Below are 56737 nucleotides of genomic sequence, written 5' to 3' on the forward strand. Positions count from 1 at the left end.
TGAGTCCCGACACGTAGGCGCCGGTGTCGGAGACGACCGCCACGATGATGAAAGCCAGAACCCACCACTGGCCGCCGTCCTGGGCGAGGAGGGCGACGCAGAGACTGGCGAAGAAGGGGACGTAGAGCTGGACGAGGGCGGCGATCAGGACGTCGCCGAGGACGAGCGCGTGCGGTCTTGCGTCATCGGCGAAGAGCTGCGCCACCAGCCGCCACACCACCACGAGGGCGACCGCGGCGAACGCGCCGATCCAGTGCAGCCAGGGCTGCAGGAAGAAGCCGGCGAGAACCAGGAGCGTTCCCGCGAGGAGCTGGGCGACGACATTGACGCGGCGTCCCGACGCGCGCAGCGCGCGGCTGAACTCGAAGGTGCCGAGGGTGCTGGCGGCCAGCGCGAAAAGGACGAACAGCTCTTTGAAGAAGATGAGGGATGCCAGGACCACGACGCCGATCGCGAGACCGATGAGGATCGCCAGGATGAGGTTGCGTCCCGTGCGCTGCGTGATCCGGGCGTTGGCCTCCTCGAACTCGGCGCGCGCATGGGCGAGCTGTGTCTCCAGTTCGCTTCGGGCGGCGCGCACGTGCGTCTGGAATCCGGGTTCTCCGGTGTCGGGACCCCGCCGGGCCGCAGCGGCCTCGCGACGGGTCGCGGGAGCCGCCGGGGCGTCGCTGCCCCGCTCCCCGCCCGCGGTGTCTGTCATGACCGGCTCACACTTCGAGCAGCTCAGCCTCTTTGCGCTTGAGCGCGTCATCGATGGCGTCGACGTGCGTGCGCGTCAGAGCGTCGAGCTCCTTCTCACCGCGGGAGATCTCATCCTCACCGACCTCGCTCTTGAGCGAGTCGAGGTCGTCCTTGGCCTTGCGGCGGATCCCGCGGACATGCACCTTGGCATCCTCGCCCTTGGCCCGGACGATCTTGACGAACTCCTTACGTCGCTCCTGGGTGAGCTCGGGCAGCGTGACACGAACGATGTTGCCGTCGTTGGTGGGATTGGCTCCGAGGTTCGGGGTGTCGCGGATCGCCTGCTCGATGGCCTTCAGCGCCGACTTGTCGTACGGCGTGACGACGAGGGTGCGTGCTTCGGGGTTGTTCAGCGAGGCGAGCTGGGCCAGCGGCGTGGGGGAACCGTAATAGTCGACCATGATCTTCTGGAACAGCTGGGGGTTGGCGCGGCCCGTGCGCACGGTCGCGAAGTCCTCCTTCGCGGCGTCGACCGCACGATCCATGCGGGAAGCGGCATCTGCCAGTACGTCGGCGATCACAGGAACTCCATTCTCCGAACTCATGAGAAGTCTAGTGCGCGACCCCGGACGGCCCGGGCAGCGCACCGTGGTGGTGGGCAGGTCGAAGTCAGACAGTCACCAGGGTGCCGATGGAATCGCCCAGAAGGGCACGGGTGACGTTGCCCTCCGGCTCCATGCCGAACACGCGCATGTCCATCCCGTTGTCCATGCACAGGCTGAAGGCGGTCGAGTCGACGACCTTCAGACCGCGCTGGAGCGCGTCGATGTAGGTGATGCGATCGATGCGGGTCGCGGTGGCGTCCTTCCGCGGGTCGGCGGTGTAGACGCCGTCGACGCCGTTCTTGGCGACCAGCACCTCCACCGCGCCGATCTCGAGGGCGCGCTGGGCAGCGACGGTGTCTGTGGAGAAGTAGGGCAGACCTGCTCCGGCGCCGAAGATGACGACCCGGCCCTTCTCCATGTGACGCTCGGCGCGGCGCGGGATGTAGGGCTCCGCGACCTGCGTCATCGAGATCGCCGACTGGACGCGCGTGGCGGCGCCGGCCTGCTCCAGGAAGTCCTGCAGTGCGAGCGCGTTCATCACGGTGCCGAGCATGCCCATATAGTCGGCCCGACCTCGGTCCATCCCCCGCTGACTCAGCTCGGCCCCGCGGAAGAAGTTGCCGCCGCCGACGACGACGGCGATCTCGACCCGATCGACCGCGGCGGCGATCTCGCGGGCGATCTGGCTGACGATATCGGGATTGACCCCGAGCTGTCCTCCTCCGAACGCCTCCCCGGACAGCTTCAGCAGAACACGACGGCGGTGGCTCGTCTCATCGATCACGGATCATCCTCTCGTCCAACGCAGACTATCGAAGCGTGAGAAAGGGCCCGCATCGACGTGGGGTCGATGCGGGCCCTGCAACGGTCTCAGGCTCCGACCTTGAACCGGGCGAACCCGGTGAGGGTCAGACCTGCGTCCTTCGCGACCTGGGCGACCGACATCTTGTTGTCGCGGGCGTAGTCCTGGTCCAGGAGCGAGACCTGCTTGAAGAAGGCGTTCACGCGTCCCTCGACGATCTTGGGGAGCGCCGCCTCGGGCTTGCCCTCGTTGCGCGAGATCTCCGTGACGATCTGACGCTCCTTCTCGACGTCCTCCTCGGGCACCTCATCGCGTGACAGGTACGAGGGATTGGCGAAGGAGATGTGCTGTGCGAGGCTGCGTGCCGTCTCGGCGTCGTCACCCGAGTAGGCCAGGACCACACCGACCTGCGGGGGCAGGTCCTTACTGGTCTTGTGCAGGTAGACCTCGAAGTTGTCGCCGGCGAGCGTGCGCACGCGACGCAGCTCGACCTTCTCGCCGATGATCGCGGCTTCGTCCGAGATGAGCTCGGCGACCGTCTGCGAGCCCGCGGGCGCCGCGAGCGCCGCGTCGACGGAGTCGGCGCCGGTGGCGGCCGCGGCCTCGACGACCTTCTCGGCCAGAGCGACGAAGCGGTCGTTCTTGGCGACGAAGTCGGTCTCGCAGGCGAGCTCGATCATGGTGACCTTGCCGTCCTGCTCGCGGGCCGCGACGAGGCCCTCGCTCGTGGAGCGGTCGGCACGCTTGGCGTTGCCCTTCGCGCCCTTCAGACGCAGGATCTCTACGGCCTTCTCGACATCGCCGTCGGCCTCTTCGAGGGCCTTCTTCGTGTCGACCATTCCGGTGCCGAGCTGCTCGCGAAGAGCCTTGATGTCGGCGATGGTGAAGTTTGCCATGGGTGGCGGCTCCTTATGTGACGGGTGCTGTCGTGTGCATGCGGGTTCCTCCGGGGTGCGGAATGTCCACCTCACCCCGGAGGAACGACGGCCTACTTCTCGGTGGCCTCGTCGGCGACGGCCTCGGGGGCGTCAGCGGCCTCCGCGCCCGGCTCGGGGGTCTCGGCGGCCTCCGCGCCCGGCTCGGGCGTCTCGGCGGTCTCGACGGCGACGACCTCCTCCGCGGCGGCTGCTCCGGCTTCGTCGGCGGCGGTCTCTGTCGCAGCGACCGAGACGTCGGCGGCGCCCGTGACCGTCGAGCCCTGCTCGAGGAGCTCGCGCTCCCACTCGGCGAGCGGCTCGGCGGCCTCGTCGGCGTCTGCGGGCTGGTGGCGCTGGATCAGGCCCTCGGCAGCGGCGTCGGCGATGATCCGCGTCAACAGCGACACCGAGCGGATGGCGTCGTCGTTGCCGGGGATGGGGTACTGGAACTCGTCAGGGTCGGCGTTGGTGTCGAGGATGCCGATGATCGGGATGCCGAGCTTCGTGGCCTCATCGACGGCGAGGTGCTCGCGCTTGGCGTCCACGACCCAGATCGCCGAAGGCGTCTTGGACATGTTGCGGATACCGCCGAGCGACTTGTGCAGCTTGTCGAGCTCGCGCTTCTTCAGCAGCAGTTCCTTCTTGGTGAAGCCGCTCTCCGCCGGGTTGTCGTAGTCGAGCTCTTCGAGTTCCTTCATGCGCGCCAGGCGCTTGGACACCGTCTGGAAGTTGGTGAGGAGTCCACCGAGCCAGCGCTGGTTGACGTAGGGCTGGCCGACGCGGGTCGCCTGCTCGGCGATGACTTCCTGGGCCTGCTTCTTCGTCCCGACGAACAGGACGGTCCCACCGTGTGCGACGGTCTCCTTGACGAACTCGTACGCCTTGTCGATGTACGACAGCGACTGCTGGAGGTCGATGATGTGGATGCCACTGCGCTCCGTGAGGATGAAGCGCTTGACCTTCGGATTCCACCGACGGGTCTGGTGTCCGAAGTGAACGCCGCTGTCGAGCAGCTGGCGGATGGTGACGACGGCCATGGCCGTTCTCCTTCTCTGGCGCAGTCGCGCCGTTTCGGTTTTCCTCCCGGTCGATCGACCGGTGATGCCTGGTACCCGACCGCCTTCCGCTCGCACGCGACGATGTCGGGTGGAGACCGTGGGAAGGATGCCGCGCACCGCGGGACCGGAGTCGTCGCGGCGCGCTGAGGGCACGCGTAGTCACCCCGAGGTCGGGGTGCGAAGGAGAGTCTATCAGCGTCGTGGTGCCCGCGTCCTCTCCTCCCCACGCGCGGGCACGTGTCACGACTCCACAGATCCGTTCGCGCCCGGCCCTTCGCGTGGCTGGGTGAGCGACCCTTGCCCCATGTCCTCGCGTGCGCCGTCACACCGACAGCACCGGACTGGTCGGCCAGCAGGATTCCGGCTGGCTGTCGTCCTCGGTTCCGCCCTCGCGGTCGCAGGCCTCAGTCCTGCCGGCGCGGCGGTTCCCGACGACGATGTGTCGATTCCCCTGGTGGAGACCTGGGGATGGCCGCTCATCCCGTTCCGACTCGTCAGTCCCTATATCGCGCCCGCGCACGAGTACGCACCGGGCCATCGAGGGATCGACATCGCCCCGGTCGGGTCCCCCGCATCGGCGGATGTCGTCGCGCCTGCCGACGGGGTGATCGCCTTCACCGGACAGGTGGCCGGGCGTCCTGTGGTCACGATCGACCATGGGAAGGGGTTCGTCTCCACGTTGGAACCCGCCGCCGGCGTCGTCCCGCCGGGAACGGCGGTCGAACGCGGGGATGTCGTCGCCGCCCTGGCGGAGGGCGGTCACAGTGCGCCGGGCACCCTCCACTTCGGTGTGCGGTGGGACGGCGCCTACATCAACCCGATGCTGCTCCTCGGAGGTGTGCCGCGCGCGGTCCTCCTCCCGTGCTGCTGAGGATGCGGCGGATCAGGCCCGGGGATGCGCCAGACGGTAGGACGCGGTGAGACGTTCGTGCGAGACGTGGGTGTAGATCTGCGTCGTGCCGAGGCTCTCGTGACCGAGGATCTCCTGGACGCTGCGCAGGTCGGCACCACCGTCGAGGAGGTGGGTGGCGGCGCTGTGCCGCAGGGCGTGGGGGCCGACGGGTCTTCCGACGAGGGGGCCGACCGTCCGGGCGACGAGGTCGTACACGGCGCGCGGGCCGAGCCGTCCGCCGCGCGCCCCGAGAAAGAGCGCCGCCTGTGCACCGGCTCTATCCTCGAGTCGCGCGAGGAGTGCGGGCCGCGCCCGCACGAGCCACGCGTCCAGGGCCGCGGCGGCGGGCCCGCCGAACGGGACGACGCGCTCCTTGGCTCCTTTGCCCCACACCCGCAGGGTGCGCCGATCGCGATCGACGTCGTCGCTGTCGAGACCGCAGAGTTCTGAGACTCGGATGCCGGCCCCGTAGAGGAGCTCGAGAATCGCGTGGTCGCGCAGCGCGAGAGGGTCTCCGGTCTCCGATGCTGCGGCTCCCAGCTCGGCGAGCACCTCGGCGAGTGCGACAGCGGGGGCGACCGTCGGCAGAGTTCGTCCGCGTTTCGGGGTGAGCAGACGCGAGGCGGGGTCGGTCGGCAGGTCGCCGTCGGCCACCGCCCAGGCGAACAGTCCCCGCGCCGACGCAGCCCGCCGTGCCAGGGTCGCGCGGGAGGCCCCGCTCTGCTGAACGTGCCAGAGCCACTCGCGCAGATCCTCGCGAGTGATCTCGCCGATCTCGGGGTCGTCCAGGATGTGGGTGAGGTCGCGCAGATCGCTGCGGTACGCGCGGACCGTCGCCGGGGACAGCCGCCGGACGTCGCGCAGGTGCGCCAGGTGACGTTCGATGACCGCGGAGAGCCGCATCACCCCAGAATGCCCGATGCGCTCCGAGCGCAGCGACGCCGCGCGGCGGAGCGCTCATCGCTTCCAGGAAGCGACCCGGCGCCATCCGCTCCTGCCGCGCTCCACGCCTCCGGAGAGAGCGAGGATCCCGAGCTCCGCTTCGACCTCCGCCGGTGCCAGGCCGCAGGACCGTGCGATCTGGGTGAGGTCCCTCTCCGCTCGGACGCTGAGTGCATCCATGACGCGCGTGGTCCGGTCGGTGCGGTTTCCGTTCACCGCCGGGAGGAGCGTCCCGTCCTCCCAGCCGAGGAGCTCGCGGACATCGTCCGCGGAGGTGATGCAGCGCGCGTCGTAGTCCCGCATGAGCCGATGACACCCCGCCGAGGCGGTGCTGGTGATCGGCCCGGGCACCGCGCCGAGTGGCCTCCCCAGGGACGCGGCATGACCGGCTGTGTTGAGCGAGCCGCTTCGCCACCCCGCCTCGACGACGACGGTCGCATCGGAGATCGCCGCGATCAGCCGGTTCCGCTGGAGGAACCGCCACTTCGTCGGCGCCGCACCGCACGGGGCTTCGCTGATGACCGCACCCGAGGTGGCGATCCGATCGATCAGCTGGCTGTGACCGGCGGGATAAGGACGGTCAGCGCCGCCGGCGAGGAAAGCCAGGGTGGTGCCGCCGACGGAGAGCGCAGCTCGGTGGGCGGCGCCGTCGATGCCGTACGCCGCGCCGGACACCACCGTTGTTCCGGAACCGGCGAGGTCTGCGGCGAGCTCTCCGGCGACGTGCTCGCCGTAGCCGGTTGCCGCGCGCGCCCCGACCAACGCGACCGCACCGCCCGCCGGTCTCAGCAGCTCGTCGCTTCCGCGCACCCAGAGCACGACGGGCCGATGCGATCCGAGGTCGTCCACGGGCGCGGGCCACGACGGGTCCCCCGGGACGATGAGATGCACGCCGGCGCGGGCTGCAGCAGCGCACGCCTCAGCGATGCCCTCCGGCCGCCACCGCGGCATCCAGCGCTCCCGGCCCCGATCCACGTCCGCCGAAAGGTGCGCGGGGGCGGGGAGCCCGCGCACCGCGATCTCGAGCGCCTGAGCGGCGCCGCACTCCGCGATGAGGGCACCGGCGGGCCCGTCACCGGGTTCGGTGAGAAGGTTCCACGCCACCCGCGCCCACGTGTCGAGCACGTCGGGGCCGGACCTACCCGCTCCGCGGGCGCCCGCCAGGGCACGTCTGGCGGTGTCGGAGGACACCGGCCACGAGCTCACGCGGTCACCCCCTTCTTCAGGAACAGAGCGCGTCCGATGTCCTCGACGCTCAGTTGGGGGCGACCGCCGAGGTCGGCCAGCGACCAGGCGACCCTGAGGACGCGGTCGTAGCCGCGCAGGGTCAGCGCGCCACGATGGAGCGCGGCATCGAGGGGTCGGCGGATGATCGGGGATGGTGCGGCCGGTCCCCGCCGAAGCCAGCTCCCCGAGACGTCGGCATTCGTTCGCCACGGGGTGTCGCGGAGGCGATGCGCAGCGCGTCCGCGCGCTTCCTGCACCTGAGCGTGTGCGGCGGCGGTCGTGGTGCCCCCGACATCGCCCTGTCCGGGAGCGACCGAAACCCGACGCATGGACAGTTCGATGTCGATCCGGTCCAGCAGCGGGCCGGAGAGCCGTCCGAGATAGCGACGGATGGCGACGGGCGGACAGACACACGCCCCGCCGGGCACGGCGAACTGTCCGCAAGGACACGGGTTGGTCGCCGCAACGAGCTGGAAGCGCGCCGGAAACTCCGCCACCGCCCCGGCCCGGTGGATGGTGATGCGCCCGCTCTCCAGGGGCTGGCGCAATGCGTCCAGCGCGTGCGCGGGAAACTCCCCCGCCTCATCGAGGAACAGGATGCCGGTTGCTGCGCGGGCGATCGCGCCCGGCCGGATGATCCGGGATCCCCCGCCGACCAGCGCAGCCACGCTCGCGCTGTGGTGAGGGGCTTCGAAGGGCGGGGTACGTCGAAGGGCGGAGACGACTTCGCCGCCGAGCGACCGGACGGATGCCGCCAGGAGAGCAGCCTCCTCGTCGAGAGGAGGCAGGATGCCGGGAAGACGCCGCGCCAGCATCGTCTTGCCCGCCCCCGGAGGACCGCTCATGAGGATGTGATGACCCCCGGCGGCGGCGACGATGAGGGCGCTCACCGCTTCGCGTTGGCCTACCACGTCTGCCAGTTCGAGAGCTTCCCCCGCCCTCTCCTCGGGGCGCTCGGTCGCAACCGCGGGCTGCTCGGGTACCGCGACGGATGCGCCGTGGAAGGCGACCACCTCAGCGATGTTGACGGCGCCGAGCACTTTCATCCCGGTCACCAGCTGCGCCTCCTCGCGGTTGGCATGAGGCACCACTGCGCGGCGGATGCCCTTTCGGGCGGCGGCGAGAACGGCGGGCAGGACGCCCGGGACCGGACGGAGGCGTCCGTCCAACCCGAGTTCGCCGATGTGCACCGTGGCGTCGAGCGATTTGCGCGACAGCGGAAGCTCGGTCGCGATCGCTGCGACCGCGATCGCGACGTCGAATCCGGACCCGTTCTTGGGCAGGCTCGCGGGCGACAGGTTGACGGTGAGCTTGCGTCGCGGCAGCGTCAGCCCATTGTTCGCGCAGGCGTTGTGGACCCGCTGAACGGCCTCTCCGAGCGATTTGTCGGGCAAGCCGATGATCCGGAAGTCGGGAGTCTGCTGCGAGAGGTCGGCCTCGACCTCGACGAGGGCCCCGTCCAGTCCCGTGAGAGCGACGGCCCGGGTGCGGACCACGGTCATCGCAGATCCCGCAGGTGCTCGATCGTCGCCGTTCGAGGATCGGGTCCGAGGACCGACACGGCGTCGAGTCTGAGGCGGCGCCCCTGGGCCTGTTCGGGGTGGGCCGCGATCCACGCCATCGCCAGGCGCCACAGCCGCAGGCGCTTGCGAGCGTCGACCGCTTCGAGGGGATGACCGAAGTCCTCGCCGCGCCGGGTCTTGACCTCGACCACGACGAGGTCAAGACCATCCTCGGCGACGACATCGATCTCTCCCGCGGCACACCGCCAGTTGCGCGCGATCACGCGCCATCCCTGCTCCTGGAGATATGCCGCTGCGCGCTCTTCGCCGGCTCTGCCGACCTCGTCCTTGACTGCCATGCTCCGATCGTGATCGGTCATGGCATCCCGCGGCTGCCGCCTTCCGGCATCCGTGCACAGAGACCGGACGAGGCTCGCTGTGCAGGAGAGGACGCGGCGCGTCAGCTGTCGAGCGAGAGCTCCTCAGGCAGCTGGAAATCGCGTCGGGATAGCTCTTCGACGTTGACGTCCTTGAAGGTCAGCACCCGCACCGCTTTCACGAACCGATCGGCGCGGTAGATGTCCCACACCCAGACGTCGTTCATCGTGATCTCGAAGTAGAAGTCGTGCTCGGTATCCCGGCGCACCACATTGACCTCATTGGCGAGGTAGAAGCGGCGCTCCGTCTCGATCACGTACGCGAACTGACCCACGACATCGCGGTACTCGCGGTACAGTGCCAGCTCGAGCTCGCGGTCGTAGTCTTCGAATACCTCGTCGTCCATGGTGAGTCCACTCTAGATCGCCTGCGGTGGATCCACGCTCTGACCGCCGGCAGTGCCGATGTCAGAACAGTGTCGGTGCGTCCGCGATCGACCACGACGACCGGTGATGCCTGCTCAGACCGTGCGAGCGGATCGCCGCTCGGTGCTCGGGGCTCGCGTACCCCTTGTTTCGCAGCCATTGATATGCGGGTGACTCGTCGTGCAACCCCGTCATCAGCGTGTCGCGCGCGACTTTCGCGATGACCGACGCCGCTGCGGCGCTGGCGCAGTCCCGGTCGGCCTTGATCACCGGACGCACCTGCAGGTCTCTCGCACCTGCCGGAGTGATGTAGTCGTAGTTGCCGTCGAGGATCACGATGGCCTCCTCCGCGATCACTCCGTGGGCGCGCAGATCCGCGAGCGCCCGGATCGTGGCAAGCCCCAGAGCACGCATGATGCCGATCTGGTCGATCTCGTCGGCCGAGGCCCATCCGACGGCGCTGGCTGCCACCCACGAGGCCGCTCTTGCCGCAACGGCCGGCCGGTGATGTTCGGGCACGAGTTTGGAATCCCGCAGACCCTGCGGCACGCGCTTGCGCGATCGCGGCGCGTCGACGGCGACGGCCCCCACCGCCACCGGCCCCGCCAGGGCGCCGCGTCCGACCTCATCGCAGGCGATGACGACCGGATGCTCACGGAGCAGCCGTCGCTCGAGGGTGAGGCGCGGTTCGATCACGGTCACGGCTGGTCGGCAGGCTCCGGGACCCCCGCGAAAACCTCGTGGTGGAAGTCCAGCAGCCCGAATCGGGGCAGCGGCCACGTCGTCAGGAATGCCCGGCCGACCACGTTCTCGAGCGGGACGAACCCCTCGCCCGGCTGGTCCTGGTTGAACCGCGAGTCCCGCGAGCTGTTGCGGTTGTCACCGAGCACCCACAGACGGTCCTCGGGCACGGTGACATCGAAATCCTCGGCCGAGGCGCGACTGACCCCGCCGGGGAGCTTGAGGTAGTCCATCTCGTCGATGGGGACATCGTTGATCGTGATCTGCCCGAGGGTGTTGCAACAGACCACGTGGTCTCCCGGCAGTCCGATGATCCGCTTGACGAGATGGTCGTCGCTGTCCGGCGCGGCGAGACCGATGAGGGACAGGATCCACTCCGCACCGTCGACGATCGGGCCGCGGCTCGGTGCCTCGGAGGGCGGCAGCCACCCACCCGGATCGCGGAACACCACGATGTCCCCACGCTCGTATCCCCCGAAACGCGGCGTCAGCTCATCGACGAGGATGCGGTCGTTGACGTTGAGGGTGTTCTCCATCGATCCCGACGGGATGTAGAACGACCGGACGACGAAGGTCTTGACGAGGAAGGACACCACGAGTGCGATGAGGACGATGATCAGGACGTCCCGGAGGAAGATGCCCCAGCCCCGCCTGCGGCCCTCGGGCTGCGACCTCCGGGAGGGGAAGCGGTCGGCCGTCGCGTGTTGCTCGGTGGTCATCGGATCCTTCTCGGGGCCTCCCGCCCCGGTCGGTGCGGCGTCCTACCAGGGTGACACACTCGCGCGGAGTCGTCGGTCCGCCGATGCGGGGAATATCCCGCGAACGCCGAACGCCCCGGCGATGACCGGGGCGTTCGACCTTCAGCGCGCTCAGCTGTCGCGCTTCTCCTTGATCTTGGCCTTCTTGCCGCGGAGGGCCCGGAGGTAGTAGAGCTTGGCGCGGCGCACATCGCCGCGGGTGACGACCTCGATGTGGTCGATCACCGGGCTGTGAACCGGGAACGTACGCTCCACGCCGACCTGGAAGCTGATCTTGCGCACGGTGAAGGTCTCACGGACGCCGTCTCCCGAGCGGCCGATGACGGCGCCCTGGAAGATCTGGATGCGGGAGCGGTTGCCCTCGGTGATGTTGACGTGCACCTTGACGGTGTCACCGGGGCCGAAGTCGGGGATGTCGGAGCGCAGCGACGCTGCGTCGACGGAGTCGAGGATCTGCATGAGGGATCACTTCCTGCGGCCGCCACAGGTCGACCGCGTCACGATGACGGGATGGTGTGCCCGAACCCTTCGCGTTGCGGAGCGAACGGCGTGCTCCCCTGAGGCAGAGCCGTGCAGGGCACAAACAGCTATTCTGCCATGGATCTCGATGCCGGCAAAACGCTGCCGGCGCACGTCACCGCAGGTCGCTGCGTTCCTCGATCACGACGACGTCGGCGGGTCGTGATCGCGCCGGCGCCGATCCTTCACCGAGGTAGGCGGACGACGCCGATCGGAACGCCACGAGCCCCGTGGGCCGCGCTTCGCGCCACAGCTGCCACAGCTGCGACCAGAACACCGCCAGCGCGACGGCGATCGTCAGGCCGAACGCCCCACCCCACCACCAGGTCCCGAAGAACCCGAGCGACACGGTCAGAGCATGAAGCACCGCGAAGCCCGCGACATCCAGCCACGACACCGCACGCTCGGCGCGCACCGTCCCTCGGGCTCGCACGAGCAGAGTCAGGATGATCTGTCCGATGAAGACCGACGGCATGCCCAGCAGGAGCACCCAGAGGAAGGCCCACCCTCCGGCGTTGAAGACACCCCAGCCGACGAGCAGCCAGAGCGGCAGGACGAAGGCCGCCGGGAACAGCCACCGGTAGACCGCGCGTCGGAGCACCATGAGGCGATGCTACGCCCGTCCCGAGACGCGGGGCAGGGCGTCCCAGAGGTCGGACGGCCATCTCACAGCGCGCACTCCGCGAGAATGGAGGATGACGGAAGGAAATGGATGATCGAGTTGCGCACCCCGGCTGAGATCGAGGCGATGAGGCCTGCGGGTCGATTCGTGGCGGAGGTCCTCGCGGCGCTTCGCGATGACGCGAGGGTGGGAACCAATCTCCTCGCGCTCGATCAGCGGGCGCACGAGATGATCCGTCGGGCGGGAGCGGAGTCCTGCTACATCGACTACCACCCGTCTTTCGGCGCCTCGCCCTTCGGGAAGGTGCTGTGCACCTCGATCAACGACGCCGTTCTTCACGGACTGCCCTTCGATTACGCGCTCCGTGACGGCGATCTGGTGTCGCTGGACTTCGCGGTCGCCGTGGACGGGTGGGTTGCCGACTCCGCAGTCTCCTTCGTCGTCGGCACGCCGCGCGACGAGGATCTGGCTCTGATCGACACGACGCAGCGCGCCCTCTCCGCCGCCATCGACGCGGCAGAGACCGGCCACCGCATCGGCGACATCTCCGCCGCGGTGGCCGCGGTGGCTCGCGCGGACGGCTACCTCATCAACACCGATTTCGGGGGACACGGAGTCGGCCGGACGATGCACGGCGACCCGCACGTGCCCAACGACGGCAAGGCGGGCCGCGGCTACCCCCTTCGCGCCGGCCTCGTCCTCGCCCTCGAACCCTGGTTCCTCGCCTCCACGGACCAGCTGATCACCGATCCCGACGGCTGGACCCTCCGCAGCGCGGACGGCTCGCGAGGTGCGCATTCCGAGCACACCGTCGCCATCACCGACGACGGTCCGATCGTCCTGACCGACCGGAGCTTCCTCGGGGTGGACTGAGCGCTCTCAGAGCGTCGTCACCGCCGCACTGCGCCCCGGGAGGGTGACCCGCGCGCCGTCGACCGACACCGCATCATCGGTCGTCAGCAGCACACGCGATGTCTCTCTCATCGGCAGCGTCACCGCGTCGGTGCCGAAGTTCACCATCACGTCGACGCCACCGCGATGCAGCACGAACGTGCGCGCGTCCTCGTCGGCCTCCGCGGACAGCGCCGCGAAGTCGGGGTCGGTGAGGTCGGGAAGCTCTCGGCGCAACCGCGCGAGCTCCCGGTAGAGCGCGAGCGTGCGACGATGCCGGGGCTCGGCGGCGTCGGATGTCGCCTCGGCCCAGTCGAGGTGCGAGCGCTCGAAGGTCGCCGGATCCTGCGGATCGGGGACGACCGATTCGTCCCAACCCATGGCGGCGAACTCCGCCAGCCGCCCGTCGGCAGTCGCCTTGGCCAGCTCGGGCTCGGGATGCGAGGTGAAGAACTGCCACGGGGTGCTCGCTGCCCATTCCTCGCCCATGAAGAGCATGGGGGTGAACGGGGCCAGCAGAGTGAGCACCGCGCCGATGCGCAGGCCCCCTTCATCCAGCGATTGAGACAGCCGGTCACCGGCTGCGCGGTTCCCGATCTGATCGTGGTCCTGGCTGTAGGTCACAAGCCGCCAGGTCGGGATGCGCGGGTCGATGGGCCGGCCGTGTTCGCGTCCGCGGAACGACGACCACGTCCCGTCGTGGAAGAACCCCCGGGTCGAGGCCTTCACCAGCGCGGACAGGGGAGCGAAATCGGCGTAGTATCCGACCGTCTCACCGGTGAGGGCGACGTGGAGCGCATGGTGGTAGTCGTCGCTCCACTGCGCGGTGAGGCCGTAGCCCCCGGCCTCGCGGGCGGAGATGAGCGATGCGTCGTTCATGTCCGACTCGGCGATCAGGGTCAGGGGCCGCCCGACGTGGGCGCTCAGCCGATCGGTCTCCTCCGCGATCTCCTGCAGGATGTGCCGATCGGTGCGATCCAGCAGCGCATGCACGGCGTCCAGGCGCAGACCGTCGACGTGGTAGTCCCGCATCCACATCAGCGCGTTCTCGACGATGAACGAGCGCACCGCCGGCTCGTCGAGGTTCACCGACGAACCCCACGTGTTCCGTTCGGCGTCGCGGAGGTACGGACCGTACTCGGGGAGGTAATTCCCACTCGGACCGAGGTGGTTGTAGACGACGTCCTGGATGACGGCGAGTCCACGTCCATGGCAGGCGTCGACGAATCGCTGGTATGCGGCAGGCCCGCCGTACGCCTCGTGCACGGTGTACCACAGCACTCCGTCGTAGCCCCAGTTCCAGACGCCGTTGAACCCGTTCACCGGGAGGAGCTCGACGTGCGTCACGCCGAGGCCGACGAGGTGATCGAGGCGCGTGGCGGCCGCATCCAGGGTCCCCTCGGGAGTGAATGTTCCGACATGGAGCTCGTACACGATGCCGCCGGCGAGCTGACGTCCCGTCCAGGCGTGATCGTCCCAGTCGTGCGCGTCGGCGTGGAACCAGGAGGAGGGTTCGTGCACCCCCTGCGGCTGACGACGCGAGCGGGGATCAGGACGGACGGCGTCGCCGTCATCGAGCACGAAGCCGTATCGGTCACCGTCGGCCAGCGTCACCTCACCCCGCCACCAGCCCCCCGCTGCCGCCTGCATCTCGAGGTCTCCCCCGGCATGCCGCAACCGGACACGGGTGGCCCGGGGGGCCCACAGTTCCATCATCGAGATGTTCCTTCCTCGGTCCGGTCGGCGTCGATCAGGAGAGCAACCGGATAGGTCTGCAGAATCTGTGACAGCGGAATCAATCCGCCGCCGAACCGTCGTCCCGTCAGCGCGTCGACCACGCCCCCCGCGGGAAGCAGGAGGGCCGTCCTGCCCCAGCCGCCGCGGCGGGCGAGCCCGACCGGCAGCCGCGTGACGACCGTCGTCGACCCGCCGCGATCGAATGCGACGGCATGCTCGGACGCCTCGCCGACGACGGTGACCGGGCGATGGACGGTGAACAGGTCCGGCCGATCCCGGCGAAGGCGCAGCGCGCGGGAAGTCACCAGCATCTTCGCCCGGGCGGTGGCGTCCACCGGTGGCACGTCGCCCTCGGCGAACGCCGCGTCGAGGTCCTTCAGCATCCGCTGCCGGAGCGGGAAATCCACCGGGCGACGGTTGTCGGGGTCGACCAGCGACATCTCCCACAGCTCGGAGCCCTGGTAGACATCGGGCGAGCCCGGTGCGGTGAGCTGCACCAGTTTCGCCCCGAGGGAGTTGCTCCAGCCGAACCCGGAGAGCTCGGCGACGAACTCCTCGATCAACGGACGGGCCTGGGCGGACGCGGCGTCGACGAGCGCATGCATCCTCTTCTCGAAGCCCTCTTCCGGGTCCCACCACCCCGTCGCCTCCGCCGCCTCGCGGGCTGCCTTCTCGGCGTACGCGTGGAGGCGGTCGGCAGTGGCGGGCCACGCGCCGATGATCGCCTGCCAGAGAAGCGCATCGAACGGGCCGTGCCCCGTGGTCGCCACGGCGCGAAGGCTCTCCAACACCTCCGCCCAGCGCCCGGGGATCTCCGCGAGTACGTTCAGGCGCGCGCGCACGTCTTCGCCGCGCTTGGTGTCGTGGGTCGACAGCGCCGTCATCGCGTGCGGCCAGGCAGCGAGGCGGCGCTGCTGGGCCCGGTGGAACTGCGCCGGCGTCATCGAGAAGACCGCCGGGTCGCCGCCGACCTCGGTGAGGGAGCCGAGACGTGTGAACCGGTAGAAGGCGGTGTCCTCGACGCCTTTCGCCATCACCGGCCCGGTCGTCTGCTGGAAGCGACGGGAGACCTCGAGCGACGGATCGCGGAGGATCTCCCTCAACGCACCGAGGCTGGGTCCGAGGTCGGGGCGGCGCCGCATCGCCTCGGCCGTCGCCCGGACGAGATGCTCCTCACCGGCCGGAAGGTACGACCGGTAGACGGGGAAGCAGGCGAGCAGCTCGGCGAATGCGTCCGAGGCGTGCTCGACCGGCCGGGGCAAGGATCGCACCAGCCTCGCGATCTCGGCGCGCTGGATCGTGTCGCCGATCATCCGCTTGGTGGTGTGGATGAGATCGGACCAGCCGCTTCCCGGCACGCCGGTCTCGGCTCGCAGCCGCGCATCGAGGTCGTCGAGGGGACCCTCCCCGTCGGGGTCGATGAAGAGTCGGTCGATCTCCCCCATGGCGTCGTACCCGGTCGTTCCGGCCGTATGCCACCAGGTCGGAAGATCCTCCCCGTGCTCGAGGATCTTCTCCACCAGCACGTGCGTCGGCGCTCCCCGCGCCGCGCGGGCCGCCGCGGCCAACTGCTCCAGGTAGGCGCCGGGGTCGAGCAGCCCGTCCGGGTGGTCCACGCGGAGCCCGTCGGCGAGGCCCTCGCGCAGCCAGCGGAGGATCTCGGCGTGGGTGGACTCGAAGATCTCCGGCACTTCGACCCGCACACCGGCGAGGGTGGTGACGGCGAAGAATCGGCGGTAGTTCAGATCGTTCGCCTCCGTGCGCCAGAACGCCAGCCGGTAGTGCTGGTGGTTCAGCACCTCTCGGACGACGGTCGGGTCCGACGTCTCGCTGTCGGGCGCCGATCCCTCCGCGAGGGGGAACGCGTGCTCGAAGTACCGCAGGGAGCCGAAGGGGAACAGGGTGGGATCGTCGGTCTCGGGCGACACGGTGATCTCGCCGCCCTCGACGACGGCGTCGACATCGCCGCCGAGGATCGGCACCAGCACGCGCCCCTCGCCGAAGTCCCAGTCGATGTCGAACGCGTCGGCGTGCACCGAGCCGGTGCCCCGGAGAAGCACGTCCCACCACCAACCGTTCTCGGTGGGCGCCGAGATGCCCATGTGGTTGGGGACGATGTCGATGAGGATGCCGAGGTCGGCGTTCCGAGCCGCGGCGGCGAACCTCGCCAACGCCTCCGGGCCGCCCCGCTCAGGGTCGACCGTGGACACGTCCACCACGTCGTATCCGTGGTCCGACCCCGTGGTGGCGGCGAGAAGCGGCGAGAGATAGGCCCACGACACCCCCAGGTCGCGGAGGTAATCGACCACGCCCGCGGCATCATCCAGGTCGAAGGAGCGCCGGATCTGGAGGCGGTACGTCGATTCGGGATGTCGGCGGTCCGGCGCCGCAGAAGGAGTTCCGGCCGAGCTCACCGCCCGGCCTCGGCCTTCGGCGGAGTCTGCGGCACTTCGGAGTCGGCCAGCAGAACCAGGGACGCCGCCACCGAGTGGTCGACCTCCGGCTCGGGCACCTCGTGCTCGCACAGCACCATCAGCGACTTCGCCGCGAGGGGCACGGACTCACCCGGCGCGAGAGCCGCGGAGTCGGCGCGCTGCCCCGCCGTGTCGACCACGGTGTCCCACTTGGGGCTGAACTCGACCGCGGGCAGGTGGAAGTCCACCTCTTCATCACCTGCGTTGAAGAGGATGATGAAGTGCTTGTCCGAGATGGGCTCGCCACGACGGTCGCGCTCCCGGATGCCGTTGCCGTTGAGGAACACACCGATCGCGCGTCCGAATCCGGAATCCCAGTCCTCGGGCTGCATCTCCGACCCGTCCGGGCGGAGCCAGACGATGTCGGGGATCCGGGCGCCTTCTTCTCGCCGGACCGGACGGCCGTTGAAGAAGCGGCTCCGTCGGAAGGTCGGATGATCGCGCCGCAGCCGCGCGAGGGCCGCGGTGAACTCCAGCAGAGGCTGGTCGACCGTATCCCAGTGCATCCAGGTCAGCTCGTTGTCCTGCGCGTAGCCGTTGTTGTTCCCCTGCTGAGTCCTCCCGAGCTCGTCCCCGTGCAGCAGCATCGGCACGCCCTGGCTGAGCATCAGCGTGGCGATGAAGTTGCGCTGCTGGCGGGCGCGCAGCGTCAGGACCTCCGGGTCGTCGGTGGGTCCTTCGACGCCGTGGTTGTACGAGCGATTGTGCGATTCGCCGTCGTTGTTGTCCTCACCGTTGGCGTCGTTGTGCTTTTCGTTGTACGAGACGAGATCGCGCAGCGTGAACCCGTCGTGGGCCGTGACGAAGTTGATCGAGGCGACCGGACGACGGCCCGAGTGCTCGTAGAGGTCGGCCGACCCGGTCAGACGCGAGGCGAACTCCCCGAGCGCCTGCGGCTCACCTCGCCAGAAGTCGCGGACGGTGTCGCGGTACTTGCCGTTCCACTCCGTCCACTGAGGCGGGAAGTTGCCGACCTGGTATCCACCGGGGCCGACGTCCCACGGCTCGGCGATGAGCTTGACCTGCGAGACCACCGGGTCCTGCTGCACGAGCTCGAAGAACGTCGCCAGGCGATCGACGTCGTAGAACTCCCTCGCGAGGGTGGAGGCCAGGTCGAACCGGAAGCCGTCCACGTGCATGTCGAGCACCCAGTACCGCAGGGAGTCCATGATCAGCTGCAGCGCGTGCGGATTCCCCACGTTCAGGCTGTTACCCGTGCCGGTGTAGTCGGTGTAGTAGCGCTTGTCGTCCTGCTCGAGGCGGTAGTAGGCCTCGTTGTCCATGCCGCGCATCGACAGCGTCGGCCCCATGTGATTGCCCTCGGCGGTGTGGTTGTAGACCACGTCGAGGATGACCTCGATGCCCGCGGTGTGCAGGGCGCGCACCATGCCCTTGAACTCCTGCACCTGCTGGCCGCGCTGGCCGGTGGAGGCGTAGGTGTTCTGCGGGGCGAGGAAGGCGATGGTGTTGTACCCCCAGTAGTTCGCCAGACCCTTGTCCTGCAGGGTGGAGTCGTTGACGAACTGGTGCACCGGCATGAGCTCGATCGCGGTGACACCGAGCTTGAGCAGGTGATCGATGACCGCCGGGTGGGCGATGCCGCTGTAGGTGCCGCGGAGTTCCTCCGGGATCAGCTCATTGAGCTTGGTCAGGCCCTTGACGTGGGCCTCGTAGATGAGGGTCTCGGCGTACGGGGTCTTGGGCTGGCGGTCTCCGGTCCAGTCGAAGAACGGGTTGACCACGACCCCCTTCATCATCGCGTCGGCGGAGTCCTCATCGTTGAACGAATCAGGGTCGCCGAAGGTGTACGAGAACACCGACTGCCCCCACGTGATCTCGCCGTCGACAGCCTTGGCGTAGGGATCCAGCAGAAGCTTGCTCGGGTTGAACCGCAGCCCGTTCGCGGGGTCGTACGGACCGTGCACGCGATAGCCGTATCGCTGCCCGGGTCCGACATTGGGAAGGTACACGTGCCACACGAACGCGTCGACGTCGCGCAGCTCCACCCGGGTCTCGGAGCCGTCGTCGTCGAAGAGGCACAGTTCGACACGTTCCGCTCCCTCACTGAAGACGGCGAAATTGGTGCCGTTCCCGTCGAAGGTGGCGCCGAGGGGGTACGCCGACCCCGGCCAAGCCTGCAGCGTCATCCGTGTCCTTTCACGATCGCGCGCACGCCGCACGACCAGTTACGAAGGTCCTGAGCATATCGAGGCCGGATGACACGCCGGTGCCTCTTGACGCCGAGGCACCTCGAGGGGGTCTGCCGCGGCATCCGATCAGGATCAGTCCAGCAGGTCGGGTCGGTGGGCGCGGGTGCGGGCGAGGCTCTGCTCGTGGCGCCACTGCGCGATCGCACCGTGATTGCCGCTCAGGAGCACAGAGGGGACCTCATGCCCGCGCCACGAGGCGGGCTTGGTGTAGCTCGGGTACTCCAGGAGCCCGGCTTCATGGGATTCCTCGACGAGACTCCGGGGGTTGCCGACCACACCGGGCACGAGGCGTGACACGGCCTCGACTATCGCCATGGCGGCGACCTCGCCGCCATTGAGCACATAGTCGCCGAGGCTGATCGACCGCACCCGGTGGCTCGATGAGTAGTGGTCGATGACGCGCTGATCGATACCCTCGTAACGACCGCAGGCGAAGACGACGTGGGCTTCATCGGCGAGGGTACGCGCGAGGGACTGAGTGAACCGCTCCCCTGCCGGCGACGGCACGACGAGCAGGGCGTCGGGCGTGAGAACGTCGTCGAGTGCCTCACCCCACGGCTCGGGCTTCATCACCATTCCCGCTCCCCCGCCGTAGGGGGTGTCGTCGACGGTGCGGTGCCGGTCGTGCGTCCAGGCTCGCAGGTCGTGGACGCGGATGTCGATCAGGCCGCGATCACGTGCCTTGCCGATCAGCGAGACGTCGAGGACGTCGAAGAACGCCGGGAAGATCGTGACGATGTCGATGCGCATGTGAGGGTCGATGCGCGTGTCAGGACGCGTCCCGGGAGTCGTCCTCGGCTCCGGCGTCGGCCGCTTCCGATTCCTCCGGCTCACCGGGCAGGTCCTCGAACAGCCCCGGAGGCGGGGTGACGGTCACGCGCCCCGCGGCGATGTCGACGTCGGGCACGATGGCCGAGACGAACGGGACGAGCAGTTCGCGGTCGCCCTCGCCGGTGGGTCGAACGATGAGCAGGTCCTGCGCGGGAAGGTGGTCGACCCGGATCACCCGACCGACGACGTCTCCGTCGCGAACCACGTCGAGGCCGACGAGCTGATGGTCGTACCACGCGTCGGGTTCGGTCGACGAAGCGGTCGCGTCCTCGTCGATCCAGAGGATGGCGCGGACGAGGCCTTCGGCCGTGGTGCGGTCGTCCACACCCTCGAAGAAGGCGACCGGGTGGGAGTTCATCCATCGGAACTCGCGCACGGTGAGAGGCTTGCCGTGCCACGGGGAGGTCTCGGGCACCTGCAGCGTGAAGGTCGCACCCGGGACGAACCGACCGTCCGGGTCGTCGGTGTACAGCTCGATCTTCAGCGCGCCCTTGAGCCCGTGGGCCTTGACCAGGCGGCCCACGCGGAGCTGTGTCCGCTCCCCCGCGCGCGTACGCGGAGCGGATGTCGCAGAGGAGTCGTCGGTGGGCACGTCAGTCGTCCGCGACGTCGACGCGCACACGGCGTCCGTCTGCGAGAGCGGCGATGAGGGTGCGAAGGGCTTTGGCGGTGCGGCCACCGCGCCCGATCACCCGTCCGCGGTCCTCGGGGTGCACGTGCACCTCGAGCAGGTCGCCGCGAGGTGACGTGGACGACTGGATGCGGACGTCGTCAGGGTGATCGACGATCCCCTTGACGATGTGTTCGAGCGCGGCGGCAAGCACGGCGATGTGGCGCTTACTCGGCGGAGGCGTCGGCGGGGGCCTCGGCCTCGTCGGCGGGAGCCTCGGTGGGCTCCGCAGCCTTCTTCTCGGCCTTGGGCTTCACGACGGAGGACTTCGACGAGTCCAGCTCGAAGGCCGGCTTGTCCTCGCGCGTCTTCACCGTCGAGGTCGCGTCCTTATCGCCCTTGAAGGCGCCCCAGTCGCCGGTGAGCTTGAGGATGGCGCGCACCTGCTCGGTCGGCTGGGCGCCGACGCCGAGCCAGTACTGGGCACGCTCCGAGTCGACCTCGATGAACGAGGGCTCCTCGGTGGGGTGGTACTTGCCGATCTCTTCGATGACACGACCGTCGCGCTTGGTGCGCGAGTCGGCGACGACGATGCGGTAGTAGGGCGCGCGGATCTTGCCCAGGCGCTTCAGACGGATCTTGACAGCCACGATTCTCCTGAATGTGTGGAAGGAATGAACTGGTCGACCGGGAGGTGGGGTGCAACACCCGGTGGAAGCTCTACGGAGGACGGCGGGCTGGATAGAGGGTCGAGTCCGGCGTCCGACCCTCTATTCTGCCAGACGACACGAACAGTCGCGAACCGTCGAGCCGCTGTGATCGCGTGCCACACTGGGCGCATGACGGAGCCCTTCGCCCGGTCGGCGCGGTCCACCGTGGGAATCGAATGGGAGCTGATGCTCGCCGACGGCGAGACCGGCGATCTCGTGCCCCGGGCGCCCGAGGTCCTCGATGCGCTGGGCGAGGACGCAGCGCTCGAGCGCTACACCATCACACAAGAGCTTCTGACGAACACGATCGAGCTGACAAGCGGCATCGGCGACACCGTCGCCGCCGCCGTCGACGACATCGGCGACGCGATCGCCGCGGTGCGGACGGCCACCGACCCGCGCGGCATCGAGCTGCTGTGCGCGGGCAGTCACCCGTTCGCTCAGTGGTACGACCAGGAGGTCACCGACAAGACCCGTTACCACAGCCTCATCGAGCGCACCCAGTGGTGGGGCCGGAACATGATGATCTGGGGCATCCACGTGCACGTCGGCGTGGAGGATGTGAGCAAGGTCTTCCCGATCATCAACGCGCTGACGGTGTATCTCCCGCACCTGCAGGCACTCTCCGCCTCCTCGCCCTTCTGGGCCGGGGAGCGCACCGGCTACGCCTCGAACCGGGCGCTGGTCTTCCAGCAGCTGCCGACAGCCGGGCTTCCCTGGCCGCTGCCCGACTGGGCTGCTTTCGAGCGCTATCTGGACGACATGATCTCCACGGGGGTGATGGAGGATGCCACCGAGGTGCGGTGGGACATCCGTCCCGCGCCTCGGTGGGGGACGATCGAGGTCCGCGCCTGCGACGGCATGTCGACGCTCCCCGAGCTCGCCGCGGTCGCGGCGTTCGTCCAGGTGATGGTCGAGCACTTCTCCCGCATGCTCGACGACGGCGTGGACCTCACCGGCATCCAGCCGTGGTTCGTGCGTGAGAACAAGTGGCGCGCCGCGCGCTACGGACTGGACGCGTGGGTCATCGTCGATCGCGAGGGCACCCAGGTGCCGGTACGCGATCATCTGGCGGCCACGCTGGACGAGGTGGCCGAGATCGCCGTGGAGCTGAAGTGCGCGCGCGAATTCGCGGGGCTCGAACGCATCCTCGCCGGCGGTGCCAGCTACGCGCGGCAGCTGGTGGTCGCGGAGGCCGCCGAGGGCGATCTGCGTGAGGTCGTGCACCACCTCATCCGCGAGTTCCGCGCCGGTCCGACACTGCGCGATCACCTCGCCTCGCTGAGCGTCGGCGGCCGACCTGATTCCGGATCCGCCTGAGCTGCCGGAGGCGTCGTCGAAAGGAGACTCAGCCCCGGCCGAGCAGTTTCTGGAGTTCGGCGAGGTCCTCCGCGGATGGCGCGCCGCCCGCCCCGCCCGCACCGGCGGCACCGCCGAGACCGAACCCCGTGCCCGACGGCGTGGCGGGCGCCGACGCGGCCATCCCCGCGTTCTCGGCCGCGCGCTTGGCCGGGTTGCCCGACCGCGACCCCTTCTGCTTCTGCTGCTTGCCGCGCTTGGCCGACGCGCCCGGGCGCCCCGCGCCGGGCACCGGACCCATGCCCGGGATGTTCGGCACGCCGCCGCGGGCGACCGTCTTCATCATCTTCGCGGCCTGGTCGAACCGCTGGACCAGCTGATTGACGTCGGTCACCGTCATTCCCGACCCCCGGGCGATGCGCAGCCGCCTCGACCCGTTGAGGATCTTCGGATTGCGGCGCTCGCCCGGTGTCATGGAGCGGATGATGGCCTCGGTGCGGTCGATCTCGCGCTCGTCGAAGTCATCGAGCTGCTGCTTCATGCCGCCCATGCCCGGGAGCATCCCGAGCATCTTCTTCATCGAGCCCATCTTCTTCAGCTGCTGCATCTGCTGCAGGAAGTCCTCGAGGGTGAACTGCTCGGTCGCGATCTTCTCGGCGACCTTCCGCGCCTCCTCCTCGTCGAAGGCGTGCTGGGCCTGCTCGATGAGAGTGAGGATGTCACCGAGATCGAGGATGCGCGAGGCCATCCGGTCGGGGTGGAACGCCTCGACGTCGTCGAGCCCCTCGCCGGTGGAGGCGAAGATGATGGGTCGCCCCGTGACCGACGCGACGGACAGGGCCGCGCCACCGCGGGCGTCGCCGTCGAGTTTGGAGAGGACGACACCGGTGAAGTCGACGCCGTCCTGGAAGGCCTTGGCGGTGTTCACCGCGTCCTGTCCGATCATCGCGTCGATGACGAACAGGACTTCGTCGGGGTCGGTCGCCCGGCGGATGTTCGCCGCCTGCTTCATGAGCTCGGCATCCACACCGAGGCGGCCGGCGGTGTCGATGATGACGACATCGTGCTGCTGACGGCGCGCGACCTCCACCCCGTCCATCGCGACCCGGACCGGGTCACCCACACCGTTGCCCGGCTCGGGAGCGTAGACCGCGGCGCCGGCCTGGCGGCCGACGACCTGCAGCTGGTTCACGGCGTTCGGCCGCTGCAGATCGGCGGCGACGAGCAACGGCGTGTGTCCGTCCTTCTCGAGCATCTTGGCCAGCTTGCCGGCGAAAGTCGTCTTTCCCGACCCTTGAAGGCCTGCGAGCATGATGACCGTGGGCGGGTTCTTCGCGAACTGCAGCCGACGCTGCTGGCCGCCGAGGATGCCGATGAGCTCTTCATTGACGATCTGCACCACCTGCTGAGCGGGGTTCAGCGCGCGGTTGACCTCATCGCCCAGGGCGCGTTCGCGGATCTTGGCGGTGAAGTCCTTGACCACCGGCAGAGCGACGTCGGCGTCCAGAAGCGCCCGGCGGATCTCTCGCACCGTCCCATCGACGTCCGCGGGGGTGAGCTTGCCCTTCGTGCGCAGATTGCGGAAGGTCTCAGTGAGCCGGTCGGAGAGCGTGCCGAAGGTAGCCATGGTTCGGCAATTCTACGCCGTGGGTCCACGGCCCCCTCGCGCCCCCGAGTCAGCGGCGGTGTCACTCGGGGTCGAGCTCCTGGAACACCGTGAGCTGGAGGTCATCCGGCCCTCGGAGTCTTGCGTTCCGGGATCGCCACGGGGTCTGGGCGGGCCGAGCCTCCAAACGCGCGCCGGCGCGCATCAACGCGCCCGCTGCGGCATCCACGTCGTCGACTTCCAGCGCCACCCGCATCCGGTCGCTTTCCCCGCCGCCGGTTTCGACCGCATCGATGAAGCGCACCTGTGCGGCGTTCGCGAGCTCCAGCGTCGCCCGGCCGGCCTCGAGGATCGCCACGCGTGCGCCGTCCGGACCCGCGAACGCCTGGGACTCGGTCATGCCCAGGGTGTCGCGGTAGACGGACAGCGCCCCGTCGAGGTCTGCGGAGCGGACCACCAGCCGGAGCTGGCGCACACCTCCCCGTGGTGCCAGGAGGGGCGCAACGACGCCGACGGCGTCTTCGAGGGTCCGCGAGAGCGAGGTGCGCCCGGGGCCTGCGGCCGCCCATGCGCGCACCGCAGCGAGCACCGCCCCTCCGGCTGCGGATCCGACGACGTCCGCGGCCAGCAGGTCGACCTCGGGCCGCAGTGCAGCGGCCACCGCTCGGCCGATGCGCGCCGTCCGAACCGCCGATTCGCGATCAAGCTCCTCCTCCAGTCCCATCGCCACCGCGTTCGCCATCGCGAGTGCCAGGGTGTCGGGGGCGAATCCCGCCGCGAACGCCTGCAGCGCCGACCGCACATCCGAGGGGGCCGACACCCCCGGACGAAGGCTGGTGCGAAGCGCGTCCACCCGTGCGTCGAAGCTCGACCAGAGGATGTCTGATTTGGACGTGAAGTAATTGAAGAAGCTCGACCGTGAGACGCCCGCCCGCAGGGCGATGTCGACGATGGATGTCGCGTCGTAGCCGCGCTCGAAGAACAGCTCGCACGCGGCCTCAGCGATGGTCTCGGGAGACGAGAGCTTCGGACGTCCGGCTCGCTGCTCTGTCATGTCCTCACCTTAGAACGCGCGGAGTCGACGAACGGGAGGAGTATTGTTGGACGCGGTCCAAGAAGAAAGGCGCGTCTGTGCTCGAAACGATGACGGTGGGGCTGGACCCCGACTTCGTCCCCTACGCCGACGCATGGGACCTGCAGCGACGTGTCCATGCGGAAGTGGTGCGCGCAGAGCGGGGCGACACCCTGCTGCTGCTCGAGCACGAACCGGTGTTCACCGCCGGAAGGCGCACCGAACCGCAGGAGCGCCCCACCGACGGGACGCCGGTCGTCGACGTCGACCGCGGGGGCAAGATCACCTGGCACGGCCCCGGGCAGCTCGTCGGCTACCCGATCGTCCGCCTCCGGGAGCCCGTCGACGTCGTCGCCCACGTCCGGCGCCTCGAGCGCCTCCTCATCACCGCTCTCGCATGCCACGGCGTGGAGGGGTTCCAGGTGGAGGGACGAAGCGGAGTCTGGGTCAGGCGGCCCCTGTCGACCGACAAGGTCGCCGCCATCGGCGTCCGTGTCGAGCGCGGAGTGACCATGCACGGGTTCGCAGTGAACTGCGACAACTCCCTCGCGCCCTTCCGTCAGATCATCCCCTGCGGAATCGCCGACGCCGGAGTCACGACGATCAGCGAGGTCACGGGCGCGGAGGTCTCTCCCCGTGACATCCTTCCGAGCATCACCGAGGTCTTCCTCACCGAGCAGGCGGTGGCGGCATGAGTGCAGCGGCACCGGACGGTCGGCGCCTCCTGCGGCTGGAGGTGCGCAACGCCCAGACCCCGATCGAGCGCAAGCCCGAGTGGATCCGCACGAAGGCCAAGATGGGGCCGGAATACACCGCCCTGCAAGGCCTGGTGAAGGACGAGGGCCTGCACACCGTGTGCCAGGAGGCTGGCTGCCCCAACATCTACGAGTGCTGGGAGGATCGCGAGGCGACCTTCCTCATCGGCGGTTCGCAGTGCACGCGCCGGTGCGACTTCTGCCAGATCGATACGGGCAAGCCCGCGGACTACGACACCGACGAACCCCGGCGCGTCGCGGAGAGCGTGCAGCGTATGCAGCTGCGCTATGCCACGGTCACCGGGGTCGCCCGAGACGACCTACCAGACGGCGGCGCGTGGCTCCACGCCGAGACCGTGCGACGCATCCATGCCGACAACCCCGGAACGGGCGTCGAGATCCTCGCCACGGATTTCAACGGCGTGCCGAGCCTGCTGGCAGAGGTGTTCGACTCCCGCCCGGAGGTCTTCGCCCACAACGTCGAGACGGTGCCCCGCATCTTCAAGCGCATCCGGCCGGCGTTCCGCTACGAGCGTTCCCTCGGCGTTCTGACGAAGGCTCGAGAGGCGGGGCTGATCACCAAGTCGAACCTCATCCTCGGAATGGGTGAGACGACCGGCGAGGTCATCGAGGCGCTGCAGGATCTTCACGAGGCCGGCACCGACATCATCACGATCACGCAGTATCTCCGCCCCTCGCCGCGACACCTCCCGGTGGACCGCTGGGTGAAGCCTGACGAGTTCGTCGCCTTCAAGCAGGCGGCGGAGGAGATCGGCTTCCTCGGTGTCCTGGCGGGACCCCTCGTGCGCTCGTCGTATCGGGCGGGCCGCCTGTGGGCGCAGTCGATGATCTCCAAGGGCCGTGAGATACCTGCCGACCTCGCCCACCTCGCGCGCGATCTCGCCTCGGAGGGGACGTCCTTCGCGCAGGCGGTGTGACTTCCTCAACCGGGCCAGATGTAGGGAAGATCGTCCGGGACGTCACCGAAGAAGGGCCGGTAGTGTTCGGGGTCCTTCCGGATGAGGTTGGAACGGTGCGCAAGATGGAACGCCTCGTCCCCGAGCCAGGGGGGCATCGGGACCGCATCCTGGGCCAGGCCCTCGACCTCGGGCGCGAAGGCGAGGACGAGCGGCCGCACGGTGTCTGATCCCCCGTCGGCGATCCATGTGTCCGCGATGACCAGCCCGTACGCGACCAGGGCCGGGAGGTGGTCGCGCCACATCCGTGCCGCCGGGTGATTCCGCCACCCGTAGTCGGGGATCGTGACGGCGCGGAGCAGCTGCAGGGTCTCCACCCGCTGTTTCCCCAGCCGCCGACGATCGAGGACCCGAGCCGACTCGGCGAACGCCGGGTAGGGAAGGAAGGTTTGCACGAGGGGCCGTGGCGGAGCGGTCAGTCGGCGCTGGTGACGGAGAGCACGTCGCCGGCGGAATCGAGGTTCACGAGAAGCACGTCGTCGGTGGCATCGGGATCCAGCGCGTATTCCAGGACGGCGAACGGGTCGGCCCCGCCGTGCTCGTCGGCGAGGATCGTCATGCTCATCAGCTGGAGCGATCGGATGACGTCGATCCTGATGTCGCCGGAGATGTCGACCAGCAGATTCTCGATGTCCTCCCCCAGCGTCTCCTGCTGCTGGAGGATGTACTCCGTCACCTCGCTGGTGCGATCGTCGAGCTCGGACACCATGCCGTTGCGCGCCGTCCGGTCGATCGCCTCGAGGGACGACACCAGGCTCGCGGCGATGTCGAGGGCGGCCTGGGAGACGTCGTCCTGATCCGGCGCCGTCAGATCCACGGTGACGGACTGGTCCCCGAGCTCGACGTTCTCCGACCAGAAGATCGACCCGTCCGGACCCGACTCGAGGAGTCCGAAGAAGTCGTGCTCGATCGCCATACGCCCATGAAACCAGCCTCCTGGCCGGTGCGATAGACCCGGCCCGCGCGTCGGCCCGATCGGGCGCGGAACCTGCTCAGTCGACGAGGGCTGCGGCGAAGACGTGAGGGGTGAACCCGGTGAGATCACCGATCCCCTCGCCCTGGCCGAGGAGCTTCACGGGGATGCCGGTGCGCTCCTGCACCGCGAGCACGAATCCGCCCTTGGCCGAGCCGTCGAGTTTGGTGAGCACGAGTCCCGTCACGCCGGCGTGCTGCAGGAACGCCTCGGCCTGCATGAGGCCGTTCTGTCCCGTCGTGGCATCCAGAACGAGAAGCACCTCGCTGATCGGCGCCTGCTTCTCGATGACACGACGGATCTTGCCCAGCTCGTCCATGAGACCGCCCTTCGTGTGCAGCCGCCCCGCGGTGTCCACCAGCACGATCTCCGTTCCGGTGCGCTTGGCGTAGTCGATCGTCTGGAACGCCACGGACGCAGGGTCCTGTCCCTCCTGCTGGGGCCGGACGATCGCGGCGCCACCGCGCTCGGCCCAGGTCGCGAGCTGGTCGACCGCGGCCGCGCGGAACGTGTCGGCGGCGCCGACGACCACGGAGCGCCCGTACCGCTGCAGGAATTTGGCGAACTTGCCGATCGTCGTGGTCTTGCCGACGCCGTTGACCCCGACGACGAGGACGACCGCCGGGCGCTCGGTCAAGCGCAGGGTCGTGTCGAAGCGCGCGAAGTGCTCCTCGAGGGTCTCTCTGAGCATCCGCTGCAGATCTCGCGGGTCGGTCGTGCGGTACCGGTCGACCTTCTCCCGGAGCTCGTCGACGATGCGCTCGGTGATGTCGGGACCGAAGTCCGCCGTGAGCAGTGCCGTCTCGAGGTCGTCCCACGTCTGCTCATCGATCGTGGGCTTGACGAACATGCCGCGCAATGCGCGACCCAACGACCAGGAGCTCTCCGCCATGAGACCAGCCTACGGGCGCGGGCGTCGCGGCCACCGCTCAGCTCGCCGCCCGCTCGCCGTCCTCGGCCTCGACCGTCCGACCCAGTCGCTGCCCGACGACGGCCGACACCCCGTCCTGCCGCATCGAGACGCCGTACAGGGCATCGGCGATCTCCATCGTCCGCTTCTGGTGCGTGATGACGATGAGCTGGCTGCTCTCGCGCAGCTGCTCGAACACCCCGAGAAGGCGTCCCAGATTGGCGTCGTCGAGGGCCGCCTCCACCTCGTCGAGGATGTAGAACGGACTCGGGCGCGCCTTGAAGATCGCCACGAGGAGCGCCACCGCCGCCAACGACCGTTCGCCTCCGGAAAGCAGCGACAGCCGTTCGATCTTCTTCCCGACGGGTCGCACCGTCACCTCGATGCCGGTCGTGAGGGCGTCATCGGGCTTGGTCAACTCGATGCTGCCCGAGCCACCGGGGAAGAGGACGGGGAAGACCTCGTCGAACGCGCGCTGGGTGTCGGCGAACGCGTCGAGGAAGATCGTCCGCATCCGTTCGTCGAGCTCCTCGATGATGGTGAGAAGATCCTTGCGGGTGCGGCTCAGGTCATCGAGCTGCTCCGTCAGGAAGGCGTGCCGCTGCTCGAGAGCCGAGAACTCCTCTAGCGCGAGCGGGTTCACACGCCCCAGCTGCGCCAGTTTGCGCTCCGCATCGGCGAGCCGTCGCTGCTGGACAGCGCGGTCGAAGGGGGTGCCCTCCGCGTCGGGGTCATCCGGGTCGGGAACCAGCTGATCGGGACCGTATTCCGAGATGAGAACATCCTCGTCGAGCCCCAGCTCCGACACCGCCCGGTCGCGAAGGGACCCGGCCTGCAGCCGACGTTCGTGGATGCGCAGCTCCAGACTGTGCACGTCCTCGGTCACCGCCGACAGCCGTTCCCTCACTCGCGCGTCCTCCCGGCGCAGATCCGCCAGCTCGGCGGTGACGGCGGTGCGCGCCGTCTCCGCCGCGACGAGCTCATCGCGAGCCTCTGCCAGCGACCGGCCGACGGCGTCGAGGACCGGCGGAATCCTCGCCGCAACGTCCGCGGCGGCGTCGCGCTGCCCCCTGCGGATCACGGCCCGCCGCGCCGCTTCGGCCGCGGCCGCCTGCTCTCGCTCCCGCTGCTTCTCGAGCTGCACGACCCGCGACTCCTGGGCACGGATCCGCTCCTTCAGGGTCTCCACGTCCAGGCGTGCGCGCATCTCGGTCTCTCGCGCGACGTCGAGCGCGGCGAGCAGACCCTCCCGCGCCGACGCGTCGAGAATGGGACGCGGCGATTCCAGGGCCGCGGTCAGCTGCTCGTCGGAGACGCGGGACGCGTCGGACGCGTCATCGACGCCGGCTCGGGCCTGCGCCAGCGCGGACGCCAGACGCTCGCATTCCGCGACCGCCGCCTCGTAGCGCACGGTCGCGCGGTTGACCTGCTCGGCTCGCGCTGAGACGGCCGCGTCGTGGGCCCGCATCGACTCCAGCGCCGATCTCACGCGACGCCGCTTGTCATCGAGGTCGGCGGCGGCTTCCGATCGCGCCTCGCGCAGGGAGTCGACGATCACCGTGAGCTCATCGCGTCGTGCCGCAGCGTCGTCGCGCTCGGCCACGAGCTCGAGCCGGGAACGGGAAGATCCGGAACCCGCTCGCAGCCGATTCACGCGACAGACCTCACCGGCCCGTGTGACGATCGTCGCGTGGGCGAGCCCCGGGTCTGCCAGGAGGCGCTCCGCCTCGTCGAGGTCAGCGGCGATGAGCACCCCCGACAGCAGTGCGCGCACACCGTCGGGGGCCGTCACCACCGCCGCCGCGGTCTGAGTCTTTCCGGTATCCGCCGCGGGCTCAGCCCCCCAGGGCGGGTCTGCCACCACGATGTCCACGGCTCCGGCGTCGTCGGCACGGACCGTCGAGGCCAGCCCGAACCCGGCGGGCAGGTCGTCGACGAGCACCGCTTCAGCGAGCGTCCCGAGCGCGGCGGCGACCGCGGCCTCGTGACCGGCCTCCACGCGGACGAAATCGCCCACCAGGCCGCGGACTCCCGCGCCGCCGCGTGCGACGATGTCAGCAGCAGTGGATCGGATGTCCAGGGCACGGTCGATCGCCGCCGTCTGGGCGGTCAGCGCATCGAGCTCGCGTTCGGCCGAATGCAGGCGTTCGCGCAGTCCGGCCAGCTCCTCGTCTGCGGCGCCCGCCTCTCGCTGGGCCCGTTCGTACTCCGCGGCATGGTCGGCGATCGGCTCATCGTCCTCCGGCCGAACGGAGGCCAGCGCCTGCTCAGCCTCGTCACGCCGGCCGAGGGCGGCCTGCCACGCGCGTTCCTGTCGATCAACGGCGGTGCGCACTGCTGCCAGGGTCGACGCGGCCGTCTCGGCGGCCCCACGCAGCGCCGTGATCCGCATGTCGTGCTGCGAGACCAGCGCGCTCTGCTCCGCGATATCGACGTCGAGGGCGTCGAGCTCGGCGCGAGCTCGGGTCACCTCCCGCGCCGCCGCGGCAGCGTCATCCTGCGCCCCGGCCAGTCCGGCCGCGATCACGTCGATCTCCGTGCGCGCGTGGGCGATCGATTCGGGGGTGACGGTCACGCCACCACGGTCGTCGTCGTGTTCGGCCGAATCAGCCAGGAGCGACATGCGCTGTCCGGCGAGGGCGTAGAGAGATCGGAGCCTCTCCTGCACGCGCTCCAGCCCGTGCACCACGCGCCGGGCCTCATCGACCGCTTCGGACCGCTGATCGCTCTCGAGCCGCTCCATCCGGGCGCGGACACTCTGCGCCTGGTCCTGGAGCACCATCCGCTCGGCCAGGCGTTCCTGCTCGGTGCGCGCGTGCCCCGACAATTCCCGACGAAGGCGCAGCAACTCGTCGGCGAGGAGGCGGGCTCGGGCGTCACGCACCACCGCGGCAATCGTCGCGGCCTCACGCGCCACCTCGGCCTGACGACCGAGCGGTTTGAGCTGGCGGCGCAGCTCTCCGGCGAGGTCGCTCAGGCGGGTGAGGTTGGCCTCCATCGCCTCGAGCTTGCGGAGGGTCTTCTCCTTACGGCGGCGATGCTTCAAGATGCCGGCTGCTTCCTCGATGAAACCGCGGCGGTCCTCAGGCGTGGCCTGCAGCACGGTGTCAAGGCGCCCCTGACCGATGATCACGTGCATCTCGCGGCCGAGACCGGAGTCGCTGAGGAGCTCCTGGACGTCCAGCAGTCGGCACGTCTCGCCGTTGATGGCGTACTCGCTGGCCCCGTTACGGAACAGGGTGCGGCTGATCGACACCTCGGTGTACTCGATGGGGAGAGCGCCGTCGCTGTTGTCGATGGTCAGTCGCACTTCGGCGCGTCCGAGTGGGCCGCGTGTCGCCGTTCCCGCGAAGATGACGTCTTCCATCTTCCCGCCACGGAGGGTCTTCGCGCCCTGCTCCCCCATCACCCACGCCAGAGCGTCGACGACGTTGGACTTGCCCGAGCCGTTCGGGCCGACGATGCACGTCACGCCGGGTTCGAAGGCGAAGGTCGTGGGCTGCGCGAAGGATTTGAACCCTTTCAGCGTCACGCCCTTCAGGTGCATCGTCTACCTCCGGCTTTGCACGCCCGCGGCACGGGGCGGCGCCGCTCAGGCTACCGAACTCCCCCGCCGTTGCCGCTGAGGCGGGCGGGTCGGGGCTGATCCGCCCCGCGACACGCCCGGATTCGGAGCATTTCTGTAAATTCGCTTGACGTCGCTGTCGGGAGCGCGCTAGTGTCACTGCTCGCGTCCGATGTCGAAAGGAGGTCACCGATGATGCACATGATTGATCCGCGCCACACCGCGCGTCGATTCTCACCGCTCACCCCGTCGGTGACCGGATTCGCCGGCGCCTTCACGCCCACCGTCGCCTGAGCGGCGCACGGGACAGGTGTGCCCTTCGGGCACCCGTCCGCTTCTGCTGACCGAGCGAGGCTCTTCGAGCCTCCCGGCAGCGCGCGTCGCTCCGACGCCCCCTCCGCGGCATCTCCGTCCGCGACATCCCGCACTCTCGTGCCCCTGCCTGACGAAAGCGATCACCCGCCATGTCCGTTCCCCTTGTCTCCGTCTTCGACCTCGATGATGACGAGCGACTCCGGCTTTTCGCCGATGCCGATCTCGTCCCGGCCTCCGCAGCCCCCTCGCGCCTCCGACGCGTGGAGCTGCGGCTCGGGCTCTGGCTGCTGCTGCGCGCGGCGCGGCACCAGTCGGCCGCCCGCAGTCGGTCGCACCGGCAGGCCTTCGCCGCCGACCTCGCACGTGCTCACCGTGAACACGCTGCCTGGCGCGAACTCGCCCTCGGCACCGTTCGCGTCTGACTTCTAACCACGGTCCGGAGCCGCCCCGAACGTCTCCGGATCTTCGAAAGGATCACCATGGACACGCACGCACCGACCGGAATCGAGATCCGGCCGCTCGCCATCCCGTCGCGAATCGACGCGGACGGCGCTGAAGACTTCATCGAGATGACTCAGGTGAGGAATCAGGTGTACCGGGAGATCTCCGGCCACGACGATGAACGCATCAGCGCGGCGGAGCTTCTCCCCCACTACCAGCCGGACGCGTACGAAACCCGTCTGATCTGGACCGTCCGCGATGGCGGGCGCGTGGTGGGGCGCTGCGGCGTCGACCTCCCCCACGAGGAGGGATCGACACTGGCCTTCTGGTTGATCGAGCTTCTTCGCGAGGCGTGGGGCCGGGGAACAGGTTCTGCCGCCTACGCCCTCGTCGAGGAGACGGCTCGAGCGCACGGCCGCACCGTGCTGCAGTCGTGGGCGGAGCATCCCGAGGCTCCGGGCCCGCGCCTGGCGGCCCCGACCGGCTTCGGGGACGTCCCCGAGGACCACGCAGCGAGGTTCTTTCTGCGGCACGGATACGCGCTGCAGCAGGTCGAACGCGCCAGCGCCCTCGACCTGCGCGCTGGGTTCGACCGGATCGAGCAGCTCCACCGCGAAGCGCAGAGTGCTGCATCGGACTACCGCGTCGTGCAGTGGTTCGCGCCCACCCCCGCGGAGTGGGTCGACGGCTATGCATGGATGAAGTCGCGCATGTCCACCGATGCCCCGGCGGCCGATCTCGAGTTCGACGAGGAGATCTGGGATGCGGCACGGATCGCGCTGCACGATGCGCGCTACACCGACAGCGGGCGACTGCTTCAGGTGACGGCCGCACAGCACGTCGCGACCGGTGAGCTGTGCGCATTCAACGAGCTGGTCATCGGCGCGGACCGCACGGAAGCCTCTCACCAGGAGGACACGCTCGTTCTGAGGGCGCACCGAGGGCACCGACTCGGGATGCTCGTCAAGTGCGCGGGTCTTCTGTCGTGGCGCGAGGTCGCCCCGCAGTCGCCCCGTGTGCTGACCTACAACGCCGAGGAGAATCGCCCGATGCTCGACATCAATGAGGCGATCGGGTTCCGCCCGATCGCCTATTCCGGCGCCTGGAAGAAGGTCCTCGACGTCGCCGGTTGACATCTCGGGCAGAAGTGGCTCGACCTGTTGGTGAAGGACACGCGGACGATCGGACGGCCGCACCGGGGGCAGGGCTGCCCGGTGCGGCCGTATGCGTTGAGCGAGTGCGCGAAGTAGCCTGCCTGACCGTTGACGTTGACGTATTGCGCGTCGAAGCTCGTGCCGCCTTCGGCCAGCGCCTTCTCGAGCACCGCCCGCACTTCGGCCAGGAGCCGGTTCACCCGCCGGGTGGGCAGTGTGTCGGCGGGTGTCTCGGGATGCAAGCGCGCACCCCACAGCGCCTCGTCGGCGTAGATGTTGCCGATGCCGCTGACGACCGTCTGGTCGAGCATCACGCGCTTGATCGCGGACTTCTTCCGCGCCAGGATGTCGCGGAATCGCCCGGCGCGGAATGCGGGATCGAGGGGGTCTCGCGCGATGTGCGCCACCTGACGCGGGATGCGATCGAGCTCGGACCCGACGCCCCCGGGCGCGCCGTCCGGGGTGGGAAGAAGGGGATCGACGGCGAGCGATCCGAAGGTGCGCTGATCGGCGAACACGACGGCGATCTCACCATGGTCGGGGTGACGGAGTTCGAACCGCACGCGTTCATGGCGCTCGATCGGCGCCCCCGGGGAACGCAGCAGCATCTGTCCGCTCATGCCCAGGTGTCCGACGACTGCCTGGTCGCTGTTCTGGAGCGGGAACCACAGGAACTTCCCGCGGCGAACGGCCGCGTCAACGCGTCGACCGGCGAGCTCTGCTTCGAAGCCGACGGCGTCTCCACCGTGACGGGTCAGTGCGCGCACGTCGTGCACGATGACACCTTCGATGAGAGCGCCGCTCATCGCCGGATCCAGCCCGCGGCGGACCACCTCCACCTCGGGAAGCTCAGGCATCCGCGCCGCGGGCGTCGCTCGGCGTCGACAGCTCACGCCACGCCAGGAGGGCGGCGGCCATCTCGGCGTACTTCTTGCTCGTGCCCGTGCCTCGCGTCTCCACGGCCCCCACGCGGACACGCGCGGTGAACACGCGGTCGTGATCGGGGCCGGTAGCGGAGATCTCGTAGGCGGGTGGGCCGAATCCGCGACGGGCGGCGAGCTCCTGCAGGCTGGTCTTGGGATCGACGGCGGCGCCGTACCGCTCGGGGTCGGCCAGCAGCGGCTCGACGAGCCGCAGCACAAGTGCGGTGGCCGCATCGGGACCGGCGGAGAGGTAGGCGGCGCCGATGACCGCCTCGGTCGCGTCGGCGAGGATCGAATCCTTCTCGCGCCCGCCGGTGAGCTCCTCACCGCGACCGAGCAGGACATGCTCACCCAGGCCGATGCGGCGCGCCACCTCGGCGAGGGCGACGGTCGAGACCACGCTCGCACGCCGCTTGGCCAGCTGCCCCTCTTCGAGGTCGGGATGCCGCGTGTACAGACGGACGGTCACGGCTTGGCCGAGGATGGCGTCTCCGAGGAATTCGAGACGCTCGTTGTGCGGAACCCCGCCGTGTTCGTAGGCCCAGGAGCGATGGGTGAGAGCCAGCAACAGAAGCTCGGGGTCGATGTCGACCCCGAGCTTCTGTGTCAATTCATCCAGCGACGGGCGCGCCGGCGTGGCGTCGGTACGGTGAGTCACCGCGTGCGCAACGGGCTGATCAGACGTCGGCGACCTTGCGGCCCTTGTACTCCAGGAACAGCTCCGTGCCCTGCGAGTCGGTGACGACCTTCGCCTGGTGGGGACGGCTGTAGACGACCTTGCCGTTCTCGATGGTCTTGACCAGCGTGGGGGCCTCGGCCTTCCACTGGGCGCGGCGCGAACGGGTGTTGGAGCGGGAGACCTTCCGCTTCGGGGGGTTACCTGCCATGGCTAGCTCTTCTCTGTGTTCTCAGCGCGAGGCGCTGGGTTCTCGTCACGGTCCTGCTGCCCGGGGGCATTGACCGCGTCGTGGTCGATGTAGTCCTGGAGCGCTGCCCACCGGGGATCGATCGGCTCGGCGTTCGGTTCGGCGTCTGCTGCCCGCCGGACACCCGTGACCGGATCGAGGCCGGGGCAATCCGGCTGACACACCGGCTGGAAGGGAAGCGACAGGACGACCGCATCCCTGACCAGAGTTTCAAGATCCACGTGGTCGTCTTGAACCTCGAAGTCAGTTTCCTCCGACCCAGAATACGCGAAAAGCTCTTGGAACTCGACTTCGACGCCCTCGGCGATATCGCGGAGGCATCGTCCGCAGACGCCGGAGAAGGTGGCGTGCGCCTCGCCCGACGCGAGGATGCCCTCGTGGACCGACTCCAGCCGGACATCCAGCTCCAGCCTCTCGGCCGCCGGGACCGAGACGAGGCCCTCGCCCCACTTCTCCGGGACCGTCAGATCGAGGCGGAACTCGCGCATCTCGCCCGGTCGGCGGACGATGTCTCGCACCGGGATCACGAAAGGTCCGTTCAGCCGTCTGGTCACGGGCGACCATGTTACCCGTCCTCGGAGCGTGCAGCTCAGCCCGACAGGTCGTGGGCGACCAGGAATCGCGCGACGGCGGGCGGAACGAACGGCGACACGTCTCCGCCGAGGGCGGCCACCTGGCGCACGAGAGAGCTCGAGACCATGGCGTGCGCGGGATCGGGAAGAAGGAAGACGGTCTCGACGTGGGCGAGGTGTCGGTTGACGATCGCCATCGGGGTCTCATAGGCCACGTCCACCTGGGAGCGGATCCCCTTGACGAGTACCCCGGCGTCCACGTCGGCGGCGTAATCGACGAGCAGCCCCATGGTCCACGAGGCGATGATCACCTCGCTGTCGATGTCGCTCTCCGCCACCGACTGCTCGAGAAGGGACAATCGCTGCGCGATTGGCAGCATCGCCTCCTTGTCGGGGTTGTGCACCACCAGGACGTGCAGCTGGTCGTACAGTCGCGCCGCGCGGCGGATCACATCGAGGTGCCCCAGTGTCGGCGGGTCGAACGATCCGGGGACGACGGCGATCCTGCTGTTCATGCGACCACCCTATCGACGGGCCGCAGTGCGTTCTCGACACGGCTCACTCCGCGCCGCGAGGCCGGCGACGCGCGCGGTCAGGTCCGTGCGAGTGCAGCGCGCTCGACATTGCCGATCCGCCGCTCGATCGCCGCGGACACAGCCGGATGCCGCATCAGCGCCGGATCCTCAGAGATCACCGTCTCCGCTGCGCGCCGCGCTGCAGCGATGAGGTCGGCGTCGCGGGCCACCCGCAGGAGGCGCAGCGACGATCGCGCACCCGACTGCAGGTCGCCGAGCACGTCGCCCTCGCCACGGAGATCGAGATCGACTTCGGCGAGCTCGAAACCGTCGAGGGTGGCCGCGACCGCCTCGACACGCTGACGGGCGAGCGAGCCGTGCTCGGCTTCGGTGACGAGCAGACACAGGCCCGGCACGCCGCCACGCCCGACGCGTCCCCGCAGCTGGTGCAGCTGAGACACCCCGAAGCGGTCCGCTTCGAGGATGACCATGGTCGACGCATTCGCGACATCGACCCCCACCTCGACGACGGTCGTGGCCACCAGGACGTCGATCTCGCCCCGCGCGAACGACTGCATGATGTCGTCCTTCTGCTCCGAGGGAAGCTTGCCGTGCACCATCGCCACCGTGATGTCCGCGAAGGCGGGGTGACGGGACAGCAGCTCGACGACCTGCACGACGCCCCAGTGGGTGCGGCCGGAGCCCGTGCCCACCGCGCGCGGCGCGACTTTCTCCGCAGCGGGCTCAACGTCCTCGACCCCGTCGGGGATCGGCGCCTGGTCGTCCACCACATCGGCGTCGGCGTCGATCGCCGCGGTGACCACGAACGCCTGCCGGCCCTGGGCGACCTCTTCGGCGACGCGCTCCCAGACCCGCCCGAACCATGAGGGTCGTTCGGCCAGCGGCGCGACGTGCGTGGTGATGCCCGCGCGTCCGGCCGGCATGGACCGGATCGTGGAGACGTCGAGGTCGCCGAACACCGTCATCGCCACGGTGCGCGGAATCGGTGTGGCAGTGAGGACGAGCACGTGCGGCACGGTGCCCTTGGCACGGAGCGCTTCCCGCTGCTCGACCCCGAAGCGGTGCTGCTCGTCGATCACGACCAGTCCGAGGTCGGCGAACGTCGTGGAGTCGCTGAGCAGGGCGTGCGTGCCGACGACGATGCGGGCCTGTCCAGAGGCGGCGCGCAGAGCGGCCCTGCGCCGATCCGCAGCGGCAAGCTGCCCGGTCAGCAGGGTGGGCATGAGCTCGGGCGCAAGCAGCGGACCGAGCATGCGCGCGATCGACCGCACGTGCTGCGCAGCCAGCACCTCCGTGGGCGCGATGAGGGCCGATTGGCCACCCGACTGCGCCACCTGAAGCATCGCCCGCAGCGCGACGAGGGTCTTCCCCGACCCGACCTCGCCCTGGACGAGACGATTCATCGGCCATCCGCCGACGAGGTCACGGGCGATCTGCTCCCCCGCCGCCTCCTGGTCACTGGTCAGGGCGAACGGCAGTCCGGCGTCGAAGCGCTCGAGCAGGTCGCCCGGCGGCCGCGCAGTCGCCGACATCGCGCGTACGAACTGCCGCTGCTGGAACAGCGCCGCCTGGAGGACGAAGGCCTCCTGCATCCGGAGGGTCTCGCGCGCCGCGTCGACCTGCTCGACGAAGTCGGGCCGGTGGATGCGCTCCAGCGCGGTTCGTGCGTCCAGGAGTCCGTGTGCGCGTCGCAGCGGCTCGGGCACCGGGTCGTCGAACGGGTCCAGGACGTCGAGGACGACGCCGACCGTCTTGGCGACGAGGATGCTCGGCACGGACGCAGTGGCGGGGTAGATCGGGATCGGGAGGTGCGCGGTGGCCTCCGCGGTCATCCGCGCGGTCTCCTCGTCGTCGAAGAGCCTCGTACACCGGGTGGGCGAGCTGGAAATGGCCGCGGTACTCGCTGACCTTTCCTGCGAAGATGCCGCGGCGGCCGGGGGTCAGATCACCGAGACGCCATTTCTGGTTGAAGAAGGTCAGCGTCAGTGTGCCGTTGCCGTCGCTGATCTTGGCCTCGACGAGGGATCCGCGCCGATTCCGCATCGGGCGATCGGTGACGCTCTGGACCTCCGCGACGATCGTCACCGGTTCGCCCAGGGGCAGGGAGGCGATCGGCGTCAGCTCCCCGCGGAGCGCGTATCGACGCGGATAGTGCGACAGCAGATGCTCGACCGTGCGCATCCCGAACGCGCGCTCGAACAGCTTGGCGGTCTTGCCGCCCACGACCGCGTCCAGGCGCGACTCGAGTGCGATGGACGGCATACCTCGAGTGTAGGGAGCGCCGCCGACAGCGACCCTCCTCCCGGTGATCGTGTTCAGCCGAAGATCTGCGACGCGATGTCCGAGAGGAACGCCCGCCCGTTGCGGTTGACCGGCGCGTAGTAGATCCAGACGTCGTCCCGCGCGACGACGAACTCCTCGGTGTCCGGGCCCGAGCCGGGGAGTTCGCAGAACTGGGCACCGAAGTCATCGGCGACCTGGCAGCTGTATCCCTCTTCGGGCAGCGCCGCGACGGCGGCAGTGACCGCGTCAGGAGCTGCCGTGCTGATCAGCACGAGCAGCCCCGTGGCATCACCGACGATCCAGTCGCACCCGAGCTGGAGCGTCGCTCCCTCCGGCGCTGGGCGCACGAACCCCTGACCGTCGCTTTGGAGCGTCATATCGCCGACCATCTCCTGGCGCGACTCCTCGCTCCCCAGCTCGTTGCAGTCCGTGGGGATCGACGCGGTCGCCGTCGGGGACTCGCTGGGCGACTCGCTGGGCGACTCGGTCGGCGACGTGCTCGGCTCGCTGGTCTGGGTCGGGGTGGACGGCGTCGTCGGAGCAGGCTCGGGCGCGCAGCCGGCCAACAGGGTGAGAGCGAGGGCCACGGCGGCGATCGCGGTGAGGGAACGGTGGCGCTGAGACATCGACGGCTCCTGCAGGCGAGGACGGGATGCGGGCGAACACCGCCCGGCACGCGTCATCCTAGGGACAGCCGGGCCGACGCCGCCGCAGGCGGAGTGTCGTGTCGCGATCGGTATCGTGGAGCAGGTGACCCGCATCATCTCCGGACGGGCAGGCTCCCTCACCCTCGACGTTCCCGATGCCGGGACACGGCCGACGAGCGACCGGGTCCGCGAGTCGCTCTTCAACGCGCTGAGCGCGTCCGACCTCCTCCGCGGCGCCAGGGTGCTGGATCTCTACGCGGGTTCGGGCGCGCTCGGGCTCGAGGCGGCCAGTCGCGGCGCGCTGACGGTCGACCTCGTCGAGAAGGCCCCGCGCGCGGCGACGGTGATCCGCAGGAACGTCACCCGCGTCCGTTCCGCGCTTCGCGGCGAGCCGGATGCCGCCCGGATCGCCGTCCACCGCACGGCCGTCGAGGCATACCTGCGCTCGGCGCCCGTCGCCGTCTTCGATCTGGTCTTCCTCGACCCCCCGTACGACCTCTCCGACGCCGACCTCGGCGCAGCCCTGGAGCTCCTCGTTCCCGCCCTTTCCCCGCAGGCCACAGTCATCGTCGAACGCGCTGCAAGGTCAGGGGCACCGTCGTGGCCCACGGGTCTGACGCCCGAACGCGACCGCCGCTACGGAGACACCGCGCTGTGGTGGGCCACCCGCGACGCTCACCCCGAGCCCGTGTCCCAGTCGCGGTAGGGATCCCAGCCGCCCTTCCCGTCATACGGCTCCCCGTCGACGAGGACCGGATCCTCCCCCGCGACGCCGACGCTCCCGATGACCCGGAATCCGGGCGCGGGTCCGACCGCCGCCGGGAAGGTCGCCAGGAGGGCATGGTCTTCCCCGCCCGCCAGCGCATCCGCCGGGTGGGGCCCGAGCGCAGTGGTCCGAAGCTCGAGGGTCACGTCGGAGGCGCGGGCGAGCCGGCCGGCATCCAGTGCCAGTCCATCCGAGACGTCCATCATCGCCGTCGCACCATGCGTCGCCGCACGCGCACCCGCCGCGATCGGCGGACGCGGTCGCAGCTGGGCATCCACGAGCGCGGCGTCGTCTCCGGGCAGCGGGGCGATCGGAACCGGCCGTCCATCCACGCAGAACCGGCCGAAGAGGATCGCCAGGCCCTGCGCCGCCTTTCCCAGTTCCCCGCAGACCGCCACCACGTCGCCCGGGCGTGCACCGCTGCGCGTCACCGGTTCGGCGCCGTCGAGCACCCCGAGGGCCGTCATCGCGATCGTCAGCGTGTCCGAGACGGTGAGGTCTCCTCCCTCGACCGCGGCGCCGGGCGCCAGCTCGTCGCATCCGGCTCGCAGGCCCTCGGCGAGGCCCTCCACGAAGGAGACCGGCGTGTGATCGGGCATCGCGAGCGCCACGAGAAGAGCCGTGGGTCGCGCGCCCATCGCCGCGATATCGGCGAGATTGACCGCGGCCGCCTTCCACCCGAGATCCCACGCCGACGACCAGGCGAGGCGGAAGTCGGGGCCGTGGACGAGCGTGTCGACGCTCGCCACGATCCGCCCTCCGGGCGCAGCGAGCACCGCGGCGTCGTCGCCGGGGCCGAGGAGCGCCCGAGACGGAGGGAAGCGGCCGAGGATGCGAGCGAGGATCTCGCCCTCGGTCAGGTCGCCGACGACGGGGTCCGGAGCACTCACCCTCTCACCGTACCCACCGGCGACGCGCGTAACCTGGTCGGGTGCGTTCTCCCCGTCGACGTCTGCCCTTCCTCGCGCTCGCGGTCGGCGCCGCACTGACGCTGACGGCGTGCACGGCTACGGTGTCGGTTCCGGCCGCCGACGGCGCTGACGACCCGCTGTGCGCCGAGGTGACGGTCCGCCTCCCCGACGCGGTCGACGGGCAGGAGCGGCGGTGGACCGATGCCCAGGCGACCGGGGCGTGGGGCACGCCGGCCTCCGTCATCCTCACGTGCGGAGTCGAGCCGCCGGGCCCGACGGAGGCGCGCTGCATCACCATCGGCGGGGTGGACTGGATCGTCGATGAGAGCGATCCGCCCCGCTATCTCATCCGCAGTTACGGACGTACGCCCGCGGTCGAGGTGTACGCCGACAACAGCGTCGTCTCCCCCAACGAGGTGCTGTCCGCTCTCGGACCGATCGTGTCGCAGCTTCCCCGCGACGCCGAGTGCACCTCGACCGAGACGCTCCTGGACTGAGGAGCGCCGCGGAGGATCACGCCGCCACCGGACGGATGCCGCTCAGCGGCGTTCGCGCGCGGTGTCGACGAGCTCGCCGATGAGTTCGGGGTAGGTCATCCCGGAGGCGATCCAGCACTTGGGGAACATCGAGATCGGCGTGAACCCCGGCATCGTGTTCAGCTCGTTGACGTACAGGCCGTCCGCGGCGAGGAAGAAGTCCACCCGCGCGAGCCCGCGTCCGCCGACCGCCTCGAAAGCCCGCACTCCGAGGTCCTGGACGGCACGGATCTCCTCGTCCGTCAGTGCGGCGGGGCACACCACCTCGGCCCCGTCACCGCCGAGGTACTTGCCCTCGAAGTCGTAGAACTCTCGCGTGGTGAGCACGATCTCGCCAGGCAGCGAGGCGCGCGGCGCCGCACCGCGACGCCCCTCGAGGATCGCCACTTCGATCTCGCGTCCGACGATGGCGACCTCGACGAGCACCTTGTCGTCCTCGGCGAAGGCCTTCCGCAGCGCGGACTCGAGCTCCGCATCATCCCTGACCTTCGACACGCCGACGCTCGAACCCGCCCGCGCGGGCTTGACGAAGACGGGATAGCCCAGCGCCGCAGCCTCCCCGCGCACCGCCTGCTCCTCCCGCTCCCACCGAGCGGGGGTCACGGTCGCCCACGGCGCCACCGGGATTCCCGCGGACTGCAGCACGATCTTCATGAAGTGCTTGTCCATGCACAGCGCCGAGTCCAGCACCCCACCCCCCGCATAGGGCAGGTCGAGCGTGTCGAGGAAACCCTGCACCGTGCCGTCCTCGCCGTGGACGCCGTGCAGGATCGGCAGGACGACGTCGACGCCGCCGAGGTCGTCGACGGTGTCGTCGGAGCGTCGCACCCGGAGCCGTCGGTCGCCGCCGGCCTCAGGCCACAGGACGCGCGTGCCGTTGTCGATGACCTCGGGCAGACGCTCGGCATCCAGGGCGAAACGATCGGGGTCGTCGACCTCGAGCACGAACGCTCCCGATCGGGTGATTCCGACCGGGATCACCCGGTAGCGATCACGGTCGATCGCCCGCAGCACTCCCCCCGCCGTAGCGGAGCTGATCGAGTGCTCGCTGGATCGACCGCCAAACAGCACCACCACCGCGGGCTTGTCCATTCCTGGTCCTCTCCCCTTGGGGTTCGTCATCGTCATCGGTCGTCAGGTGCGGTGCGATCTCGCGGGGGTCCATCGTGCCGTCGAGCACCCGCTTGACCTGTTCCACGATCGGCATGTCGACATCGGCTTCACGGGCGAGCTGGAGGATGGGCGCGACCGAGGCCAGCCCCTCCGCAGTCTGCTCCATCTGCTTCACCATGTCCTGGAAGCTGTACCCCTGACCCAGCAGTCGCCCGGCGGTGTTGTTGCGACTGAGCGGCGACTGGCACGTGGCGATGAGGTCGCCGAGGCCCGCCAATCCCTGCAGCGTCTCGGGGTGTGCGCCCTGTGCGACGGCGAAGTCGGTCATCTCCACGAGGCCGCGGGTGATGATCGACGCCTTCGTGTTCTCGCCGTACCCGACGCCGTCGACGATCCCGATCGCCACCGCGATCAGGTTCTTCAGCACCCCGCCGAACTCGGTGCCGATGACGTCGGTGTTCACGAAGGACCGGAAGTAGCCGTTGCGCGCACGCCGCGCGACGGCGTCGGCGGTCTCCTGGCTCAGCGAGGAGATCACGGCGGCCGTCGGCTGCTCGCGGGCGATCTCCAGGGCCAGATTGGGTCCGGATGCGACGGCGATACGGGCGGGGTCGCAGTGCAGCTCCTGCTGGATCACCTGGCTCATCCGCAGCCCCGTGCGCCGCTCGACACCCTTCATGAGCGAGACCACGGGCGCGTCACCGGCCGAGATCAGCGGCCGTACCGCTTTGAGGTTCTCACGCAGCGCCTGGCTCGGCACCGACAGGAAGATCTGCTCGGCCCCCTCCAGCGCCTCGGAGAGGTGCGGAGTCGCCATCATCGCACGCGGCAGGTTGATGCCCGGCAGGTACTGGCTGTTGCGCTTGGCCTCGTTGATCTCGTGGGCCAGCTCCGGTCGCCGAGCCCACATCATGACGTTCGCGCCGCCGTCGGCGAGGATCTTCCCGAACGTGGTGCCCCAGCTCCCGGCCCCCACGACCGCGACCCGCGGACGATCGGCGTCCTGCCTACGGCTCAAGACGCCCCGTCTCCTTCTGCCCGTGCGCGGACGGGTTCCATCTCTCCGCGGGTGCGGGCAGACCCCGCAGGTTCGAGAGCAGCTCGGAGATCCGCCCCATCAGCACGTCGGTCGCCGCGACGAGGGTCGACGGCTGCGTCTGGGTGGCGGAGTAGGCGGAGAGGTCGATCGGCTCGCCGAAGACCACGCGCACACGGCGGCGGAGCGGCCAGAGCCGGAGCTTGCCGTACCTCGGGAGGATCTCCTGCGCTCCCCAGTGGGCGACCGGGATGAGCGGGATGTCGCCGGCCAGCGCCAGGCGCACGGCACCGGTCTTCCCCCGCATCGGCCACATGTCGGGGTCGCGGGTGAGGGAGCCCTCCGGATACACGATCACGCCTCTGCCGTGCTCGACGAGCATCCGGGAACCCTCGATCGTCTGACGCGCTCCGCCGGCCGATGAGGACCGGGCGACGGGCACCATTCCGGTCGCCCGCAGAACGGCGCCGAGTACCGGAACCCGGAACAGGCTCTCCTTGGCCATGAACCGCGGGGCCCGTCCCCTGCGCCACACGGCTACCGCGACGACCAGTGGATCGATCTCACTGCAGTGGTTGGGGGCGAGCACATACGCGCCGTGGCGCGGAAGGTTCTCACCGCCCTCGACCTCGACGCGGGCGAGCAGTCCCATCGCGGGGACGATGACGGCGGCGAGCAGCCAGAAGACGCTCGGACGTCGTTTCTCGTCGGCGCCGGATCCCGGGGCCTGCGGGCTAGGAGCGCTCACCGGATCACCCGATGACGCGGAAGTCGGCGCCGAGGGCGTCGAGCTTGGCGAAGAACTTCTCGTAGCCGCGTCGGATGATCCCGACGTTGCGGACCGTCGATTCGCCTTCCGCCGCCAGGGCCGCGATCACGTAGCTGTATCCGCCGCGAAGGTCGGGCACCACGACGTCGGCACCGCGCAGCGGAGTGGGACCGTTGATGACGGCGGCCTGCTCGAGGGCGCGGCGGGGGACGCGGCGACCCGGCATGTCCAGTCCCTGCGGGTGCACCTGGATGTCGGCGCCCATCTTGTTCAGCGCCGCGGTGAACCCCAACCGGTTCTCGTACACCGTCTCGTGGACGACGGACTGCCCCTCGGCCTGCGTGAGGGCGACGATGAGCGGCTGCTGCCAGTCCGTCATGAACCCCGGGTGAACGTCCGTCTCGACCATCACGGGCCGGAGGGCCTCGCCCCGGCGGAACCGGATGCCGTCCTCACGGACGTCGAAGGACCCTCCCGCCTTGCGGAAGACGTTGAGGAACGTGAGCATCTCCTGCTGACGAGCACCGGAGACGAAGATGTCGCCGTCGGTGGCGAGGGCCGCACACGCCCACGAAGCGGCCTCGTTGCGGTCGAAGATGCACCGGTGGTCGTAGCCGCTGAGGTTCGGGACCCCTTCGATCAGGATGACGCGGTTGGGCTCGTAGGAGATGATCGCGCCCATCTTCTGCAGCACCGCGATGAGATCCATGATCTCCGGCTCGATCGCGGCGTTGCGCAGCTCTGTGATGCCGCGTGCGCGGACGGCTGTGAGGAGCACCTGCTCCGTCGCACCGACACTCGGGTACGGCAGCTCGATGTTGGCCCCGTGCAGCCCGTCGGGGGCTGACAGACGGATTCCGCTCGGCAGCTTCTCCACGACCGCGCCGAAATTGCGAAGCGCGTCGAGGTGGAAGTTGATCGGCCGATCTCCGATGCGGCATCCGCCGAGGTCGGGGATGAACGCCTGTCCCAGCAGGTGCAGGAGTGGACCGCAGAAGAGGATCGGGATGCGCGACGCGCCGGCGTGGGCGTCGATCTCCTCCATGTGCGCGGACACCGCTTCGCGGGGGTCGAAATGCAGGGTGCCGGGCTCCTCGCCGTCATCCACTCGGACGCCGTGCGCCTCCAGGAGCGAACGGACGACCTTCACGTCGCTGATGTCGGGCACGTCACGCAGGACGCTCACACTGTCACCGAGGAGGGCGGCGACCATCGCCTTGGTGGCGAGGTTCTTGGCCCCCTTGACGTCGACCCGGCCCCGCAGCGGTCGTCCGCCGCGGATGCTGAGGACCTCTCCGGTCGCTTCGGTCACGGCGATCTCATGCTCCCCCGTGGGGGATCCCGCATCGCTGAGAAGGGTCTTCATCCGGTGGTCCTCACTTCGGTGTCATCGAGGGTGTGGCGAGGGCTGACGGCGTCGTGAGCCGTCATCCCGGCTTACCGGACGGGGAGTGTCCGTGGGCGCCACGCCTCCCGGCGGGCCTCGAACTGCGCGATCTGATCTGCGCTGCGCAGCGTGAGCCCGATGTCATCGAACCCCTCGAGAAGCCGCCACCTAGTGTAATCGTCGATCTCGAAAGGCACCTGGAGGGGCGCGGCGCCGCCTGCTGCGGGGTCGCCGAGGAGCGCGACACGCTCGACGAGGTCGACCGTCATCGTCAGCCCTGGCTGCGCGTCGACCGCGTTCCAGATGCGGTGCAGGTCGTCCTCGGAGATCGCTGCGGTCAGCAGCCCCTGCTTGCCGGCGTTGCCGCGGAAGATGTCGGCGAATTTCGGACTGAGGATCACCGAGAACCCGAAGTCGCGCAGCGCCCACACGGCGTGCTCGCGGCTGGAGCCGGTGCCGAAGTCGGGCCCTGCGACCAGGATCGACGCTCCCTGGAAGACCGGCTGATTCAGCACGAAGTCGGGGTCCTGCCGCCAGTTGGCGAAGAGGGCGTCTTCGAAGCCGGTCTTGGTGACGCGCTTGAGATAGACCGCGGGGATGATCTGGTCGGTGTCGACGGCGGAGCGCTTCAGCGGCGCGACGACGCCGGTGTGGGTGGTGAACTTCTCCATGTCAGGCCTCCGCCCCGGTCAGGCTGTCGATGCTCGGCGAGCCGGACGCGCCGTCGGCGTCGGCGAGATCGCTCGGGCTGGAGAGCGTTCCGCGCACGGCGGTGGCTGCGGCGACGAGCGGTGAGACGAGGTGGGTTCGTCCACCCTTGCCCTGACGACCCTCGAAGTTTCGATTCGACGTCGAGGCGCAGCGTTCTCCGGGAGCCAGCTGATCGGGGTTCATCCCCAGGCACATCGAGCATCCCGCGAAGCGCCACTCGGCGCCGAACTCGGTGAAGATCGTGTCCAGCCCTTCGGCTTCGGCCTCCAGACGTACGCGGGCCGAGCCCGGCACCACCATCACCCGCACACCGTCAGCCTTCTTCCGTCCCTTCACGATCGACGCGAAGGCTCGGAGGTCCTCGATGCGACTGTTCGTGCACGATCCCATGAAGACCGCATCGACCGGCACGTCCTTCAGCGGCGTGCCGGGCTCGAGCGCCATGTATTCCAGCGCGCGCTCGGCCGCGGCGCGCTCGTTCGGGTCGGCGAAGTCGTCGGGCGAGGGTACGACGTCCGAGAGCGAAACCCCCTGGCCGGGGTTGGTACCCCAGGTCACGAACGGCTCGAGCGCGTCGGCGTCGAGGAACACCTCGGCGTCGTAGACCGCGCCCTCGTCGCTGGGGAGCGTGCGCCAGTACTCGACGGCCTCCTCCCAGTCCTGCCCCTGCGGAGCGTGAGGCTTGTCCTTGACGTACGCGAAGGTCGTCTCGTCCGGAGCGACCATCCCCGCGCGCGCTCCCGCCTCGATGGACATGTTGCAGATCGTCATCCGCCCCTCCATCGACAGCGAACGGATCGCCGACCCGCGGTACTCCAGCACGTAGCCCTGGCCGCCGTTCGTGCCGATCTTGGCGATGACCGCGAGGATGATGTCCTTCGCCGTCACCCCGGGCTTCAGCTCACCCTCCACGGTGATCGCCATGGTCTTGAAGGGCTTCAGCGGCAGGGTCTGGGTGGCCAGGACATGCTCGACCTCGCTCGTGCCGATCCCGAAGGCCATCGCCCCGAAGGCGCCATGGGTGGAGGTGTGGGAGTCGCCGCACACGACCGTGATCCCGGGCATCGTCAGCCCGAGCTGGGGTCCCACGACGTGGACGATCCCCTGCTCCTTGTCGCCGAGCGGGTGAAGCCTCACGCCGAACTCCGCCGCGTTGCGGCGCAGGGTGTCGATCTGCGTGCGGCTGGTGAGATCGGCGATCGGCTTGTCGATGTCGATCGTCGGAGTGTTGTGGTCCTCCGTCGCGATCGTCAGGTCCAGCCGCCGCACGGGGCGTCCCTCGGCGCGGAGACCGTCGAAGGCCTGCGGGCTCGTGACCTCGTGCACCAGGTGCAGGTCGATGTAGATGAGGTCCGGCTCGCCGTTGTTGCCCTTGACCACGACGTGGTCTTCCCACACCTTCTCGGCGAGGGTACGGGGCCGATCGGGGATCGTGACGGTACCGGCGGCGGACGTATCGATTTCTGACGTGCTCATTGCGTTCTCCTCGGGAAAGGGATCAAGCCCGCGACGAACTCCGCGACGAGAGAGGCCTGGTTACGAGGTCTCGCCGCGGCCGCTAAGGAGAAGGCGAGCGATCCGCACCGGCTCAGAGTACCACCGGGTGCCGTGCACGCGATTACCGTCCGTCATCCCCGGTCGCTGACCCCTCCGCACCGGCGTGGGGGCCTTTCTCCTCGGCCACCGCCGCGGCGGCGGCTTCGGCCGGGGTGCGTCCCGAGCCGTCGGGGAGGTCGGCGCCCGGCCGGTCCGCAGCATCCGCCGTGGTGACCGGTTCGCCCTCGCGTCGGGCGGCGATCAGACTGGCGACGGTTGCGACCGTCATCGCCGCGATGATCACGCCCAGCGACACCCACGTCGAGATGTCCGGTGCCCACTCGACGTGCTCGCCGCCGTTGATGAAGGGCAGCTCGTTCTCATGCAGGGCGTGGAGGAACAGCTTCACGCCGATGAAGGCGAGGATGAAGGCGATGCCGTAGTGCAGGTACTTCAAGCGGTCCAGCAGACCACCGAGCAGGAAATAGAGCTGGCGCAGCCCCATCAGGGCGAACAGGTTCGCGGTGAACACGATGAACGGGCTCTGCGTGATGCCGAAGATCGCCGGGATCGAGTCGATCGCGAACACGAGGTCGGTGAAGCCGATCGCGACGAAGACGAGGATCATCGGCGTGAAGATCTTCCTGCCGTCGATGACGGTGCGCAGCTTCGAGCCGTCGTAGCCGTCACTGATGTCGATGAAGCGACGGAGGAATCGCACGATGCCCGTTTCGGCCTGCGCATCGTCATCGTGCTTGCCCGGGAAGGCCTGCCGCCACGCGGTGTACACCAGGAACAGACCGAAGACGTAGAAGATCCAGCTGAGGTTCTCGATCAGCACGGCGCCGAGCATGATGAAGATGGCTCGCAGGATCAGCGCGATGATGATGCCCACCATCAGCACCTCCTGCTGATATCGGCGCGGCACCGAGAACTGACTCATCAGCAGGACGAAGACGAACAGATTGTCGACGGAGAGGCTGTACTCCGTCAGCCATCCGGCGACGAACTCCCCCATCGCATCGCCCGAGCCGGTGACCAGCAGCAGCACGACGGCGAAGACCAGCGCGAGGGTGACGTAGAACACCACCCAGAGCGTCGCCTCCTTCATCGAGGGGATGTGAGGGCGCTTGAGGATGATGAGCAGATCCGCGAGGAGAATCAGCGACAGCACCACCAGCGCGGTGATCGCGAACCACGTCGGAATCTCATAGGTCATGGGCCCCCACGATACTCGCCGGGCCGGGGTCCCAGAGCCCGACGAACGTCCCGAACCCGGCGGTGAGACGATCGGGACCGGCACGACACTTATCGGGTGAGAGACAATGCGGATGCCGCGCAGCGGCGGGATGGGGAACGGTGACCGAGCAGACGGATGCGGCGCTCGTCGCGCGGGCCGCGGGCGGGAGCGAACTCGCCTTCCGGTCGCTCTACCGCGCGTACGTGCAGCCGGTGTACTGGATCGCTCACGGGCTGCTCCACGACGTCTCGGACGCCGAGGACGTCACCCAGGAGACCTTCCTCGTCGCATGGCGGAAACTGCCGTCGCTCGACCTCGTGGGCGACTCTCTGCTTCCGTGGCTGGTCACCGTCTGCCGACTGCAGGCGGCGAACCGGATGCGGCGGCAGCGCCGGGACCGCACGCACGAGGTGCACGGCGACCTCGACGAGACGCTCCCCTCGACCATCGACGTCGAACAACAGGTCCTCGATGCCGATCTGGTCGAGCGGATCCTCGCGGAGGTCGAAGCGCTCGGTGAGCTCGACCGCGAGATCTTCCGGCTCTGCGCCGCGGAAGGATACGGGTACCAGGCTGCCGCAGACCGGCTCGGCGTATCCCACGGCGTCGTCCGCAACCGTCTCTCCCGCATCCGCACACGAGTGCGGTCCGCCCTGAAGGAGAGCACATGAACACCACCGAGCGCGCACCGCTTCCCGACCTCAGCGACGAACGGATCGACCGCATCGAGACGGGCCTGTTCGCCGGCATCGAGGCCGACCGCCGCACGCGTCGGCGCCGCCGGCGCACCGGCTGGATCAGCGCCGGTGCTGCGGCAGCGGTGATCGTCGTGGCGGCCGCCATCGCCCCCGCCGTCGGGGGGATCGTCTCCCCCATGTCGTCGAACGAGTCCGCCGTCACGCCCGCCGGCGGTGACGCCGTCACGCTGCCGCTCGACCAGCGCGCCACCTCTGCCGAGAGCGGCGCTGCCGACGACCTCGGAACCGCCGAGGGCGGCGCATCCGCGGTGGAGGCGCCGGCGGGTCGGGACATCATCACGACGGCGTCGGCGAGCATCGTCGTCGACGACGTACCGGCCGCCGCAGGAGAGGTCGGCGACGCGGCCACGGCGATCGGCGGATACGTGCAGTCGCAGTCGATCGGTCAGAGCGGCACGCCGATCCCGATCGAGCCGGGTACCGGCGGACCGGACGTGTCGTATCCGTCACCCTACGCAGGCGAGTCCGGGTGGGTGACCGTGCGCATCCCGGCGCAAGAACTGTCGGGTTTCGTCTCGGGGCTGGCGGGGATCGGCGAGATCACGCAGTCCTCGATCGATCGCCAGGATGTCACGGAACAGACCGTCGACCTCCGCGCCCGCGTCGAAGCGACGCAGGCATCCGTCGATCGGCTGGAAGAGCTCCTGGCGCAGGCGGGCGACCTCGGCGACCTCATCGCCGCGGAGAGCGCGCTCGCTGAACGCCAGGCGACCCTGGAGTCCTACCAGCAGCAGCTGGAGTCGCTCGAGGGCCAGGTGGAGCTGTCGACGGTGTCGGTGTCGCTGTCACCGCGTGTGGAGCAGGTCACGGCCGACCCCGCCGGTTTCACCGACGGTCTTCTCGCCGGATGGAACGGCCTCATCGCCACACTCAACGGCATCGTCATCGCTTTCGGATTCCTCATCCCCTGGCTCGTCGTCCTCGGCGTCGTGGGGCTGATCGTGTGGGGCGTGATCCGGCTCCGTCGGGCGCGACGCGAGCGCGCGGCGGGCGACCGGTCGACCGGCGAGCAAGCAGCTCCCGACGCCTGAGTCGCGCGCACGCCGGAAGCCCTGGTGATGGGGGTCACCAGGGCTTCTCGTGTGCCGCCCGTCGGCAGCGGGCGCGAACGGATCAGGCAGCGACGGGAACCGCCGAGCTCGCCGGGACGACGGCGGGCGCTTCGCGCTTGTGCACCCACTTCTTCAGGGCGATGACGGCGAATGCGGAGACGATCACACCCGCGAGGACCGAGAGCACGAAGCCCCAGATCGGCTGGATGGCGAAGAAGACGAAGATGCCGCCGTGGGGTGCGAGGGACGAGACGCCGATCGCCATGCTCAGCCCGCCGGTCACCGCTCCGCCGAGCATCGACGCCGGGATCACACGGAAGAGGTCTGCTGCGGCGAAGGGGATCGCGCCCTCGGAGATGAAGGCCGCGCCCAGCAGCCACGCCGCCTTGCCGTTCTCGCGCTCGACGGGGGTGAAGAGGTTGCGGGCCAGCACCGTCGATGCGAGGGCCATCGCCAGCGGCGGGACCATGCCTGCGGCCATCACCGCCGCCATGATGAGGTAGGGCGACGAGAAGGGCTGCGACGCCGTCGCGGCCGCGAGGCCCGTCGTGGCGAACGTGTAGGCGACCTTGTTGACCGGGCCGCCGAGATCGAAGCACATCATCAGCCCGAGGATCACCCCGAGGATGACCGCAGACGCACCGCTGAGACTGTTCAGCCAGTCGGTGAGCCACGTCATGAGCTGCGCGATCGGGCGACCGAGGAAGAGGATCATCAGCCCGGAGGCGACCACCGAACCCACGAGCGGGATGATCACCACCGGCATCAGACCGCGCAGCCACCGCGGTGCGGGGAGGCGACCGAGCCACAACGCGATGAATCCCGCCAGCAGCCCGCCGATGAGACCGCCGATGAACCCGGCGCTCATGAGCACCGCCACCGCACCGGCCACGAATCCCGGCGCGATGCCCGGTCGATCGGCGATGGCGAAGGCGATGAAGCCGGCGAGGACCGGGACGAGGAATCCCATGGACGTCGCGCCGATCATGAAGGCGACAGAGCCCAGGTACTGTCCGAGACCGCCGGCAGGCAGGTCCCACAGCGAGTTCTCGACGATCACGGTCGCCGCGTCGTCGGTCACCTGGTAGCCGCCGAGGAGGAATCCGAGCGCGATGAGCAGACCGCCGCCCGCCACGAACGGGATCATGTAGCTCACACCGGTGAGGAGCCAGCGCTTGATGCGGGCTCCGACGGATTCCTGAGCGCCGGTCGGACCCGACGCCGCCGCGCCGGCCGATCCGGCCACTCGCTCGGCGCGGGGATCGGAAGCCGCGGCGACCGCTTCGGAGATGAGCTTGTCGGGCTGCTCGATACCGCGCTTGACGCTCGTGCGCACGACGGGCTTGCCTGCGAAGCGCTGCGCCTCGCGGACGTCGACGTCGACGGCGAAGATGACCGCGTCGGCGTCGCGGATGGCCTCGGGCGGCAGAGCTTGATAGCCGCTCGAACCCTGTGGCTCGACGATCAGGTCCACGTCGGCCTTCTGCCCTGCTGCCGCCAGTGCGTCAGCGGCCATGAAGGTGTGGGCGATCCCGGTCGCGCAGGCGGTCACGGCGACGATCCTCGGACGGGGCCGGCCCGCCGCTCCCGGCGGTGCGGATGCGGGCGGTGTGACGATCGGGTCCGGCCCCGACTCCCCGATCGCCTCGCGGACGATCGTCACGACCTCGTCGTCGCTGCCGGCCGCGCGGAGCCCCGCGGTGAAGTCGTCGTCCATGAGACTGCGGGCGAGCTTCGACAGCACGGCGAGGTGGTCCTCGGCGGCATCGGCGGGTGCGGCGATGAGGAACACCAGGTCGGCAGGTCCGTCATCCGCACCGAAGTCCACGCCGGGCGCCAGCCGCGCGAAGGCCAGGGACGGACGGGTCACCGCCGCGCTCTTGGCGTGCGGGATGGCGATTCCGCCGGGGAGTCCCGTCTCGTCCTTCTGCTCGCGAGCCCACGCATCGGAGAACAGCGCCTCCGCGTCGGTGGCGCGGCCCTGCGCGACGACACGCTCGGCGAGGGCGCGGATGACCGCAGCCTTGTCCGACCCGAGCCCGACATCAAGACTCACAAGGCCGGGGGTGATGGTGTGCGACGTCGGTGAAGACATCTTCGAGACCTCCTCTGGTCTGCTCACGGGGCGACGCCCGCGGGGTTATGACGCTCGGCGACGAGCGCGGTGACTCGGACCTCCCCGGCGGGAAGATCGGCGGGGGTGGGGACCTGGGTGCCGGGGAGGGACACCGCGGCGGCGCCGTACCGTACGGCGTGCTCGAGGCGGTCGGCGGGACCTGCGCCGGTGACGGCGGCGAGCAGGTAACCGGCCAGCGAGCTGTCCCCCGCGCCCACGGTGCTCACGGCGCGGGTGGGCGGAGGGGCGGCGTGCCACGCCCCCTCTGCGGTGACGAGGACCGCTCCCCGGGAGCCCAGGGTGACCAGGGCCGCGCCGACGGCGGCGGGAACGAGATCGGCGCCCAGACGCACCACCTCCGCCACCGGGTCGTCGGCGTCCAGCGCGGTGCGCCCACCGACGAGCTCGGCGAGCTCCTCGTCGTTCGGCTTGATCAGATCGGGGCGACCACGCTCGACGACGGCGACGAGGGCGCCGCCGGACGTATCCACGGCGATCAGCGGCGCGCCGGGTGCGTCCCTGACGGCGTCGATGACATCTGCGTAGAAGTCGTCGCCCACACCCGGCGGCACCGAACCCGCCAGCACGAGCCATCGGGCCCCGCGGCTGGCTGCGACGGTGTCGGCGATGAGGGCGCGGCGGTCGGCGATCGTGAGGCGTGCACCGGGCAGATTGATCTTGGTCGTCATGCCGGCCGGATCGGTCAGGGCGATGTTGGCACGGACGCGTCCGCTGACGGCGGTCGTGCGGGTGGGCACGCCGGTCTGGCGGAGCAGTTCGGCGTAGGGGTCGTGCGGGTCGAGGGGCACCACCGCTAGGGCCGGGATCCCTGCGGCAACGACCGCGCGGGCCACGTTGACGCCTTTGCCGCCCGCGTCCTCGCGGACGGCGACGGCCTGCTGCACCTCCCCAGGGCGCAGACCCGTGGTCAGCGCCACGGTGCGATCCAGCGACGGGTGGACGGTGAGGGTGACGATCATGCGGTCCACATCTCCACGTCGGCGCTGCGCAGGGCATCGGCGAGTTCTCCCGACGGTGGGGCGTCGGTGACCAGGACGTCCACGTCGTCGAGCCCGGCGAATCGCACCAGATACTCCTCGTCGACCTTGCTCGCGTCAGCGAGGACGATGATCCGACGCGCCGCCGCGACGATGGCCCGCTTGACCGCCGCTTCTTCCGGGTCGGGCGTGCTGAGTCCGAACGCGGCGGAGATCCCGTTCGTTCCGATGACCGCGACATCCGGACGCAGCTGGGAGACGGCCTCGACCGCGGCGGAGCCGACAGCGGCCGCCGTCAACCCGCGGACCCTCCCGCCGATGAGAGTCAGGGGCAGATCGGCGCGGGCACCGAGCTCGAACGCGATGGGCACGGCATGGGTGACCAGTTCGAGCCGCGCGTTGCCGTCAGCGGGCGTGCGCAGCGCGAACTCCCGCGCGAACGCGGCGGTCGTCGTCCCCGCGTCGATGAAGATCGACCCACCGAGACCCGCCAGTGCCTCTGCCGCCCGCACCGCGATCCGCGTCTTCTCCTCGCCGTGCACCGCACCGCGGACGGATACCGCCGTCTCGCTCGTTCCCCCGCGCGAGGCGGCGACCGCGCCGCCGTGGACTCGCCGCAGCGCGCCGGCGCGCTCCAGGGCATCGAGGTCGCGTCGCACGGTTTCGGTGGTCACGCCGAAGTCGCGTGCGAGGTCGACCACCGACACGCGACCCGCGCTCAGCAGCCGCCGTTCGATCGCGTCGTGTCGCTCCGTCGCGTACATCCGTCCTCTTCCTCAAGGTTTCCCACAGAATACAACACGTATCAACACAAAACAACAGAACTCTGCGTTAATCCCACATTCCGGCTCGCATCAGTGCCAGAGCCTCACGACGACGCCCGAGTAGGGTCGTGAAGACCACCGTCGGCAGACCCCCACGAAGGAACCGCCGTGTCCCCCATCCCGCCCACACCCGAGCCGCTCCTCGACGGCCGCTATCGGTTGGGAGACCTCATCGGCGAGGGCGGGATGGCGCGGGTGTACCGCGCGGAGGACGTGCTCCTCGGACGCACCGTAGCCGTCAAAGTCCTGCGCCCGGGCGTGGAGGGATCGGCTTCACCCGAGAGGGCCCGGGCCGAAGTCGCGGCTCTCGCAGCGCTGAGCCATCCGGCACTGGTGATGCTGCTGGACGCGAGCCTCGAACCGGGCAAGCCCGAGTACCTGGTCATGGAATTCGTCGAGGGGCAGACTCTCGCCCGGGCGCTGACCGCCGGGCCGCTCCCCCCGAACGAAGTCGCAGCGCTCGCCGCCGAACTCGCCGAGGCCCTGCACGTCGTCCAC

At 69.5% G+C, this 56737-nt stretch carries 56 protein-coding genes and 1 pseudogene (2 of these 57 running past the window's edge); 12 read left to right on the forward strand and 45 right to left on the reverse strand.

Going from position 1 to position 56737, the window contains the following annotated elements:
- The 5 genes from QSU92_RS00540 to rpsB form a co-directional block, all read right to left on the reverse strand.
- Positions 1–700 carry the 5' portion of a phosphatidate cytidylyltransferase gene (locus tag QSU92_RS00540; RefSeq protein WP_289264096.1) on the reverse strand. 350 nt of this gene lie to the left of the window's left edge, so the window shows 700 of its 1050 coding nt (coding positions 1–700); the start codon lies at positions 698–700; its stop codon lies off the left edge, out of view.
- Between the two features lie 7 nt (positions 701–707).
- Complete coding sequence (frr, locus tag QSU92_RS00545) at positions 708–1262, reverse strand: ribosome recycling factor (RefSeq protein ID WP_289265973.1); 555 nt, start codon at positions 1260–1262, stop codon at positions 708–710.
- Positions 1263–1350: 88 nt separating this feature from the next.
- Positions 1351–2070, reverse strand: coding sequence for a UMP kinase (gene pyrH, locus QSU92_RS00550; RefSeq protein WP_179560228.1), 720 nt, complete (start codon positions 2068–2070; stop codon positions 1351–1353).
- Between the two features lie 86 nt (positions 2071–2156).
- Positions 2157–2984 (reverse strand): translation elongation factor Ts, encoded by an 828-nt coding sequence (gene tsf / locus QSU92_RS00555; protein WP_289264100.1) that lies wholly within the window; start codon positions 2982–2984, stop codon positions 2157–2159.
- A 92-nt stretch (positions 2985–3076) separates the two neighbouring features.
- A complete protein-coding gene (rpsB, locus tag QSU92_RS00560) occupies positions 3077–4042 on the reverse strand; it encodes a 30S ribosomal protein S2 (RefSeq protein WP_289264102.1) in 966 nt (321 codons plus the stop codon).
- Between the two features lie 325 nt (positions 4043–4367).
- On the opposite strand from rpsB, the gene QSU92_RS00565 reads away from it, so the two are divergent.
- On the forward strand, positions 4368–4934 hold the full coding sequence (locus tag QSU92_RS00565) for a M23 family metallopeptidase (RefSeq protein WP_289264104.1): 567 nt from the start codon (positions 4368–4370) through the stop codon (positions 4932–4934).
- Between the two features lie 12 nt (positions 4935–4946).
- On the opposite strand, the gene QSU92_RS00570 is transcribed toward QSU92_RS00565, so the two are convergent.
- The 9 genes from QSU92_RS00570 to QSU92_RS00610 form a co-directional block, all read right to left on the reverse strand.
- Entirely contained in the window at positions 4947–5858 is a 912-nt protein-coding gene (locus QSU92_RS00570) for a tyrosine recombinase XerC (RefSeq protein ID WP_289264106.1), read from the reverse strand.
- Positions 5859–5912: 54 nt separating this feature from the next.
- Positions 5913–7103 (reverse strand): DNA-processing protein DprA, encoded by a 1191-nt coding sequence (gene dprA, locus QSU92_RS00575; RefSeq protein WP_289264109.1) that lies wholly within the window; start codon positions 7101–7103, stop codon positions 5913–5915.
- Positions 7100–8626: a YifB family Mg chelatase-like AAA ATPase gene (locus QSU92_RS00580; RefSeq protein ID WP_289264111.1), complete on the reverse strand. Its 1527-nt coding sequence runs from the start codon at positions 8624–8626 to the stop codon at positions 7100–7102. The genes dprA and QSU92_RS00580 overlap by 4 nt, the downstream gene beginning before the upstream one ends.
- Complete coding sequence (locus tag QSU92_RS00585) at positions 8623–8985, reverse strand: YraN family protein (protein WP_289264113.1); 363 nt, start codon at positions 8983–8985, stop codon at positions 8623–8625. Before QSU92_RS00585 ends, QSU92_RS00580 begins: the two co-directional genes overlap by 4 nt.
- Before the next feature lie 101 nt (positions 8986–9086).
- Positions 9087–9410, reverse strand: coding sequence for a DUF2469 family protein (locus QSU92_RS00590; RefSeq protein WP_124293411.1), 324 nt, complete (start codon positions 9408–9410; stop codon positions 9087–9089).
- A gap of 61 nt (positions 9411–9471) precedes the next feature.
- On the reverse strand, positions 9472–10131 hold the full coding sequence (locus QSU92_RS00595) for a ribonuclease HII (RefSeq protein WP_289264116.1): 660 nt from the start codon (positions 10129–10131) through the stop codon (positions 9472–9474).
- Positions 10128–10889, reverse strand: a complete 762-nt coding sequence (lepB, locus tag QSU92_RS00600; RefSeq protein ID WP_289264119.1) for a signal peptidase I — start codon at positions 10887–10889, stop codon at positions 10128–10130. Before lepB ends, QSU92_RS00595 begins: the two co-directional genes overlap by 4 nt.
- A gap of 150 nt (positions 10890–11039) precedes the next feature.
- Positions 11040–11387 carry a 50S ribosomal protein L19 gene (gene rplS, locus QSU92_RS00605; protein ID WP_289264121.1) on the reverse strand — a complete coding sequence of 116 codons (348 nt, stop codon included), beginning with the start codon at positions 11385–11387 and terminating at the stop codon, positions 11040–11042.
- 175 nt (positions 11388–11562) lie between these two features.
- The gene (locus QSU92_RS00610) at positions 11563–12051 is read right to left on the reverse strand and encodes an MFS transporter permease (RefSeq protein ID WP_289264123.1); all 489 of its coding nucleotides are present in this window, start codon (positions 12049–12051) and stop codon (positions 11563–11565) included.
- A gap of 108 nt (positions 12052–12159) precedes the next feature.
- Between QSU92_RS00610 and map the strand changes: the two genes are divergently transcribed.
- Positions 12160–12942 carry a type I methionyl aminopeptidase gene (map, locus tag QSU92_RS00615; RefSeq protein WP_289264125.1) on the forward strand — a complete coding sequence of 261 codons (783 nt, stop codon included), beginning with the start codon at positions 12160–12162 and terminating at the stop codon, positions 12940–12942.
- A gap of 6 nt (positions 12943–12948) precedes the next feature.
- On the opposite strand, the gene treZ is transcribed toward map, so the two are convergent.
- The 7 genes from treZ to rpsP all read right to left on the reverse strand — a co-directional run bounded on the left by treZ (position 12949) and on the right by rpsP (position 21472).
- Positions 12949–14676: a malto-oligosyltrehalose trehalohydrolase gene (treZ, locus tag QSU92_RS00620; protein ID WP_289264127.1), complete on the reverse strand. Its 1728-nt coding sequence runs from the start codon at positions 14674–14676 to the stop codon at positions 12949–12951.
- Positions 14673–17111, reverse strand: a complete 2439-nt coding sequence (gene treY, locus QSU92_RS00625; protein WP_289264129.1) for a malto-oligosyltrehalose synthase — start codon at positions 17109–17111, stop codon at positions 14673–14675. Before treY ends, treZ begins: the two co-directional genes overlap by 4 nt.
- The gene (glgX, locus tag QSU92_RS00630; RefSeq protein WP_289265974.1) at positions 17108–19312 is read right to left on the reverse strand and encodes a glycogen debranching protein GlgX; all 2205 of its coding nucleotides are present in this window, start codon (positions 19310–19312) and stop codon (positions 17108–17110) included. The genes treY and glgX overlap by 4 nt, the downstream gene beginning before the upstream one ends.
- A 141-nt stretch (positions 19313–19453) precedes the next feature.
- Positions 19454–20131, reverse strand: coding sequence for a tRNA (guanosine(37)-N1)-methyltransferase TrmD (trmD, locus tag QSU92_RS00635; RefSeq protein ID WP_289264131.1), 678 nt, complete (start codon positions 20129–20131; stop codon positions 19454–19456).
- Positions 20132–20150: 19 nt separating this feature from the next.
- The gene (gene rimM / locus QSU92_RS00640; RefSeq protein WP_289264133.1) at positions 20151–20804 is read right to left on the reverse strand and encodes a ribosome maturation factor RimM; all 654 of its coding nucleotides are present in this window, start codon (positions 20802–20804) and stop codon (positions 20151–20153) included.
- A 1-nt stretch (position 20805) separates the two neighbouring features.
- A complete protein-coding gene (locus tag QSU92_RS00645) occupies positions 20806–21036 on the reverse strand; it encodes an RNA-binding protein (protein WP_179560243.1) in 231 nt (76 codons plus the stop codon).
- A gap of 13 nt (positions 21037–21049) precedes the next feature.
- Positions 21050–21472, reverse strand: a complete 423-nt coding sequence (gene rpsP / locus QSU92_RS00650; RefSeq protein ID WP_289264143.1) for a 30S ribosomal protein S16 — start codon at positions 21470–21472, stop codon at positions 21050–21052.
- A 189-nt stretch (positions 21473–21661) separates the two neighbouring features.
- On the opposite strand from rpsP, the gene QSU92_RS00655 reads away from it, so the two are divergent.
- Complete coding sequence (locus QSU92_RS00655) at positions 21662–22852, forward strand: glutamate--cysteine ligase (protein WP_289264147.1); 1191 nt, start codon at positions 21662–21664, stop codon at positions 22850–22852.
- Positions 22853–22880: 28 nt separating this feature from the next.
- Here the strand turns inward: QSU92_RS00655 and ffh are convergent, their stop codons facing one another.
- A complete protein-coding gene (ffh, locus tag QSU92_RS00660; protein WP_289264149.1) occupies positions 22881–24458 on the reverse strand; it encodes a signal recognition particle protein in 1578 nt (525 codons plus the stop codon).
- 61 nt (positions 24459–24519) lie between these two features.
- Positions 24520–25491: a TetR family transcriptional regulator gene (locus tag QSU92_RS00665; protein WP_289264151.1), complete on the reverse strand. Its 972-nt coding sequence runs from the start codon at positions 25489–25491 to the stop codon at positions 24520–24522.
- A gap of 77 nt (positions 25492–25568) precedes the next feature.
- Between QSU92_RS00665 and lipB the strand changes: the two genes are divergently transcribed.
- Both lipB and lipA read left to right on the forward strand, forming a co-directional pair.
- A complete protein-coding gene (gene lipB / locus QSU92_RS00670; protein ID WP_289264153.1) occupies positions 25569–26204 on the forward strand; it encodes a lipoyl(octanoyl) transferase LipB in 636 nt (211 codons plus the stop codon).
- Positions 26201–27202 (forward strand): lipoyl synthase, encoded by a 1002-nt coding sequence (gene lipA / locus QSU92_RS00675; protein WP_289264155.1) that lies wholly within the window; start codon positions 26201–26203, stop codon positions 27200–27202. The genes lipB and lipA overlap by 4 nt, the downstream gene beginning before the upstream one ends.
- 5 nt (positions 27203–27207) lie before the next feature.
- Here the strand turns inward: lipA and QSU92_RS00680 are convergent, their stop codons facing one another.
- The 4 genes from QSU92_RS00680 to smc form a co-directional block, all read right to left on the reverse strand.
- A complete protein-coding gene (locus QSU92_RS00680) occupies positions 27208–27636 on the reverse strand; it encodes an MSMEG_6728 family protein (RefSeq protein WP_289264158.1) in 429 nt (142 codons plus the stop codon).
- Positions 27637–27656: 20 nt separating this feature from the next.
- Complete coding sequence (locus QSU92_RS00685; protein ID WP_289264160.1) at positions 27657–28157, reverse strand: DUF2004 domain-containing protein; 501 nt, start codon at positions 28155–28157, stop codon at positions 27657–27659.
- Between the two features lie 76 nt (positions 28158–28233).
- Entirely contained in the window at positions 28234–29106 is an 873-nt protein-coding gene (ftsY, locus tag QSU92_RS00690; RefSeq protein ID WP_289264161.1) for a signal recognition particle-docking protein FtsY, read from the reverse strand.
- 37 nt (positions 29107–29143) lie between these two features.
- Positions 29144–32671 carry a chromosome segregation protein SMC gene (gene smc / locus QSU92_RS00695; protein ID WP_289264164.1) on the reverse strand — a complete coding sequence of 1176 codons (3528 nt, stop codon included), beginning with the start codon at positions 32669–32671 and terminating at the stop codon, positions 29144–29146.
- A 482-nt stretch (positions 32672–33153) separates the two neighbouring features.
- On the opposite strand from smc, the gene QSU92_RS00700 reads away from it, so the two are divergent.
- Together QSU92_RS00700 and QSU92_RS00705 are read left to right on the forward strand one after the other, a co-directional pair.
- Entirely contained in the window at positions 33154–33426 is a 273-nt protein-coding gene (locus QSU92_RS00700) for a hypothetical protein (protein ID WP_289264166.1), read from the forward strand.
- A 57-nt stretch (positions 33427–33483) separates the two neighbouring features.
- The gene (locus QSU92_RS00705; RefSeq protein ID WP_289264168.1) at positions 33484–34578 is read left to right on the forward strand and encodes a GNAT family N-acetyltransferase; all 1095 of its coding nucleotides are present in this window, start codon (positions 33484–33486) and stop codon (positions 34576–34578) included.
- On the opposite strand, the gene mutM is transcribed toward QSU92_RS00705, so the two are convergent.
- From mutM to QSU92_RS00740, 7 genes and pseudogenes are all read right to left on the reverse strand, one after another.
- Positions 34536–35456, reverse strand: coding sequence for a bifunctional DNA-formamidopyrimidine glycosylase/DNA-(apurinic or apyrimidinic site) lyase (gene mutM, locus QSU92_RS00710; RefSeq protein WP_289264170.1), 921 nt, complete (start codon positions 35454–35456; stop codon positions 34536–34538). The genes QSU92_RS00705 and mutM overlap by 43 nt on opposite strands.
- Positions 35449–36180: a ribonuclease III gene (gene rnc, locus QSU92_RS00715; protein WP_289264173.1), complete on the reverse strand. Its 732-nt coding sequence runs from the start codon at positions 36178–36180 to the stop codon at positions 35449–35451. The genes mutM and rnc overlap by 8 nt, the downstream gene beginning before the upstream one ends.
- 19 nt (positions 36181–36199) lie before the next feature.
- The gene (rpmF, locus tag QSU92_RS00720; RefSeq protein WP_019179169.1) at positions 36200–36409 is read right to left on the reverse strand and encodes a 50S ribosomal protein L32; all 210 of its coding nucleotides are present in this window, start codon (positions 36407–36409) and stop codon (positions 36200–36202) included.
- A gap of 2 nt (positions 36410–36411) precedes the next feature.
- Entirely contained in the window at positions 36412–36990 is a 579-nt protein-coding gene (locus tag QSU92_RS00725; RefSeq protein ID WP_289265975.1) for a YceD family protein, read from the reverse strand.
- A gap of 47 nt (positions 36991–37037) precedes the next feature.
- Positions 37038–37535 carry a pantetheine-phosphate adenylyltransferase gene (gene coaD / locus QSU92_RS00730; protein WP_289264184.1) on the reverse strand — a complete coding sequence of 166 codons (498 nt, stop codon included), beginning with the start codon at positions 37533–37535 and terminating at the stop codon, positions 37038–37040.
- 77 nt (positions 37536–37612) lie between these two features.
- Positions 37613–39818: pseudogene (locus QSU92_RS00735) on the reverse strand (ATP-dependent DNA helicase RecG).
- Positions 39819–39871: 53 nt separating this feature from the next.
- Positions 39872–40465: a hypothetical protein gene (locus QSU92_RS00740; RefSeq protein ID WP_289264186.1), complete on the reverse strand. Its 594-nt coding sequence runs from the start codon at positions 40463–40465 to the stop codon at positions 39872–39874.
- A gap of 124 nt (positions 40466–40589) precedes the next feature.
- Between QSU92_RS00740 and rsmD the strand changes: the two genes are divergently transcribed.
- Positions 40590–41192: a 16S rRNA (guanine(966)-N(2))-methyltransferase RsmD gene (rsmD, locus tag QSU92_RS00745; protein WP_289264188.1), complete on the forward strand. Its 603-nt coding sequence runs from the start codon at positions 40590–40592 to the stop codon at positions 41190–41192.
- Here rsmD and thiL read toward each other — a convergent pair.
- Positions 41162–42142, reverse strand: a complete 981-nt coding sequence (thiL, locus tag QSU92_RS00750) for a thiamine-phosphate kinase (protein ID WP_289264191.1) — start codon at positions 42140–42142, stop codon at positions 41162–41164. The genes rsmD and thiL overlap by 31 nt on opposite strands.
- Positions 42143–42183: 41 nt before the next feature.
- Between thiL and QSU92_RS00755 the strand changes: the two genes are divergently transcribed.
- Positions 42184–42660, forward strand: a complete 477-nt coding sequence (locus QSU92_RS00755) for a DUF3515 family protein (protein WP_289264193.1) — start codon at positions 42184–42186, stop codon at positions 42658–42660.
- A 42-nt stretch (positions 42661–42702) separates the two neighbouring features.
- Here the strand turns inward: QSU92_RS00755 and QSU92_RS00760 are convergent, their stop codons facing one another.
- The 7 genes from QSU92_RS00760 to QSU92_RS00790 form a co-directional block, all read right to left on the reverse strand.
- Positions 42703–43791, reverse strand: a complete 1089-nt coding sequence (locus QSU92_RS00760; protein WP_289264195.1) for a D-alanine--D-alanine ligase family protein — start codon at positions 43789–43791, stop codon at positions 42703–42705.
- Entirely contained in the window at positions 43691–44830 is a 1140-nt protein-coding gene (locus tag QSU92_RS00765) for an NAD(P)H-dependent glycerol-3-phosphate dehydrogenase (RefSeq protein WP_289264197.1), read from the reverse strand. Before QSU92_RS00765 ends, QSU92_RS00760 begins: the two co-directional genes overlap by 101 nt.
- Positions 44820–45596, reverse strand: a complete 777-nt coding sequence (locus QSU92_RS00770; protein ID WP_289264200.1) for a lysophospholipid acyltransferase family protein — start codon at positions 45594–45596, stop codon at positions 44820–44822. Before QSU92_RS00770 ends, QSU92_RS00765 begins: the two co-directional genes overlap by 11 nt.
- A gap of 4 nt (positions 45597–45600) precedes the next feature.
- On the reverse strand, positions 45601–46983 hold the full coding sequence (gene murA / locus QSU92_RS00775) for a UDP-N-acetylglucosamine 1-carboxyvinyltransferase (RefSeq protein WP_289264202.1): 1383 nt from the start codon (positions 46981–46983) through the stop codon (positions 45601–45603).
- 71 nt (positions 46984–47054) lie between these two features.
- Complete coding sequence (leuD, locus tag QSU92_RS00780) at positions 47055–47675, reverse strand: 3-isopropylmalate dehydratase small subunit (RefSeq protein WP_289264204.1); 621 nt, start codon at positions 47673–47675, stop codon at positions 47055–47057.
- A 1-nt stretch (position 47676) separates the two neighbouring features.
- Positions 47677–49191: a 3-isopropylmalate dehydratase large subunit gene (gene leuC, locus QSU92_RS00785; RefSeq protein ID WP_289264207.1), complete on the reverse strand. Its 1515-nt coding sequence runs from the start codon at positions 49189–49191 to the stop codon at positions 47677–47679.
- Between the two features lie 142 nt (positions 49192–49333).
- Positions 49334–50470, reverse strand: a complete 1137-nt coding sequence (locus QSU92_RS00790) for a TerC/Alx family metal homeostasis membrane protein (protein WP_289264210.1) — start codon at positions 50468–50470, stop codon at positions 49334–49336.
- Between the two features lie 140 nt (positions 50471–50610).
- Between QSU92_RS00790 and QSU92_RS00795 the strand changes: the two genes are divergently transcribed.
- Positions 50611–51162, forward strand: a complete 552-nt coding sequence (locus QSU92_RS00795) for an RNA polymerase sigma factor (protein WP_289264212.1) — start codon at positions 50611–50613, stop codon at positions 51160–51162.
- The gene (locus QSU92_RS00800; RefSeq protein WP_289264214.1) at positions 51159–52280 is read left to right on the forward strand and encodes a DUF4349 domain-containing protein; all 1122 of its coding nucleotides are present in this window, start codon (positions 51159–51161) and stop codon (positions 52278–52280) included. The genes QSU92_RS00795 and QSU92_RS00800 overlap by 4 nt, the downstream gene beginning before the upstream one ends.
- A gap of 82 nt (positions 52281–52362) precedes the next feature.
- Here the strand turns inward: QSU92_RS00800 and QSU92_RS00805 are convergent, their stop codons facing one another.
- The 3 genes from QSU92_RS00805 to QSU92_RS00815 are packed head-to-tail and all read right to left on the reverse strand — an operon-like array spanning position 52363 to position 56179.
- On the reverse strand, positions 52363–54396 hold the full coding sequence (locus QSU92_RS00805; RefSeq protein WP_289264216.1) for a PTS fructose transporter subunit IIABC: 2034 nt from the start codon (positions 54394–54396) through the stop codon (positions 52363–52365).
- A gap of 23 nt (positions 54397–54419) precedes the next feature.
- Positions 54420–55397 (reverse strand): 1-phosphofructokinase family hexose kinase, encoded by a 978-nt coding sequence (locus QSU92_RS00810; RefSeq protein ID WP_289264218.1) that lies wholly within the window; start codon positions 55395–55397, stop codon positions 54420–54422.
- A complete protein-coding gene (locus QSU92_RS00815) occupies positions 55394–56179 on the reverse strand; it encodes a DeoR/GlpR family DNA-binding transcription regulator (protein WP_289264220.1) in 786 nt (261 codons plus the stop codon). Before QSU92_RS00815 ends, QSU92_RS00810 begins: the two co-directional genes overlap by 4 nt.
- 168 nt (positions 56180–56347) lie before the next feature.
- Here QSU92_RS00815 and QSU92_RS00820 point away from each other — a divergent pair, with 168 nt between their 5' ends.
- Positions 56348–56737, forward strand: the start of a protein-coding gene (locus QSU92_RS00820) for a serine/threonine protein kinase (RefSeq protein ID WP_289264222.1). 942 nt of this gene lie beyond the right edge of the window; only the first 390 of its 1332 coding nucleotides appear in the window; its start codon is at positions 56348–56350; the stop codon falls past the right edge of the window.

It is taken from the genome of Microbacterium sp. ET2 (assembly GCF_030347395.1).
Lineage (GTDB): Bacteria > Actinomycetota > Actinomycetes > Actinomycetales > Microbacteriaceae > Microbacterium > Microbacterium albipurpureum.

What these genes read in the sequence shown, in the direction of transcription:
- QSU92_RS00740 (WP_289264186.1), bottom strand. Translation starts at nt 40,465, where the DNA reads ATGTCTCAGCGCCACCGTTCCCTCACCGCGATCGCCGCCGTGGCCCTC.
- lepB (WP_289264119.1), bottom strand. Translation starts at nt 10,889, where the DNA reads ATGACCACCGAGCAACACGCGACGGCCGACCGCTTCCCCTCCCGGAGG.
- mutM (WP_289264170.1), bottom strand. Translation starts at nt 35,456, where the DNA reads ATGCCTGAGCTTCCCGAGGTGGAGGTGGTCCGCCGCGGGCTGGATCCG.
- QSU92_RS00655 (WP_289264147.1), top strand. Translation starts at nt 21,662, where the DNA reads ATGACGGAGCCCTTCGCCCGGTCGGCGCGGTCCACCGTGGGAATCGAA.
- QSU92_RS00760 (WP_289264195.1), bottom strand. Translation starts at nt 43,791, where the DNA reads ATGGACAAGCCCGCGGTGGTGGTGCTGTTTGGCGGTCGATCCAGCGAG.
- map (WP_289264125.1), top strand. Translation starts at nt 12,160, where the DNA reads ATGATCGAGTTGCGCACCCCGGCTGAGATCGAGGCGATGAGGCCTGCG.
- QSU92_RS00705 (WP_289264168.1), top strand. Translation starts at nt 33,484, where the DNA reads ATGGACACGCACGCACCGACCGGAATCGAGATCCGGCCGCTCGCCATC.
- murA (WP_289264202.1), bottom strand. Translation starts at nt 46,983, where the DNA reads ATGAAGACCCTTCTCAGCGATGCGGGATCCCCCACGGGGGAGCATGAG.
- tsf (WP_289264100.1), bottom strand. Translation starts at nt 2,984, where the DNA reads ATGGCAAACTTCACCATCGCCGACATCAAGGCTCTTCGCGAGCAGCTC.
- rpmF (WP_019179169.1), bottom strand. Translation starts at nt 36,409, where the DNA reads ATGGCAGGTAACCCCCCGAAGCGGAAGGTCTCCCGCTCCAACACCCGT.
- leuD (WP_289264204.1), bottom strand. Translation starts at nt 47,675, where the DNA reads ATGGAGAAGTTCACCACCCACACCGGCGTCGTCGCGCCGCTGAAGCGC.
- QSU92_RS00790 (WP_289264210.1), bottom strand. Translation starts at nt 50,470, where the DNA reads ATGACCTATGAGATTCCGACGTGGTTCGCGATCACCGCGCTGGTGGTG.
- QSU92_RS00700 (WP_289264166.1), top strand. Translation starts at nt 33,154, where the DNA reads ATGTCCGTTCCCCTTGTCTCCGTCTTCGACCTCGATGATGACGAGCGA.
- QSU92_RS00815 (WP_289264220.1), bottom strand. Translation starts at nt 56,179, where the DNA reads ATGTACGCGACGGAGCGACACGACGCGATCGAACGGCGGCTGCTGAGC.
- QSU92_RS00800 (WP_289264214.1), top strand. Translation starts at nt 51,159, where the DNA reads ATGAACACCACCGAGCGCGCACCGCTTCCCGACCTCAGCGACGAACGG.
- ftsY (WP_289264161.1), bottom strand. Translation starts at nt 29,106, where the DNA reads ATGGCGGAGAGCTCCTGGTCGTTGGGTCGCGCATTGCGCGGCATGTTC.
- QSU92_RS00565 (WP_289264104.1), top strand. Translation starts at nt 4,368, where the DNA reads ATGTCCTCGCGTGCGCCGTCACACCGACAGCACCGGACTGGTCGGCCA.
- QSU92_RS00685 (WP_289264160.1), bottom strand. Translation starts at nt 28,157, where the DNA reads ATGGCGATCGAGCACGACTTCTTCGGACTCCTCGAGTCGGGTCCGGAC.
- coaD (WP_289264184.1), bottom strand. Translation starts at nt 37,535, where the DNA reads ATGAACAGCAGGATCGCCGTCGTCCCCGGATCGTTCGACCCGCCGACA.
- treZ (WP_289264127.1), bottom strand. Translation starts at nt 14,676, where the DNA reads ATGATGGAACTGTGGGCCCCCCGGGCCACCCGTGTCCGGTTGCGGCAT.
- leuC (WP_289264207.1), bottom strand. Translation starts at nt 49,191, where the DNA reads ATGAGCACGTCAGAAATCGATACGTCCGCCGCCGGTACCGTCACGATC.
- QSU92_RS00810 (WP_289264218.1), bottom strand. Translation starts at nt 55,397, where the DNA reads ATGATCGTCACCCTCACCGTCCACCCGTCGCTGGATCGCACCGTGGCG.
- trmD (WP_289264131.1), bottom strand. Translation starts at nt 20,131, where the DNA reads ATGCGCATCGACATCGTCACGATCTTCCCGGCGTTCTTCGACGTCCTC.
- QSU92_RS00805 (WP_289264216.1), bottom strand. Translation starts at nt 54,396, where the DNA reads ATGTCTTCACCGACGTCGCACACCATCACCCCCGGCCTTGTGAGTCTT.
- smc (WP_289264164.1), bottom strand. Translation starts at nt 32,671, where the DNA reads ATGCACCTGAAGGGCGTGACGCTGAAAGGGTTCAAATCCTTCGCGCAG.
- QSU92_RS00590 (WP_124293411.1), bottom strand. Translation starts at nt 9,410, where the DNA reads ATGGACGACGAGGTATTCGAAGACTACGACCGCGAGCTCGAGCTGGCA.
- ffh (WP_289264149.1), bottom strand. Translation starts at nt 24,458, where the DNA reads ATGGCTACCTTCGGCACGCTCTCCGACCGGCTCACTGAGACCTTCCGC.
- QSU92_RS00570 (WP_289264106.1), bottom strand. Translation starts at nt 5,858, where the DNA reads ATGCGGCTCTCCGCGGTCATCGAACGTCACCTGGCGCACCTGCGCGAC.
- rplS (WP_289264121.1), bottom strand. Translation starts at nt 11,387, where the DNA reads ATGCAGATCCTCGACTCCGTCGACGCAGCGTCGCTGCGCTCCGACATC.
- QSU92_RS00665 (WP_289264151.1), bottom strand. Translation starts at nt 25,491, where the DNA reads ATGACAGAGCAGCGAGCCGGACGTCCGAAGCTCTCGTCTCCCGAGACC.
- rpsB (WP_289264102.1), bottom strand. Translation starts at nt 4,042, where the DNA reads ATGGCCGTCGTCACCATCCGCCAGCTGCTCGACAGCGGCGTTCACTTC.
- lipA (WP_289264155.1), top strand. Translation starts at nt 26,201, where the DNA reads ATGAGTGCAGCGGCACCGGACGGTCGGCGCCTCCTGCGGCTGGAGGTG.
- QSU92_RS00580 (WP_289264111.1), bottom strand. Translation starts at nt 8,626, where the DNA reads ATGACCGTGGTCCGCACCCGGGCCGTCGCTCTCACGGGACTGGACGGG.
- QSU92_RS00610 (WP_289264123.1), bottom strand. Translation starts at nt 12,051, where the DNA reads ATGGTGCTCCGACGCGCGGTCTACCGGTGGCTGTTCCCGGCGGCCTTC.
- QSU92_RS00585 (WP_289264113.1), bottom strand. Translation starts at nt 8,985, where the DNA reads ATGGCAGTCAAGGACGAGGTCGGCAGAGCCGGCGAAGAGCGCGCAGCG.